Below are 54963 nucleotides of genomic sequence, written 5' to 3'. Positions count from 1 at the left end.
GAACGGCGGTACCGAGAACGGCGGTACCGAGAACGGCGGTACCGAGAACGGCGGTACCGAGAACGGCGGTACCGAGAACGGCGGTACCGAGAACGGCGGTACCGAGAACGGTGGCACCGGTAACAACGGTGGTACCGGTAACAACGGCGGTACGGGCAACAACGGTGGCACCGGTAACAACGGTGGTACCGGTAACAATGGCGGTACGGGCAACAACGGTGGTACCGGTAACAACGGCGGTACGGGCAACAACGGCGGTACCGGTAACAACGGTGGCACCTCGACCACCGGCGGCTCGACCGACGGCGGTACCGAGACCGATGGTGGCTCCACCACCAACGGCGGCGCCGGCACCTGCACCGTCGACCTCGATGGTGCCGAGTGCGTCGACAACAACAACACCGACACCAACAACGCCGGCTCGCAGCCCGTCGAGCAGGGCAAGGCCAAGGAGGAGCTGGCCGAGACCGGCGCCGCCGAGACCTCGTTCCTGATCATCGGCGCCGCGACCATGATCGCCGGCGGTATCGGCTTCCGCTTCCTGCCGCGCGTCGTCTCCGGCGGTCGCGCCGCCGTCTGAGGCGGCTCGGGCGCCTGAGGGTGCGGTAAGAGCATGAGAAGGGCCGGGGGCGAAGCCCTCGGCCCTTCTTCGTGTTCCGGCTCGTGTGCGGCTCCAGGGAGCCCCTAGATGCCGCGTACGGCCGCCAGCAGTGCCATCGTCGCCACCAGGGCGATCACCAGGGTCAGCAACATCGCCGGGGTCAGGCCCGTCGGCTGGGGCAGACGCTCGCGGTTCGCGCGGCAGACGGGGCAGCGGCCCTCCGCGACGGGGGCCGCGCAGCTGGCGCACACCAGTCGGTCATAGGTCATGCGCTCTCCTCCTCCCGCACAGGGATCCTTACCTGGACAACGCTCGGGGTGATCCGACCGTTCCCTCTACCACTGTGCCAGCTCCGGACTGTTTCGGCGCGCCCCGTGCGCCGTGACCGGAAGGACGAAAAGGATAAAGCACACAAGCCAGGACCGCGACTGCGCGGGCCATCCCCGTTCGCGTATGGTCACGCACACCTACTCCCGGCCGACCGTGGTGCATCCGTGATCCGATTCGACAATGTCTCCAAGTCCTATCCGAAGCAGAACCGCCCGGCTCTCCGGGAGGTCTCCCTGGAGATCGAGAAGGGGGAGTTCGTCTTCCTCGTCGGTTCCTCCGGCTCCGGAAAGTCGACCTTCCTGCGGCTGATCCTGCGCGAGGAGCGCGCCAGCCACGGCCAGGTGCACGTCCTGGGCAAGGACCTCGCCCGGCTGTCCAACTGGAAGGTGCCGCACATGCGCCGCCAGCTGGGGACGGTCTTCCAGGACTTCCGCCTGCTGCCCAACAAGACCGTCGCCGAGAACGTGGCCTTCGCCCAGGAGGTCATCGGCAAGCCCCGCGGCGAGATCCGCAAGGCCGTGCCCCAGGTGCTCGACCTGGTCGGCCTCGGCGGCAAGGAGGACCGCATGCCGGGTGAGCTGTCCGGTGGTGAGCAGCAGCGCGTCGCCATCGCGCGGGCCTTCGTCAACCGCCCGATGCTGCTGATCGCCGACGAGCCCACCGGCAACCTCGACCCGCAGACCTCGGTCGGCATCATGAAGCTGCTCGACCGGATCAACAGGACGGGAACCACCGTCGTCATGGCGACCCACGACCAGAACATCGTCGACCAGATGCGCAAGCGCGTCATCGAGCTCGAAAAGGGCCGCCTCGTCCGTGACCAGGCGCGCGGCGTCTACGGATACCAGCACTGAGCCCGCGATAGCGAGTAGGAGAAAGCAGACCCATGCGCGCTCAGTTCGTGCTCTCCGAGATCGGCGTCGGTCTCCGGCGCAACCTGACGATGACCTTCGCCGTCATCGTGTCCGTGGCCCTCTCGCTCGCCCTGTTCGGCGGGGCGCTGCTCATGCGCGAGCAGGTCAGCACGATGAAGGACTACTGGTACGACAAGGTCAACGTCTCCATCTTCCTCTGCAACAAGAGCGACGGGGCCACCTCGGCCAAGTGCGCCAAGGGCGCGGTCACCGCGCAGCAGAAGGAGCAGATCGAGGCCGATCTGAAGAAGATGGACATCGTCGAGACGGTCCACCACGAGTCCGCCGACGAGGCCTACAAGCACTACAAGGAGCAGTACGGCGACACGGCCATCGCCTCGGTCGTGACGCCGGACCAGATGCAGGAGTCCTTCCGGGTCAAGCTGAAGGACCCGGAGAAGTACAAGGTGGTCGCGACCGCCTTCGCCGGACGCGACGGCGTCGAGTCGGTCCAGGACCAGCGCAACATCCTGCAGAACCTCTTCGACCTGATGAACGGCATGAACATCGCCGCCCTCGGTGTCATGGGCCTGATGCTGGTCATCGCGCTGATGCTGATCGTGAACACGGTGCGCGTCTCCGCGTTCAGCCGGCGCCGCGAGACCGGCATCATGCGTCTGGTCGGCGCGACCAACTTCTACATCCAGATGCCGTTCATCATGGAGGCCGCCTTCGCCGGTCTCCTCGGTGGCGCCGTCGCCTGTGTGATGCTGCTCGTCGGCCGCTACTTCCTGATCGACCACGGCATCGCGCTCGCCGACAAGATGCAGCTGGTCAACTTCATCGGCTGGGACGCCGTCCTCGCCAAGCTGCCGCTCGTCATCGCGATCGGCCTGCTGATGCCCGCCCTTGCCGCCTTCATCGCGTTGCGCAAGTACCTGAAGGTGTGACAGTTCGCTCGTGGTGAGCCCATGGCGTCGTCCGGCCAACCGCCGTACGGCGCCATTCGCTTGTCCTAGAGTGGGCGACATGCGTGCCGGTGCCGGCCCCGAGTTCTGTCGAAGGCCCCGCGGAGTTCTCCGTGGGGCCGCTTTGACGTTGGTCTTCGCCGGGGTCCTCGCCACCGCCGCCGCCACCGGGGCGCTGCCCCGGCAGGAGCGGCCGGGAGAGCCCGCCAGGGCGGTGCCGGGCAGCACCGTCGACCGGGCCGCGCTGGCCCGGGCCGCCGCCGAGGCGATCGCCGACGGCAAGTCCGGCAAGAAGGCCGCCGAGGAGTTCGTCAGCCGCAGCGGCGACCGGTGGGGCGCGGTGTACGACAAGCGGGAGTACGCCGAGTTCGAGCAGGCACTGGACGGCTCGTACACCGGCGTGGGGCTTTCCGCCCGTAAGGGCGCGCGGGACCGGGTCGAGATCAGCCGGGTCCAGGCCGGCGGGCCCGCCGAGCGGGCCGGACTGCGCCCCGGTGACCGGCTCACCAGCGTCGACGGCCGGGCCGTCGGCGGCCTGTCCGTCTCCGAGGTCGTGTCGTTACTGCGTGGCGGGGGCGTCTCCGGCTCCAGCGTCGCCCTCGGCGTCGAGCGCGGCCGCTCCGCCTGGACCCAGACCCTGCGCCGGGCCCGGCTCGAAACCGACCCCGTCACCGTCCGCCGGCTCGCCGACGGCACCGTCCTGATCAGGGTGGCCGCCTTCACCAAGGGCACGGGCGACCGGGTACGGGAGGCGGTGCGCCGCGCACCGGCCGGCGCCGGGGTCCTGCTCGACCTGCGCGGCAACTCCGGCGGGCTGCTCGCCGAGGCCGCCACCGCCGCCTCCGCCTTCCTCGACGGCGGTCTGGTCGCCACGTACGACGTGGACGGCGAGCAGCGCGCGGTGTACGCGGAACGCGGCGGCGACACCGCACGGCCCCTGGTGGCGCTGATCGACGGCGGCACGATGAGCGCGGCCGAGCTGCTCACCGGGGCGTTGCAGGACCGGGGCCGGGCGGTCACGGTCGGTTCGCGCACCTTCGGCAAGGGCTCGGTGCAGATGCCGAGCACCCTGCCGGACGGCTCCGTCGCCGAGCTCACCGTCGGCCACTACCGGACACCGGCCGGGCACGCGGTGGACGGCCGCGGCATCACCCCGGACCTCGCGGCCGGCGATCGGGCCGAGGATCGGGCCCGTACGGTATTGAGTGGCCTCGGAGGGGCCTCGTAGTGCGAAAATGACCGCACTATGGCAAAGGGACTCGTCAACGTGCAGGGCAAGCCTGCGAAGAAGAACCAGGACAAGGGGCCGGAGCGCAAGCTCATCGCGCAGAACAAGAAAGCGCGGCACGACTACCACATCATCGACACCTACGAGTGCGGTGTGGTGCTCATGGGCACCGAGGTGAAGTCGCTGCGGATGGGCAGGGCGTCGCTCGTCGACGGCTTCGTCCAGATCGACGGCCATGAGGCGTGGCTGCACAACATCCACGTCCCCGAGTACTCCCAGGGCAGCTGGACCAACCACTCGGCGAAGCGGAAGCGCAAGCTGCTGCTGCACCGGGAGGAGATCGACAAGCTGGAGCAGAAGGCCTCGGAGACGGGTCACACGATCGTGCCCCTCTCCCTGTACTTCCTGGGCAGCCGGGTGAAGTGCGAGATCGCGCTCGCCAAGGGCAAGAAGGAGTTCGACAAGCGCCAGACGCTGCGGGAGAAGCAGGACACGCGCGAGGCGAGCCGCGCCATCGCGGCGGCCCGCCGCAAGCAGCGGGCGGCGAAGCTCGGCTGAGCGCGCTCGGCCGAGCGCTCGACCGGGCGTGCTCGGACGGCGCCGGGAGGCCCGCCACCGGTAATACGCTGGCGAGCGTGCTCGTCGGTCACGTACGATGGGCAGCGCACCTCACCGAGGGTGCGTGCATTGAAAAATCAACATGGGGATGATCGGTTTCGACAGCGGATGTCGAAGCAGGGGAAGCGTGTCGAGGAAGCGGCAATGATCTCGTAAACCATATGTCGCAACCAATAATCGCCAACACCAAGAGCGATAACTCCCGCTTCGCCCTCGCTGCCTGATTTCAGGTAACGAGTAGAAGCCTCTGTGAGGAGCGTCAGCCCGGGGGTGGTCCCGACCCGGATCCTGGCGTCATCTAGGGATCTAAACCTCTAGCCCCGGTCACGGGGGCCTGAGGGAAATCAAACAGTGACTGAGCCCGTCGGAGACTTGTCCGCGTGATCTCCGGGGCTGAGAAACTCCTAGCGGACTGCACACGGAGAAGCCCTGATTCTGCACCGTTGGACGCGGGTTCGATTCCCGCCATCTCCACTCATCCCATGTGGGCACGGGCCCGGTGGTCTCACGACCGCCGGGCCTTTGTCATGCCCGCCCGCGCCGTGCCCGGCTGCGCCACGCCTTCCTGCGCCCCGCCCGCCCGCGCCGTGCCCGGCTGCCTCGTGCCCGCCCGCCCCGTGCCCCGCCCGGTGATGAGCCGGACCGTGAGCGCCAGGCCCGCCGCCGTGGCCGGGACCAGGTAGCCGTACGTCGTCGTCGGGGCGTGCTCCGCGAGCCAGCCGCCCGACGCCGAGCCCAGCGCGATGCCGCCGAGCAGGGCGGTCACCGCGAGCGTCATGCCCTCGTTGAGCTGCGCCGCCGGGGTCAGCCGCTGGACCAGGGTCATGCCGGTGACCATCGTCGGCGCGGTCGCCATGCCCGCCACCAGCAGGCCGCCCGCGAGGGCGGGCAGCGAGCCGGTGAGGGCGGCGAGCAGCGGGAGGGTCATCAGGGCCGTCATGGCCGCGAGGCAGCTCGCGAGCCGGACGGAGCGGCGGGCGCGCCCGTAGGCCAGGCCGGCCAGGAAGGAGCCCGCCGCCTGGAGGGCGAGCACCGGGCCCGCGACGGGGCCGTCCACGTACGCGAGGGTGACGATCTCCATCGAGCCGAAGACCGCGCCGGTGGCGAGGAAGACCGCGAGCAGGGCCGGCATGCCGGGGGCCCGCAGCGGGGAGCCCGCTGTGACGCGCGGGGCGACCGGCGGCTCGGTGGCGCGCTGGGCGGCGAAGAGCAGCACCCCGGTGAGGAAGAGGAGGGCGGCCACCAGCATGCCGGCCTCGGGGAAGAGCGCCGAGCAGAGGAACGCGGCCAGGACCGGGCCGATCATGAAGCACAGCTCGTCGGTGGCCTGCTCGAAGGCGTTGGCGGTGTGCAGGGTGTCCGGGTCGCCCTTCAGGAGGTGCGCCCAGCGGGCCCGGGACATGCCGCCGGTGTTCGGGGCGGTGGCGGTGGCCGCGCTGGTCAGGAAGAGGGTCCAGGCGGGGGCGTGGGCGTGCGCGCAGAGCAGCAGGACGAGCTGGCCGAGCACCGCGTAGGCGGTGGCGGGCACTGCGATCCGCGCCTGGCCGTGGCGGTCGACGAGGCGGGCGATCCAGGGCGCCGTGAGCGCCCCGGCGGCCAGGCCGGTGGCGCTGACGGCGCCCGCGAGGGCGTACGAGCCGTACGCGCCGGCGATCATGACGACGGCACTGACGCCGAACATGCCCATGGGCAGCCGGGCGATCAGATTGCCGAGGGTGAAGGCGCGGGCGCCGGGGAGGGAGAAGAGACGGAGGTAGGGGTTGGCCGGGGGCTTGGGCGGGGTCTCGCGGTGGGGCGTGGGCGGGGTCTCGCGGTGAGGCTTGGGCGGGGTCTCGCGGTAGCGCGGGGCCAGGGCGGGGCCCGCCGGAGTGAGGGTGAGGTGCGATGGCGGCATGGATCAAGGTTCCGTTGGCATGACCCTGCCGGTCCAACACCTAATCGGTGGCGATTGACGCACCTGTGTTGTTAGATGCGGCGGTGGCCCCGACCGACGATCTCGACCCCCGGCTCCTGCGCGCCTTCACCGCCGTGGCGGCCGAACTCCACTTCACCCGCGCCGCCGCCCGGCTCTACACCGCCCAGCAGGCGCTCAGCCGCGACATCCGGCGCCTCGAACGCGACCTGGGCGCCGAGCTGTTCGTCCGTACCACCCGGCAGGTCGCCCTCACCCCCGAGGGCGAGCGGCTGCTCCCGTACGCGCACCGGGTGCTCGCGGCCCACGACGAACTCGCCGAGGCGTTCCGCGGCGGGCCCCGGCCGCTCCTCGTCGACCTCAACAGCGACGGACTCGGCCATGAGCGCGTCCTCGACCTGGCCCGCTCACTCGCCCCGGACCTGGAGCTGATGGCCCGCTACGAGAGCGGTCTGACCGGCGCCGTGCGGGAGATCCTGGCCGGGCGCCTCGACGCCTCCTTCGGGCGGTACGGGGGGCTCGCGCCGGGCCTGCGGGAGCGCCTTGAGGCACAGTTCGTACGGTACGACCCGATGGCCGTGCTGCTGCCCGAGGGCGACGCCCTGGCCGGGCTGCCCGAGGTCCCCCTCGACGCCCTCGCCGGCCGGGACGTCTACGCCGGCGCCGGCAACGACCGGACGCCCGAGTGGACCGACCTCGCCGCCCGGCTGTTCGCCGGGCGTGGCATCCGTATCGCGCCGCCCGCGCCGCTCGCCGTCGGCAAGGAGGAGTTCGGCCGGATCATGGCCAAGGCCCCGACCCCGGTCCTCGCCGTGCTGAGCTTCCCGGACATGCCGGGCTGTGTGCTGCGGCCGCTGGTCGACCCCGTACCGTTGTCGCCCGTGAGCCTGGTGTGGCGCAAAGGGCTGCGGCATCCCGGGCTCGACGTCCTGCGCCGGGCCGCCGCCGACCTCGCCGCCCGGGAGGGCTGGCACCGGCGCCCGGCCGGGTCCTGGATCCCCGACGGGGAACCGGGAGCGCCGTAGGGGGGCGCTCACACCCCCCGCCCGCTCCCGGTGAGAGCAAGGTTCCGTACCCGTCACTTCGCGCCACCGTCCTGAAACGCGACGTTCCTAGCGTCATACCGCAAGGGGACCCGAGCACCGCGCAAGGGCCCGACATCCGTGGAGGTACGAGATGGCCGGCCGATGGATCGAACGGTGGGAACCGGAAGACGAGACCTTCTGGCAGGAGCAGGGGGAGCGGATCGCACGCCGGAACCTGTGGTTCTCGGTGCTCGCCGAGCACATCGGCTTCTCCATCTGGAGCCTGTGGTCGGTCATGGTCCTCTTCATGGGGCCCCAGTACGGCGTCGACCCGGCGGGCAAGTTCTTCCTGATCGCCACCGCCACCCTCGTCGGCGCCTTCATCCGCGTCCCGTACACCTTCGCCGTCGCCCGCTTCGGCGGCCGTAACTGGACCGTCGTGAGCGCCCTGTTGCTGCTGCTGCCGACGGGCCTCGCGTACGCGGTGATGGAACCGGGCACCTCGTACGGCACGTTCGTGCTCGTCGCGGCCCTCACCGGCGTCGGCGGCGGCAACTTCGCCTCCTCCATGACCAACATCAACGCGTTCTTCCCGCTGCGGAAGAAGGGCTGGGCGCTCGGCCTCAACGCGGGCGGCGGCAACATCGGCGTCCCCGTCGTCCAGCTCGTCGGCCTGCTGGTCATCGGCACCGCCGGCGCCCTGCACCCGAGGATCGTGCTCGGCGTCTACATCCCGCTGATCGCCGTCGCCGCGGTGTGCGGCGCGGTGTTCATGGACAACCTCGCCCCCGTCAGGAACGACACCGGCGCCGTCAAGGAGGCCGTGCGGGCCCGCCACACGTGGATCATGGCCTTCCTGTACATCGGCACCTTCGGCTCGTTCATCGGCTACAGCTTCGCCTTCGGCCTGGTCCTGCAGACCCAGTTCGGGCGCACCCCGCTGCAGGCCGCCTCGCTCACCTTCATCGGCCCGCTGCTCGGCTCGCTCGTCCGGCCGCTCGGCGGCGCGCTCGCCGACCGGTACGGCGGCGCCCGCATCACGCTGGGCACCTTCGCCGCCATGGCGGCCGCCACCGGTGTCGTGCTCTACGCCTCCGTGGCCGAGTCGCTCACCGTCTTCCTCGTCGGCTTCATCGCGCTCTTCGCGCTCAGCGGCCTCGGCAACGGCTCCACGTACAAGATGATCCCGGCGATCTTCCTCGCCCAGGGGCACCGCAAGGGCCTGTCGGGCGAGACTGCGGAGGCGTACGGCCGCCGGCTCTCCGGCGCCTCCATGGGGCTGATCGGTGCGGTGGGCGCGCTCGGCGGCCTCGGCATCAACCTCGCCTTCCGGCAGTCGTTCCTGACGGTCGGCTCCGGTACGGGCGCCTTCGTCGCCTTCCTCGCCTTCTACGCGGCGTGCATGGCCGTCACCTGGGCGGTATACCTTCGGGGCCGGGCCGGTGTGCCGGACGCGGTGGAGGCGGTCGGGACGGACGGGGCCGCCGAGCAGGCGGAGGCCCGCCGCGGATACGCCGAGGTGTGAGTCACAGTGGTCCCGCACGGCCGTAACGACCAGGAAATACCGGTGAACCGAGACCGACACGCTTCCCCGGCAGTCTCGGCGGACATGGACGAGCAAGAGCAGGGGCCCCTCGCGGGCTTCACCGTCGGGGTCACGGCGGCGCGGCGCGCGGACGAGCTGATCGCGCTGCTGCGCCGGCGCGGTGCGGCCGTCGTCCACGGTCCGGCGCTGCGGATCGTGCCCCTCGCGGACGACACCGAACTTCTCGCCGCCACCAAGGACCTCATCGACCACGTCCCGGACGTCGTCGTCGCCACCACGGCGATCGGCTTCCGGGGCTGGGTCGAGGCGGCCGACGGCTGGGGCTTCGGCGAGCAGCTCCTCGACCGGCTGCGCGGGGTCGAACTCCTCGCCCGCGGGCCCAAGGTGAAGGGCGCGGTCCGGGCGGCCGGGCTCACCGAGACCTGGTCGCCGTCCTCCGAGTCGATGGCCGAGGTCCTCGACCGGCTGCTCGACGAGGGCGTCGCGGGGCGGCGCATCGCCCTCCAGCTGCACGGGGAGCCGCTGCCGGGCTTCGTGGAGGCGCTCACGGCGGGCGGGGCGGAGGTCGTGGTCGTCCCGGTCTACCGCTGGATGCCGCCCGAGGACATCGGCCCGCTCGACCGGCTCCTCGACGCGACCGTCGCGCGCGGCCTCGACGCGGTGACCTTCACCAGCGCCCCGGCCGCCGCCTCGCTGCTCGACCGGGCACGCGAACGCGGGCTGCTCGACGAGCTGGTGGCGGCGCTGCGGCACGACGTGCTCGCGGTGTGCGTGGGCCCGGTGACGGCGCTGCCGCTGCAGGCCCTGTCCGTCGACACCCACCAGCCCGAGCGCTTCCGGCTCGGCCCCCTGGTGCAGCTCCTGTGCCAAGAACTGCCCGCCCGCGCGCGGGTCCTGCCGCTGGCCGGCCACCGGGTCGAGATCCGCGGCCAGGCGGTCCTCGTCGACGGCACCCTGCGCCCGGTCCCCCCGGCCGGCATGGCCCTCCTCGGCCTGCTCGCCCGCCGCCCCGGCTGGGTCGTCGCCCGCTCCGAACTCCTGCGCGCCCTGCCCGGCGCGGGCCGCGACGAACACGCGGTGGAGACGGCGATGGCCCGCCTCCGCACGGCCCTGGGGACACCGAAGCTGATCCAGACGGTGGTCAAGCGGGGTTACCGGCTGGCCCTCGACCCGGCGGCGGACGACAAGTACGGGGACGGGGTCCCGGACAGCGACTAGCGCGGGCCCCCCGCGCGACCGGCGCGGGTCGCTAGCGCAGGGCCCCGGCGCCGGTCGTCGCCCGCGCCCGGCCCCCGGCCCGTACGGTCACGGCCCCGAGCAGGCAGCCGAAGCCCGCCGCCGTCAGGACCGCGCGGGCCAGGTTCCAGGCCACCCACGGGGTCTCGAAGCCGGCCCGGGCCCGCGCCGGGTCCGGTGCCGCCGCGAGGGCGTCGTTGAGGGGGACGTTCGCCGCCGAGGTGATCACGAAGACCGCCGCGTACAGGACGAGCGCGGCGAGGGTCCAGGCCCGGGCCCGGGTGGCGCGGTGCTGCCAGGCGGAGACCGCCGTGAGGATCAGCGCCCCGAAGAACGGGGTGAAGAACACCGGGTTCTGGATCACGTCGTTGACGTTCCGCATCACCTCGACGAAGACCCGGTCGTCGCTGCGCGCCAGCGCCGGCATCACCGAGCACACGTACGCGAACCACACCCCCGCGACCAGTCCGGTCGCCACCGTCGCCGAGCCGAGGACCGCCCCGGCACCTTTCCCGCCCCAGTTCTGTGTCATGTCCCCATTCAAGAGCCGGGGAGTGGTGCGCTCCATGGTTTTCCGTCGCACCGGCATACGCGGGCGTCTACGGTACGCGGATGGCAACCGTACGCATCAGACCCGCAGCCCCCACCGACGCCCCCGCGCTCGCCGCGGCCCTGCTCAGGAACCGGGCGTACATGCGGCCCTTCGAGCCGCACCGGACCGAGGCGTACTACACCGACGAGGGGCAGGCAGCGCGGCTCGGTGACGGGGGGAGGCGCTGGTTCGCGGTCGACGGCGAGCGGATCGTGGGCTCGGCCATCCTCTCGGGGATCGTTCTCGGACCCTTCCGCAGCGGCTCGCTCGGCTACTGGATCGATCAGGAGTACGCGGGCAGGGGCCTGGCCACCGCCCTGACCGAGGAGGTCTGCCGGGCCGCCCGCGAGGAGCTCGGGCTGCACCGGATCGAGGCCGGCACGCTGCTGTACAACCACGCCTCGCAGCGTGTGCTCGCCAAGTGCGGTTTCGAGCGGATCGGGACGGCGCCCCGCTATCTGCACATCGACGGTGAGTGGCGCGACCACCACCTCTTCCAGCGGGTCCTGCACGACGACGGGCCGCCCGTCGTCTAGGGCCGGCCTTCCAGGGGGCGAGACACCCCCGAGGACACTCCCGAGACGCCCCGACGAGACCCCCCGAGACACCCCTAGGAATTCGCCCGAAGCATCGGCGCCCTCGCGTGGGCCTTCTGCAGGCCCGGGCGGAACAGCATGATGATCAGCCGGGCCCCGGGGGCCGTCAGCGGCTGGGCGGCGCAGATCGTGACGTGGCCGGGGCCCGCGACGGCGTGGTGGAGCGGGCGCTCGTCGCCGTCGGGGTGGATGTGGGCGCCGCCCGCCACCCACAGCGGACCGAGGTCCGGGTCGGCGCGCACCTCCCGCTCGATCTGCCGCAGGGTCGCGTCCCCGCCGCGCAGGGCGAGCGCGGCCCGCAGCTGGGGCAGGATCAGCGGCGCCCACACGGTCGACCAGTCGAGCAGGCTGGTGTCGCGGGCCTCCTTGTCGAGGAGCATCCAGCGCATGGTGTTCGAAGGCACCCGGCCGCCGGGGACCATGTCGGCGAAGTGGCGGTTGTGGGCGAGCAGGTTCCAGGAGGCGTCGGTGAGGTACGCCATGTGGCCGATGCCGTCCACGGCCTCCTGCCACACGCCGGGGACCTCCAGGCCGGAGGAGGGGTGCAGCGGTCCCGGCGGGTCGCCGATCCCCGCGTACCGGCAGAGCGAGACCCACTCCTGCTCGTTGAGGCCGAAGAGCCGGGCGACCTGGCGCAGGTAGTCGGCGGGCGGGTTCGGGTAGCGGCCCGTCTCCAGGCGGTTATACGTGTCGACGGCGCGGCAGGTCAGCTCGTCGACCTGGTGCTGGGACAGGCCGCGGGCGCGCCGGCCCCGTCCCGTGGGGCGGCTGAGCCCGTGTGCCTCGGGGGCGATCAGCTCGCGGCGTTCCCGCAAGAGGGCCCGTAGCGCCGTCCTGTTCACCGTGACCCCTTGTGTCCGTGTGCGAAGTACCAGGGAATTACCAGGAAAAATCGTCCGTAGATAATAAACAGTTGAACGTTCATGCTGTGGGTGCCCCGCGCTGACCTGCGGGGACACCCTCCGACAACCGGACGGCTCTCCCCCGTGCCGCGCCGGTTCCGGGTCGGCCCGGGCGGCTCCCCCGTACGCCCGGGCCGACCCCTTTCCGTCACCTCGCGGCTGACCCTTTCCGCGCCTCTAGCCAGTTGCGCTCCCCGGGAGCACTCTGGTCGGGACGTGAAAGGGGTGACGTGCGCATGACCGTACGGTTCGACTCCGGACGGGTCTGCCTGAGCCTCGCCGCCGAACCCCTCGACCGGCCCGAGGCCCTCGCCCGCTTCCTGCGCGCCACCGGTCTCGTCCCGCCCGGCACCCGCCTGCGCACCCTCGACACCCGCTGGCTCGCCGCCTTCCGCGAACTGCGCGACTGCCTCGCCGAACTGGTCGCCGCCCAGGTCGAGGCCCGGCCCGCCCGGCCCGCCGCCCTGGAGCTCCTCAACGCCTTCGCCGCCGCCTCCGCACCCCCCGCCCCCCGCGCCGTCCGCACCCGCTCCGGGCACCTCGTCCGCGCCCTCAGCGGCGAACCCGACTGCCGCGCCCTGCTCGCCGCGGTCGCCCGCGACGCCGTCGACCTGCTCACCGACCCCGCCGCCCGCGCCCTGCTCCGCCGCTGCGAGGGCCCCGGCTGCCGCCGCTGCTATCTCGACACCTCACGGGGCCGCCGCAGGCGCTGGTGCTCCAGTGAGATCTGCGGCAACCGGGCCCGCGTCGCCCGGCACCGCGCGGCCCACCCGCGCCCCGCCCGTCACCAGGCCTGACATACCCCCTCCCGGTGGCGTACGCTCGACGGCTGCCCAGTGCACGTCAGAAGGGGGCCCGGTGGCCGCGCAGGAAGCCGTCGACACGGTCAGAGACCGTGAGATCGGTGTCGAACAGGAACATCTGGATCAGGTCTACCGCCGCCTCGAGGAGAAGATCCACGAAGCCGAGTTCCTGATGAACGACGCCGCCCAGCGGGGACAGGTCGGCACGCCCGGCGCCCTCGCCGAGCGCGACGCCCAGGTCTTCCGGGCCGGCATCCACCTCAACCGGCTCAACAACGAGTTCGAGGACTTCCTCTTCGGGCGCATCGACCTGCTGTACGGCAAGGACGGCAAGAAGGGTCCCGACGGCGCGTACACCTCCGTCGAGCCCGCCGAGGACGCCGTACGGCCCGACAACACCGCCGACATCGGCGAGACCCTGCACATCGGCCGCATCGGCGTCCTCGACTCCGACTACGCCCCGCTCGTCATCGACTGGCGCGCCCCCGCCGCCGCCCCCTTCTACCGCTCCACCCCGGTCGACCCCGGCCGGGTCGTCCGCCGCCGCGTCATCCGCTCCAAGGGCCGCCGGGTCCTCGGCGTCGAGGACGACCTGATGCGCCCCGAGCTCAAGGCCACCCTCGACGGCCGCGAGCTCCCCGTCATCGGCGACGGCGCCCTGATGGCCGCGCTCGGGCAGGCCCGCAGCCACACGATGCGCGACATCGTCGCCTCCATCCAGGCCGAACAGGACCTGGTCATCCGCGCCCCCGCCGCCTCCGTCACGTACGTCGAGGGCGGCCCCGGCACCGGCAAGACCGCCGTCGCCCTGCACCGCGCCGCCTACCTGCTCTACCAGGACCGGCGCCGCTACGCGGGCGGCATCCTCATCGTCTCGCCCACCCCGCTGCTCGTCTCGTACACCGAGGGCGTGCTGCCCTCGCTCGGCGAGGAGGGGCAGGTCGCCATCCGTGCGATCGGCTCGCTCGGCGAGGACGCCGCCGGCGCCGAGGCCGATGCCTACGACGAGCCCGCCGTGGCCCGGATCAAGGGCTCCTCCCGGATGCTCGCCGTCCTGCGCAAGGCCGCCCGCGGCGCCCTGGAGACCCCGGCGCCCAAGCCCGCCGCCGGGGGTCAGCTCGCGCTGGGCGAGGAGGACGAGGAGGCCCCCAAGGCGGCGGTCTCCCCGAACCTGCTCCGGGTCGTCGCCTTCGGCCGCCGTCTCGAACTGGGTGCCGACGACCTCGCGCGCATCCGCCACAACGTCCTCGGCGGCACCGCCCCCGTCAACCTGCTCCGCCCCCGCGCCCGCCGCCTGCTGCTCGACGCGCTGTACGCCAAGTCCGGCGCCGCCAGCCGGCACAGCGACCCCGAGCTCGCCGCCGAACTGCGCTCCTCCTTCGACGAGGACGTGTCGACCGAGGACTCCTTCCTCGGCTTCCTCGACGCCTGGTGGCCCGAACTCACCCCGCGCCGGGTCCTCGACGCCATGGCCGACGAGAAGCGGCTCGGCCGCTGGGCGCGCCGCGTCCTCAACCCCGGCGAGGTGCGCCGGCTCGCCCGCTCGCTGCGCAGGCCCGGGCTCTCCGTGCACGACGTGGCCCTGCTCGACGAGCTGGCCACCCTCCTCGGCACCCCGGTCCGGCCCCGCAAGAGGCGCGAGTACGACCCGCTGGACCAGCTCACGGGCCTGGAGGAGCTCATGCCCGTACGGGAGGAGACCCAGTTCGAGCGGGCCGAGCGGCTCGCGGCCGAGCGCACCGAGTACGCGCACGTCATCGTGGACGAGGCGCAGGACCTCACGCCCATGCAGTGGCGGATGGTCGGCCGCCGCGGCCGGCACGCCACCTGGACGGTGGTCGGCGACCCCGCCCAGTCCTCCTGGTCCGACCCGGACGAGGCCGCCGCGGCCCGCGACGAGGCCCTCGGCACCCGCCCGCGGCGCCGCTTCGAGCTCACCGTGAACTACCGCAACCCGGCCGAGATCGCCGACCTCGCCGCGAAGGTGCTCGCGCTCGCGATGCCCGGCAAGGAGTCGCCGCGCGCGGTCCGCTCCACGGGTGTCGAGCCCCGGTTCGTACCGGTCACGGAGAAGGCCCAGTTGGCCGAAACCGTACGGTCCGAGGCGGAGCGGTTGCTCCGGCAGGTGGACGGCACCGTCGGTGTGGTCGTCGCCATGAACCGGCGCGAGGAGGCCGCCCGGTGGCTCGCCGGGCTCGGCGACCGGGTCGTGGCGCTCGGCTCGCTGGAGGCGAAGGGCCTGGAGTACGACGCCACGGTGGTGGTCTCGCCCGCGGAGATCGCGGACGAGTCCCCGGCCGGCCTGCGGGTCCTGTACGTGGCGCTGACCCGGTCCACGCAGGCGCTGACGGTGCTCTCGGGCGAGCGGGACCTGCCGGACGCGGACGGTGTGCCGGACCTGCTGCGGGACTGAGCGCGGGGGCGCGGAGGGCCGGCCGGGGCTGATTTCGAGTCAACTCGCGCGGCGGGAATCACTTGCCAGGGTGGTTTGTTAGCCTTGTTCGTGGCACCGGCTCGATCCAAGCCCCCGGGCCCAACCTTCGTCCCTTAGAGGGACCACTTGCCGCGAGGCGAGCATGGCGGGTCGGTGCCACTTGCTTGGAGAGGCCCTCGTCACCTTCGGGTGACGGGGGCCTCTTCTGTTTCCCGGTCATCTCTCGTATGGTGGAAAACACTTTCCGAAAACGAAAAGACCGTATTACCTGCTACCCGCAGGTAGGTGCGACGATCGGAGGGCGCCGCCCGGCGACCAGCCGGGCCGGCGTAGCAACGAAGCTAGGGAAAGCAGAGGAACACGGCCATGGCAACGGCGCCCAGCGTCTCGTACTCGATGACGGTCCGGCTCGAGGTGCCCGCGAGCGGCACCGCGGTCTCCCAGCTCACCACCGCGGTCGAGACCCACGGCGGTTCCGTCACCGGCCTCGACGTGACCGCCTCCGGCCACGAGAAGCTGCGGATCGACGTCACCATCGCCGCCACCTCCACGGCGCACGCCGACGAGATCGTCGAGCAACTGCGCACCATCGAGGGCGTCGTGCTCGGCAAGGTCTCCGACCGTACGTTCCTGATGCACCTCGGCGGCAAGATCGAGATGGCGTCCAAGCACCCCATCCGCAACCGTGACGACCTGTCCATGATCTACACCCCGGGCGTCGCCCGCGTGTGCATGGCGATCGCCGAGAACCCCGAGGACGCCCGCCGCCTCACCATCAAGCGCAACTCCGTCGCAGTCGTGACGGACGGCTCCGCCGTCCTCGGCCTCGGCAACATCGGCCCCATGGCCGCCCTGCCCGTCATGGAGGGCAAGGCGGCCCTCTTCAAGCGTTTCGCCGGCATCGACGCCTGGCCGATCTGCCTGGACACCCAGGACACCGACGCCATCGTCGAGATCGTCAAGGCCATCGCCCCCGGCTTCGCGGGCATCAACCTGGAGGACATCTCCGCACCCCGCTGCTTCGAGATCGAGGCGAGGCTGCGCGAGGCCCTCGACATCCCGGTCTTCCACGACGACCAGCACGGCACCGCGATCGTCGTACTCGCCGCGCTCACCAACGCGCTGCGCGTGGTCGGCAAGGGCATCGGGGACGTACGGGTCGTCATGTCCGGTGCCGGCGCGGCCGGTACGGCCATCCTGAAGCTGCTGATCGCGGCCGGCGTCAAGCACGCCGTCGTCGCCGACATCCACGGCGTCGTCCACGCGGGCCGCGAGGACCTGGTGGAGGCCAAGCCGGGCACCCCGCTGCGCTGGATCGCCGACAACACCAACCCCGAGGGCGTCACCGGCACCCTCAAGCAGGCCGTGGCCGGCGCGGACGTGTTCATCGGCGTCTCGGCCCCCAACGTGCTCGGCGCCGCCGACGTGGCCGCGATGGCCGAGGACGCCATCGTGTTCGCGCTCGCGAACCCGGACCCCGAGGTCGACCCGGCGATCGCCCGTCAGACGGCCGCCGTCGTGGCCACCGGCCGCTCGGACTTCCCCAACCAGATCAACAACGTGCTGGTCTTCCCGGGTGTCTTCCGCGGTCTGCTCGACGCGCAGTCCCGTACGGTCAACACGGAGATGATGCTGGCCGCCGCGAGCGCGCTCGCCGACGTCGTCAGCGAGGACGAGCTCAACCCCAACTACATCATCCCGTCGGTCTTCAACGACCGGGTCGCGGGTGCGGTGGCGGGTGCGGTGCGCAACGCGGCGAAGGCGGCCGGCGAGGGCGCCTGAGGCCCGTCGGGGTGCGTGTCGCGGGCCGTCGCACCCCAAACCCGCCTTTAGGGTGGTAGTCCGACTCCGCACGGTCCGTGCGGAGTCGACGCAATGTCACCACCCAGGGTTTCCGGCGCTTTTCGTGTGACCCCAGAGGGTGCCGGATTGGCGTTCCCGCCGCTGGTGGGGGCAGGATGCGTGTTTGGGCGCGAGGGTCTGTCACCAGACCCGGGTCCGGGGACTGTCCGAGGGCCCTGACAGCATCGGCTTCGCAGTACCCATCATGCGGCTCCGCCGCGTGGCCCGCCTCACAGGCAAGAAGAACACGGGAGTAACAAAATGAACCGCAGTGAGCTGGTGGCCGCCCTGGCCGACCGCGCCGAGGTGACCCGCAAGGACGCCGACGCCGTTCTGGCCGCGCTCGCCGAGACCGTCGGTGAGGTCGTCGCCAAGGGCGACGAGAAGGTCACCATCCCCGGCTTCCTGACCTTCGAGCGCACCCACCGTGCCGCTCGCACCGCTCGTAACCCGCAGACCGGCGACCCGATCAACATCCCGGCCGGCTACAGCGTGAAGGTCTCCGCGGGCTCGAAGCTCAAGGAAGCCGCCAAGGGCAAGTAAGAGGCCTGTAGGCAGCGCGCCTCAGGCCGCTGAGGCGGCCTGAGGGCAGCGATAAGGGCGGCCACCCTGTCAGGGGGTGGCCGCCCTCTCGTTTGCCCGCCAGAAGCGGTTGCAGGCGCTTATACGAGCGCGCTGCCCGGGAGCTCGACCTTGGCGCCAAGCTCGACGAGCTTCTGCATGAAGTTCTCGTAGCCGCGGTTGATCAGGTCGATGCCGTGCACCCGCGAGGTGCCCTGCGCCGCGAGGGCCGCGATGAGGTACGAGAAGCCGCCGCGCAGGTCCGGGATGACCAGGTCGGCGCCCTGCAGCCTGGTGGGGCCGCTGACGACCGCCGAATGCAGGAAGTTGCGCTGGCCGAAGCGGCAGTCCGAGCCGCCCAGGCACTCGCGGTAGAGCTGGATGTGCGCACCCATCTGGTTCAGCGCGGAGGTGAAGCCTAGCCGCGACTCGTACACCGTCTCGTGGACGATGGACAGGCCCGCCGCCTGGGTGAGGGCCACCACCAGCGGCTGCTGCCAGTCGGTCTGGAACCCGGGGTGCACGTCCGTCTCCAGGGCGATCGCGTTGAGCGAGCCGCCCGGGTGCCAGAAGCGGATGCCCTCGTCGTCGATCTCGAAGGCGCCGCCGACCTTCCGGTACGTGTTGAGGAAGGTCATCATCGAGCGCTGCTGCGCGCCGCGCACGTAGATGTCGCCCTCGGTGGCCAGCGCCGCCGACGCCCAGGAGGCCGCCTCCAGGCGGTCGGAGAGGGCGTGGTGGTTGTAGCCGCCGAGCTTGTCGACACCGGTGATCCGGATGGTCCGGTCGGTGTCCATGGCGATGATCGCGCCCATCTTCTGCAGCACGCAGATGAGGTCCTCGATCTCCGGCTCCACCGCCGCGTTGGACAGCTCGGTGACGCCCTCGGCCAGGACCGCGGTCAGCAGCACCTGCTCGGTCGCGCCGACCGAGGGGTACGGCAGGGCGATCTTGGTGCCGCGCAGCCGCTGCGGGGCCTCCAGGTACTGCCCGTCCGCGCGCTTCTCGATGGTCGCGCCGAACTTGCGCAGCACGTCGAAGTGGAAGTCGATCGGCCGGCCGCCGATGTCGCAGCCGCCAAGGCCCGGGATGAAGGCGTGGCCGAGGCGGTGCAGCAGCGGGCCGCAGAAGAGGATCGGGATGCGGGAGGACCCGGCGTGCGCGTCGATGTCGGCCACGTTGGCGGACTCGACGTGCGTCGGGTCGAGGATCAGCTCGCCCGGCTCCTCGCCGGGGCGGACCGTCACCCCGTGCAGCTGGAGCAGCCCGCGGACCACCCGGACGTCACGGATGTCGGGCACATTGCGCAGGCGGCTCGGCTCGCTGCCGAGCAGGGCGGCGACCATCGCCTTGGGCACGAGGTTCTTCGCGCCGCGGACGCGGATCTCGCCCTCCAGCGGGGTTCCGCCGTGGACAAGCAGTACGTCATGGCTGTCTGTGCCGGTCATGAATCTCGCGTTCCGGGTCGTCGGTCGGGTGGCCAGAGAAAAGAGTAAGGGCCAAGGGGACCCCACTTGTGTGGCGGAGAGGGCCCCGCGAATGTAATGAATTCGGCACAACACCCTCCGTCCCCGTGATCTTGCGGAGCGTCACCGTCCGCTTGGCTCCGTGGCCGCTCCCGTGGGCCCGGCTGACCTGCGGTGGCGCACGCCTACCCCGGACCGCGCCGGACAACCCCCCTAAACGCCGAAGATGCGGGATCATGTGTCGCATGACCGAGGTGTCCTCGCTCACAGGACGGCTGCTCGTCGCCACCCCCGCGCTGGCGGACCCGAACTTCGACCGCGCGGTGGTGCTGCTGCTCGACCACGACGACGAGGGCTCCCTCGGCGTGGTCCTCAACCGGCCGACCCCGATAACCGTCGGCGACATCCTCGCCCCCTGGGCCGACCTGGCCGGCGAGCCGGGGGTCGTCTTCCAGGGCGGCCCGGTCTCGCTCGACGCCGCCCTGGGCATCGCGGTGATCCCCGGCGACGAGGGCCCGCTCGGCTGGCGGAGGGTGTACGGGGCGATCGGCCTGGTCGACCTGGAGACCCCGCCCGAACTCCTCGGCCCGGCCATCGGCGCCCTGCGCATCTTCGCCGGCTACGCGGGCTGGGGCCCCGGCCAGCTGGAGACCGAGCTGGGCGACGGCGCCTGGTACGTCGTCGAGTCCGAACCCGGCGACGTCTCCTCCCCGCGCCCCGAGAGCCTCTGGCGCCAGGTCCTCCGCCGCCAGCGCGGCGAGCTCGCGATGGTCGCCACATACCCGGACGACCCGTCGCTCAACTGACGCCCGGGTCTTTCAGTACCCTTGGGTGCCATGAGCACTCTCGAGCCCGAGCGCGGGGCAGGTACGGGGACCCTCGTCGAGCCGACGCCGCAGGTGTCCCACGGTGACGGCGACCACGAGCGCTACGCCCACTACGTCCAGAAGGACAAGATCATGGCGAGTGCCCTCGACGGCACTCCCGTGGTGGCACTGTGCGGCAAGGTCTGGGTGCCGGGGCGCGACCCCAAGAAGTACCCGGTGTGCCCCATGTGCAAGGAGATCTACGACTCCATGGGCGCCGGCGGCGACAAGGACAAGGGCGGCAAGGACAAGTAAGAGGAACGTCCTCGCGGTCGGGACGGCCCCCGGCGTGCGCACTTCGGTGCGTGCGCCGGGGGCCGTTCGCGTTGTCCGGGGTCGTCTGGCGTTGCACGGGGTGCTTCGGGCGGTCACAGAGTGGTTGAGACCACTTGTCGCGGCGTTGGTCCGCCCCTAACCTCACGGCTGTTGTGCAGTGCGAAACGTCCGTTGCGTATGTTGCAACGGCTGCGCGGAGGGGACCCGCCATGAAGCTTCCTGCCCGAATCGCCGTACCCATCGCTCTCCTGACCCTGGCCGCCTGCGCCCCGCAGACCTCCGGCGGCGCGGCCACGACCGACGACAAGAGCGGCACCCTGCGCGTCTGGCTCTTCCAGGAGGTCGCCAACAAGCCGAAGGAACAGGTCGTCGACCAGGCCGTCGCCGCGTTCGAGCAGCGGCACAAGGGCGCGAAGGTCGAGGTCGAGTACATCCCCGTCGACACCCGCGCCCAGCGCATCAAGGCCGCGTTCAACGACCCCGGGTCCGCGCCCGATCTCATCGAGTACGGCAACACCGACACCGCCGGCTACGTGAAGGACGGCGGACTCGCCGACATCACCGCCGAGTTCGGCGCCTGGGCCGACGCCAAGGACACCGACCCCACCGCCAGGTCCTCCGTCACCGTGGACGGCAAGGTCTACGGCGCCCCGCTCTTCGTCGGCGTCCGCGCCCTCTACTACCGCACCGACGTCTTCAAGGAGCTCGGCCTCACCGCCCCCAAGACCCAGGACGAGCTCGTCGCCACCGCCAGGAAGGTCCGCAAGGCGAAGCCCGAGCTGTACGGCATCGCCGTCGGCGGCGCCTACACCTACGGCGCCATGCCCTTCATCTGGGCCAACGGCGGCGAACTCGCCACCGCCCAGGGCGGTACGTACAAGTCGGCCGTCAACAGCGAGGCCGCCCGCAAGGGCATCGCCGCGTACACCTCGCTCTTCGGCGACGACAACTGCCCCGCCGCCAAGTGCGCCCAGATGGGCGGCAACGCCACCGTCACCGCCTTCGCCTCCGGCAAGGCCGCCATGGCGATCGGCGGCGACTTCAGCCACGCGGCCGTCGAGGCGGGCGCGGTGAGGGGCAAGTACGCCGTCGTCCCGCTGCCCGGCACCACCGCGGGCTCCATCGCCCCAGCCTTCGCGGGCGGCAACAACATCGGCGTCCTCAGGAGCACCTCGCACCGCACCCTCGCCGTGGACCTGATGAAGTCCCTCGCCGGCAAGGAGACCCAGGGCCGGCTCTTCGACGCGATGGGCTTTCTGCCCACGTACGGCGACGTACGGCAGCAGGCCGCGCGGAAGCAGCCGTTCGTGAAGCCCTTCACCGACACCCTCGGCGCCGGTGCCAGGTTCGTCCCCGCCTCGGCCGGCTGGGGCCGGATCGACGCCTCGCTCGTGCTCCCCACGATGTTCCAGGAGATCGTCAGCGGCCGGAAGGACGTCAAGACGGCATCGGACGACGCCGCCCGGAAGATGGACGCGGCCTTCGCGGCGGCGGGCTGAGGCGTACGCGATGACCACCGCACCTCGTACGGAGGAAGCCGCGCCCGTGCGGCTTCCCCGCCCACGGACCGGCGGTCCGGCCGCCCGGCGGCCCTCCCGCCGCCGCGGCTCCGCCTGGACGCCCTGGCTCTACCTGCTGCCCGCGCTCGTCGTCCTCGGCGGGCTCCTCGTCTACCCCATCTACCAGCTCGGCCTGATCTCCTTCCTGGAGTACACCCAGGCCCAGGTCAGCGGCGGCGAGCCCACCTCCTTCCAGGGACTCGGCAACTACACCGCGCTCTTCTCCGACCCCCAGTTCCGGCAGGTCCTCCTCGCCACCGTCCTGTTCGCCGCCGCCTGCGTGGTCACCACCCTCGCCGTCGGCTGCGCCCTCGCCGTGCTCCTCACCCGGATCCGCGCCCTGCCCCGGCTCGCCTTGATGCTGGCCGCGCTCGGCGCCTGGGCCACGCCCGCCGTCACCGGCTCGACCGTCTGGGTCTTCCTCTTCGACCCCGACTTCGGGCCCGTCAACCGGGTCCTCGGGCTCGGCGACTTCTCCTGGACGTACGGGCGCTACAGCGCCTTCGCCCTGGTCCTGTTCGAGGTCGTCTGGTGCTCGTTCCCCTTCGTGATGGTCACCGTGTACGCGGGCATCAAGGCCATCCCGTCCGAGATCCTGGAGGCCGCCGCACTCGACGGCGCCTCGCAGTGGCGGATCTGGCGCTCCGTCACGGCCCCGGTGCTCCGGCCGATCCTCGTCGTCGTCACGATCCAGTCGATCATCTGGGACTTCAAGGTCTTCACCCAGATCTACGTGATGACCTCGGGCGGCGGCATCGCCGGCCAGAACCTCGTCCTGAACGTGTACGCCTACCAGAAGGCGTTCGCCTCGTCCCAGTACAGCCTCGGCTCCGCCATCGGCGTCGTCATGCTGACCGTCCTGCTGGCGGTGACCCTGGTCTACCTCCGGCTGCTGCGCCGTCAGGGAGAAGAACTGTGACCGCCCTTCGCGTCCCCGGCGTGCGCCGCCCGGGCCGGCTCGTCGCCGAGGCCGCGGCCCTCCTCGTCGCCGTCGTCGTCGCCTTCCCGCTCTACTGGATGGTCCTCTCCGCCTTCAAACCGGCCGGCGAGATCCAGTCGGCCGAGCCCCGGCCGTGGACCCTCTCGCCGTCCCTCGACTCGTTCCGGCGCGTCTTCGAACAGCAGGAATTCGGCCGTTACTTCCTCAACAGCCTGCTGGTCGCCTGCACGGTCGTGCTCGCCTCCGCGGTCATCGCCTTCCTCGCGGCGACCGCCGTCACCCGCTTCCGCTTCCGGTTCCGCACCACCCTGCTGATCATGTTCCTGGTCGCGCAGATGGTCCCCATCGAGGCGCTGACCATCCCGCTGTTCTTCCTCATGCGGGACTTCGGCCAGCTCAACACCTTGGGTTCGCTGATCCTCCCGCACGTCGCCTTCTCGCTGCCCTTCGCGATCTGGATGCTCCGCGGCTTCGTGAAGGCGGTTCCGGAAGCCCTCGAGGAGCAGGCGGCGATCGACGGGGCGAGCCGGGCCCGCTTCCTGTGGCAGATCCTCTTCCCGCTGGTCTTCCCGGGCCTTGTGGCGACGAGCGTCTTCTCCTTCATCTCGACCTGGAACGACTTCCTGTTCGCCAAGTCGTTCCTCATCAGCGACACCTCGCAGTCGACGCTCCCGATGGCCCTGCTCGTCTTCTTCAAGCCCGACGAGAACGACTGGGGCGGAATCATGGCCGGATCGACCGTGATGACGCTCCCGGTGCTCGTCTTCTTCGTACTCGTACAGCGCCGCCTGGTCTCGGGCCTGGGCGGGGCGGTGAAGGACTGACGCGATGCCTTCCGAACTGGACCTGATCCCCGCGCCGGCGCGCGCCGAGTGCCCTGCCGACGCCCCCGGGCACGTCGCCCTGGACGACCGCACCACCATCGACGCGGGACCCGGCACACAGGACACCGCCCGCTGGCTGCGGGCGGTGCTCGGCGCCGCGACCGGCCTGCCGCTCGCCGACGGCGCCGGCCCGCACGCGATCCGGCTGAGGACCGGCGCTGACGTGACGCGGGAGCACGGCCCCGAGGGCTACGTGCTGTCGACCGACGGCACCGTGGCCGACGTGGCCGTCGCCATCGAAGGCGGCGGCCCCGCGGGGGTGTTCTGGGGGGCGCAGACCCTCCGGCAACTGCTCGGGCCCGACGCGTACCGCAGGGCGCGCGTGGTGCCCGCCGGGCACGACTGGAGCCTGCCCAGGATCACCGTCACCGACGGGCCCCGCTTCCCCTGGCGCGGCCTCATGCTCGACGTCGCCCGCCACTTCATGCCCAAGGACGACGTCCTGCGCCAGCTCGACCTGATGGCCGCGCACAAGCTGAACGTCCTGCACCTCCACCTCACCGACGACCAGGGCTGGCGCATCGAGATCAAGCGCCACCCGCGCCTCACCGAGGTCGGCGCCTGGCGGGCGCGGACCAAGTGGGGGCACCGGGCGTCACCGCTGTGGAACGAGACCCCGCACGGCGGCTACTACACGCACGACGACATCCGCGAGATCGTCGCCTACGCCGCCGACCGGCATATCTCGGTCGTCCCCGAGATCGACGTCCCCGGCCACTCGCAGGCCGCCATCGCCGCGTACCCCGAACTGGGCAACACCGACGTCATCGACACCACCGCCCTCTCCGTCTGGGACACCTGGGGGGTCAATCCGAACGTACTCGCCCCCACTGACAACGTCCTCCGCTTCTACGAGGGCGTCTTCGAGGAGGTCCTGGAGCTCTTCCCGTCGTCCTTCGTCCACGTGGGCGGCGACGAGTGCCCCAAGGACCAGTGGAAGGCCTCGCCGACCGCCCAGGCCCGCATCGAGGAGCTCGGGGTCGCCGACGAGGACGGGCTCCAGTCCTGGTTCGTCCGCCACTTCGACCGCTGGCTCGCCGACCGCGGCCGCCGGCTCATCGGCTGGGACGAGATCCTGGAGGGCGGCCTCGCGCCCGGCGCCGCCGTGTCGTCCTGGCGGGGCTACGCGGGCGGGGTCACCGCCGCCGAGGCCGGCCACGACGTGGTGATGTGTCCCGAGCAGCAGGTGTACCTGGACCACCGTCAGGCGCCCGGCGAGGACGAACCGATGCCCATCGGGTACGTACGCACCCTGGAGGACGTGTACCGCTTCGAGCCCGTGCCACCGGGGCTCGACGAGACGGCGGCCGCCCACATCCTGGGAACGCAGGCCAACGTGTGGACCGAGGTGATGGAGAACCGGGCCCGCGTCGACTACCAGACCCACCCGCGCCTGGCCGCCTTCGCCGAGGTCGCGTGGTCCCGGCTGCCCGCCCCCGGCGCACGCGACCTCGCCGGCTTCGAGCGCCGGATGACCGCGCACTACCGGCGCCTCGACGCGCTCGGGGTGGACTACCGGCCGCCCGGCGGACCGCACCCCTGGCAGCGCCGCCCGGGCGTCCAGGGCCGCCCGGTCGAGGGGGCACCCCCGAACGTGTGAGACCCGCTGCCGGCCGGCGTCAACCCCCGTCTGCTCCCTTCTCGCCAAAGAGTGGCAAATCGGAAGTCGGGCCCGCTCGCGGGAGGTCGGGGACGGAACAGGCCTTCCCGGACCCTCGCGACGTACGGCTCGGAAGATGTGCCAGAGTTGCCACGTCCGGGCTGTGAGCACGTACCGTACGGCCACACAGGCTTGTCGGCACTCCCGTCACAGCGGCACCGGTACGGCACCGGGACCCGCGTGCGGGCCGGGGCGCGACAGCCGGGGACGGTCGGGGATCACCGGGACACCGGGAAGGGGCAGCGGGTTGACCACGCACGCACCACAGACGGCGCAGTCCGTGACGCTGCCTGCCTCGCTGGACGAGGCCGTGGCGGCGCTCACGGCCATGCCGGCCGCCGTTCCCGTGGCCGGCGGCACCGACCTGATGGCCGCCGTCAACCGCGGGCAGCTGCGCCCGGCCGGCCTGGTCGGCCTCGGCCGGATCAACGAGATCCGCGGCTGGCAGTACCAGGACGGCCACGCCCTGCTCGGCGCCGGTCTCACCCACGCCCGGATGGGCCGCCCCGACTTCGCGGCCCTCATCCCGGCCCTGGCCGCGGCCGCGCGCGTCGCGGGCCCGCCCCAGATCCGGAACGCCGGCACCCTCGGCGGCAACGTCGTGACCGCCGCGCCCACCGGGGACTCGCTGCCGGTCCTGGCCGCCCTGGAGGCCGAGCTGGTCGTCGTGGGCCCGATGGGCACCCGCGAGCTGCCCGTCAGCCACCTGCTGGCCGGGCGCGACCTGCTGGCCCCCGGCGAGCTGGTCGCCTTCGTCCGCGTACCGCTGCTGCACGCCCCCCAGGTGTTCCTCAAGGCCACCGGCCGCACCGGCCCGGCCCGCGCCAGTGCCTCCGTCGCCGTCGTCCTCGACCCGGCGCGGCGCGGGGTGCGCTGCGCGGTCGGCGCCATCGCGCCGATGCCGCTGCGGCCGCTGGAGGCCGAGCAGTGGATCGCCTCGCTGGTGGACTGGGACGGGGAGCGCGGGCTCGCCCCGGAGGCGCTGGCGGCGTTCGGCGACTACGTCGCCGCCGCGTGCATCCCGGACCCGCAGGGCGACGAGCAGTTGCCCCCGGCCGTACTGCACCTGCGGCGCACGGTCGCCGCGCTGGCCCGACGGGCACTGGGGAGGGCGCTGTCGTGAGCGACGAGGCACAGGGACAGGCAGAGGGACAGGGACAGGGGCAGGGCATGGGCGGCTGGGAGCCGATCCCGCAGAGCGAGGGCTACGACGGCGACGCCACCGCCTTCGTCCAGCTGCCGCCCGAGTTCATGCTGGAGGGCATCCCGCTGGAGGCCCCGGGCCACGGCTACGTGCCGCCCATGATCACCCCGCTGGTGCCCGCGGCGGGCACGGACCCGGGGGCCACGGGCTCGTGGATGGTGCAGGTGCCGGTGGCGGCGGAGCCGCCGCAGGACTTCGCGGAGGACTTCGGGGCGGAGCGCCCGCAGACGTTCGAGCAGGACTTCGCGGCGGAGGGCCCGCAGGAGTTCACCGAGGAGTTCACGCAGGAGTTCGCGTACGAGCCTCCGCGGGAGTTTCCGCAGCAGCAGACGGCTTCGTGGACGATTCCGACGATCGAGGACGGTTCGGACGTCCTGGACGACTCGGGCGAGTACACGGCGTCGAGGCTGGCCCGGTACGCGAGCGGCGCACCGGCGACGCTGCCGGGGGGCGCGGCGGCACCGTGGGCGGTGGGCGAGCCCGAGCCCGTACCCGTAGAGGAGCCGGAGCCCGGGCCCGAGCCCGTACCCGTATCCGTCTCCCTGGAGGAGCCGGACGCCTTTGAGGCGCCGGCGGCGGACCAGCCGGACCAGCTGGATCAGCCGGGGGAGCCGGATCAGCCGGTCCAGCCGGGGGAGCCGGCGCCGGTCGACCCGCCCACGGACATGCCGGCGGACCTGCCCACGGACATGTCGACGGACAGCGACGAGCACCCCCACACCTCCTACACGCTGCGCGTGAACGGCGCCGACCGCCCCGTCACGGACTCCTGGATCGGCGAGTCGCTGCTGTACGTCCTGCGGGAGCGCCTCGGCCTCGCCGGGGCGAAGGACGGCTGCTCGCAGGGCGAGTGCGGGGCCTGCAACGTCCAGGTCGACGGCCGGCTCGTCGCCTCCTGCCTGGTGCCCGCGGCGACGGCCGCGGGGTCCGAGGTGCGGACGGTCGAGGGCCTGGCCGTGGACGGCGAGCCGTCGGACGTGCAGCGGGCGCTGGCCAAATGCGGGGTGCAGTGCGGTTTCTGCATCCCGGGCATGGCGATGACCGTGCACGACCTCCTCGAGGGCAACCACGCCCCCACGGAGCTGGAGACCCGCCAGGCGCTGTGCGGCAACCTGTGCCGCTGCTCGGGCTACCGGGGCGTGCTGGACGCCGTACGGGAGGTCGTCACGGGGCGCGAGGCGGCCGCAGAGGCGGAGGCGGGCGACCGGCCCGCCGCCGCCCGTATCCCGCACCAGATTCCCCACCCGCACGACGGAGGCACGGCGTGACCAGCGAGACGACGACCACGGAGCCGGCCGACCTCACCGCGGGCTCCGGCGCCGGCTTCGGTCTCGGTCTCGGCGTCTCGCTCCCGCAGGCCGACGCGCGGGCGAAGACCGAGGGCACCTTCCCGTACGCCTCCGACCTGTGGGCCGAGGGCCTGCTGTGGGCGGCGATCCTGCGCTCCCCGCACCCGCACGCCCGGATCGTGTCGATCGACACGTCGGCGGCGGCGGAGATGCCGGGGGTACGGGCCGTGGTGACCCACGCCGACGTGCCCGGGGCGGCGACGTACGGCCGTACGGTCGCCGACCGTCCCGTGTTCGCCGCCGAGCTCGTACGCCATCACGGCGAGGCGATCGCGGCGGTCGCCGCCGACCACCCGGACACGGCGCGGCTCGCGGCCGCGGCCATCGCGGTCGAGTACGAACTGCTCGACCCGGTCACGGACCCGGAGAAGGCGTTCGCCGCCGAGCCCCTGCACCCGGACGGCAACCTGATCCGCCACATCCCGCTGAGCTTCGGCGACCCTGAGGCGGCGGGCGAGATCGTCGTGGAGGGCCTGTACCGGATCGGCCGGCAGGACACGGCTCCGGTCGGCGCGGAGGCCGCGCTGGCCGTGCCGCGCCCGGACGGCGGCGTGGAGCTGTACACGGCGTCGACCGACCCGCACACCGACCGCGACCTGGCGGCGGCCTGCTTCGGCCTGTCGCCCGAGCAGGTCAAGCTGGTCGTGACGGGCGTGCCCGGCGCCACCGGCGACCGCGAGGACCCGGGCTTCCAGATCCCGCTGGGCCTGCTCGCGCTGCGCACCGGCTGCCCGGTGAAGCTCACCGCGACCCGCGAGGAGTCGTTCCTGGGCCACGCCCACCGCCACCCGGCCCTGCTGCGCTACCGCCACCACGCGGACGCGGAGGGCCGGCTGGTGAAGGTGGAGGCGCAGATCCTGCTGGACGCGGGGGCGTACGCGGACTCGTCGTCCGAGTCCCTCGCGGCGGCGGTGGCCTTCGCCTGCGGCCCGTACGTCGTGCCGCACGCCTTCGTCGAGGGCTGGGCGGTCCGCACCAACAACCCGCCGTCCGGCCATGTGCGGGGCGAGGGCGCGATGCAGGTGTGCGCGGCGTACGAGGCACAGATGGACAAACTGGCGGGGAAGCTGGGCCTGGACCCGGCGGAACTCCGCATGCGCAACGTCCTGGCCACGGGCGACATCCTGCCCACCGGCCAGACGGTGACCTGCCCGGCCCCGGTGGCGGAACTCCTCTCGGCGGTACGGGACTTCCCCCTCCCGCCCCTTCCCATGGACTCCCCGGAGGAGGACTGGCTGCTGCCCGGCGGCCCGGACGGCGCGGGCGAGCCGGGCGCGGTACGGCGGGGCGTGGGCTACGCGCTGGGCATGGTGCACATGCTGGGCGCGGAGGGCACGGACGAGGTGTCGACGGCGACGGTACGGGTCCAGGACGGGGTGGCCACGGTCATCTGCGCGGCCGTGGACACGGGTTCCGGCTTCACGACCCTGGCCCGCCAGATCGTCCAGGAGACCCTGGGCATCGACGAGGTCCACGTGGCCCCCGTCGACACCGACCAGCCCCCGTCCGGCCCCGCGACCCACGGCCGGCACACGTGGGTGTCGGGCGGCGCGGTCGAACGCGCGGCCAAGATGGTCCGCACCCAGCTGCTCCAGCCGCTGGCCCACAAGTTCGGCATGTCGACGGAGCTGCTCCAGATCACCGACGGCAAGATCACCTCGTACGACGGCGTCCTGTCCACCACGGTCACCGAGGCCATGGACGGCAAGGAACTCTGGGCTACCGCCCAGTGCCGCCCGCACCCCACCGAGCCCCTCGACGAAGCGGGCCAGGGCGACGCCTTCGTGGGCCTCGCCTTCTGCGCGATCCGCGCGGTCGTGGACGTCGACGTCGAACTGGGCGCGGTGCGCGTCGTGGAGATGGCCGTCGCCCAGGACGTCGGCCGCATCCTCAACCCCGCCCAGCTGGCCACCCGCATCGAGGCCGGCATCACCCAGGGCGTCGGCGCCGCCCTCACCGAGAACCTCCGCACCTCCCGCGGCCTGGTCCGCCACCCCGACCTGACGGGCTACGCCCTGCCGACGTCCCTGGACGCCCCGGACATTCGCATCGTCAAACTCGTCGAGGAACGCGACGTCGTAGCCCCCTTCGGCGCCAAACCGGCCAGCGCCGTCCCGGTCGTCACCTCCCCGGCCGCCGTGGCCTCAGCAGTCCGCGCCGCCACCGGACGCCCCGTCAACCGCCTGCCGATCAGGCCGCAGGCGGCGGTGGTCGTACCCAATTCGTAACCATGTGAGTTGCGTTGCGTGTGCAACCCGGAGGTGCGCGCTGTCCGTCGTCTTGACTACCATGCAGTTCAGACTTGTCGAACGGGGAGGCGACGATGGCGGAGGCGAAGGACGGCGGCGGCGGGGGCGGCATCCCGTTCATCCCGCCGGTGTTCGGTGGCGTGGCCGGTGCGGCCGTGGCCGCGACCAATCTGGTCGTCGAGCTCGGCGAAATGGACAACCTCAAGAAGCGGGTGGACAAGCTTCTCGAGGACTTCGGCACGTCTCAGGGCGGCCCGAAGAAGATCGGTGAGGACTGGCTGGACAAGACCGGCCTCGGTGGACCCGGTTTCAAGGAGGCTGACTTCCTCTTCGGGTCGTACGGAGAAGTGCGGCGTGAACTGCTGAAGTTCTCGAAGGTGCTCGAACTGCAGATGGAGAGCATGAAGCTCGCGATCCATGCCACGCAGAACGGGTACCAGACCATCGACGACGACATCCGCGCGAAGATGAAGCGACTGAACGCGGAGATCGCTGCCATGCAGGGGACGAAGCCGGACGGTCAGGACACGGGCACGCACGGCATGGGCGGCAAGAGCGAGCGCCCGGTGTCGCAGGAGTCGCCGAGCGGCTCCAAGGACGACCACGGCGACTTCTAGTGGACGCAGTGGACACGGACTTTCGAGATCGAAACGGGGGACGAAGCGAGTGAGTGGCAAGCGTGAAACTCCGAAGCCTGAGGAGACACCGCTCGAGGGCCTGAGCAACGAGCAGTTGCTCGCGATGCTGACCCCGCTGAACAAGAGCAGGGCGGACCTGCTCTCGCAGAAGCTCACCTCCGTGGGCAGCGAGATCACGGCCATCGGCAACGAACTGCGGCTTCGCGCCGGCCTGCTGCGGTGGGAGGGCGAGGGCGCGGACGCCTTCCGCGAGTGGACCGGGGCCACGGGTCTCGCCACCCTGCGGCTCGGCGAGTACGCGACGAAGGCGGGCGCCTGCCTGAGCGACGTCTCGCAGGCGATCTCCGAGGCGAGCAGCGGCGTGGAAGGCCTGGCCAAGGCGAGCGCCGGTGCGAAGACGAGCTACGCCAACGCCCAGAAGACCCTGCACGCTGCGAACCACGACCCCGACGCGGGCAAGAACGCGGCGAAGGACGCTTCCGCGGACATGGCGGCGGCGGCCACGACGCGTGAACGCACGCGCATCGAGGCGATGATGAAGCTGCGCAGCCTGGGGCAGACGTACACCCACTCCGGGACGCAGATCAACAACCAGCCGATGCCGGAGTTTCCGCCGCCGGCGGGGTACCTGGGGAACGCCTGGGTCATGCCTCAGGACTACAAGCAGGTCCCGAGCGGGACGACCCGTACGACGCGGTCCACGGGCACGAGTGACACGACCGGTGGACGCTCCCGGACGACCGGCAGCACCGAGGACTCTGTCGTGAGGCCCACCGATACCGGAACGGTCAAGCCGAGCGTCCCGAACGATCGGGGCGTGGTCGTTCCCGACAAGGACATCGACCTGGGCATCGACGGCATCACGATCACCCCCGAGAAGCCGACCACGCCGACGGGGCCGACCGGCACCGTCCCGCCGAAGACCGACGGTCCGACCACCACCTATCCCAACGTGATCTCCACGGTCCCGCCGACCTACCCCAGTGGTGGCGGTTCGCAGCGTGGCACCGTGCCGCCGTCGCTTGGCGGCGGTGGCGGGAAGAACATGCCCGGTGTGCGCGGCATCACGGGACCCATGACGACCGGTCCCCATGGAACGGCGGCCCCGCGTATGCCGCGTGAGACCGGCATCACCGGTGGCCGTGCCGTTCCCTCGGCCGGAGGCCGCACGACCGGTATTCCGCGAAGCACCGTGATCGGCACCGAGGGTGGTGGGCAGGGGCGCGGTCCCATGGGCGGCGGCACGATGAGCCCCACCGGACCTGGTGGCGGCCAGGGCGGTAACGCCGCTGGGCGTCGCCTGGCCACCGAGACCGGAGGTGTGGTGGGCGGTCGCGCCGCGCAGCGCCCCGGTCAGGCCGGCGGACGTCCCTTCACCCCCGGCGGCACCGGCCTCGTCCGCGGAGCGCAGCCCGGTTCGGGCGGCGCGGGACAGGGCCGTCCGGTCGCTGGTCCGGTGCACGGTGCGCGTACGGGAGAGGGTCAGGACGAAGAGCGACGTGGTGAGCGTCCCGACTACCTGACCGAGGACGAGGAGACGTGGCAGCAGGGCAGCCGCCGCGTCGTCCCGCCGGTCGTCGACTGATCTCGTAGGCAAGGACTCGGAGAAGCGCATGCGTACCAGCAGTGGACGGGCCATCGGTTCCGGTTCCCTCGTGGCGACGACGATGGCCCTGACACTGCTGGGCATCGGCGCGATACCCGCCCACGCGGAGTCCGTGCGCGATCAGCAGTGGCATCTGGATGCCATGCACGCGGACGAGATGTGGAAGGTCAGCAGGGGCGAGGGCGTCGTCGTCGCCGTCCTCGACTCAGGCGTGGACAAGTCCATTGCGGATCTGCGCGGTCAGGTGCTGCCGGGCAAGGACTACTCACTGCTGGACGGCGACGAGAACAACGACATCGACAACCACGGCACCGGTATGGCCGCCTTGATCGCCGGAACCGGAGCGCGGGGGGCCGTACAGGGATCGTTCGGACTCGCGCCCAAGGCGAAGATCCTTCCCATCCGCATCCCGTACAACGAAGAGCGCTGGGCGACGAAGAAGAGGGTGAAGGAGAGCTTCTCCCAGAGCATGGCGACGGCGATCCGCTACGCCGCCGACACCGACGCACGGATCATCAACATCTCCGTGGCAAGCCCCCGGCAGCCAGGACCGGAGCTTGCCGAGGCGGTCAAGTACGCGCTGTCCAAGAACAAACTCATCTTCGCGGGTGTGGGCAACGAGGCCGACGCGGGGAACCAGGTCGAGTACCCGGCTGCCACCCCAGGCGTCGTCGGCGTCGGCGGTGTGAACAACAAGGCCGGTTGGTGGTCGAAGTCCCAGACGGGACCGCAGGTGGACCTCGCTGCGCCCGCGGAGAACATCACCAACGCCTGCACCGGTGGCACGCAGCTCTGCGAGGGCAGCGGCACCAGTGCGGCCACCGCTCTCGCCTCCGCCTCCGCCGCCCTCATCTGGGCCGAGCACCCCGACTGGACCAACAACCAGGTCCTCCGCGTCATGCTCAACACCGCGGGCAAGCCGAAGAGCGGAAAGGACAGGACGGACACCATCGGCTACGGAGCCGTCCGCCCCCGCGTCGCCCTGACCAACCCCGGCGATCCCGGCCCCGCCGACGTCTACCCGCTGCCGGACCTCGCTGCCGCCGAGGCGTCCGCCTCGCCGTCGCCCTCGACATCTGCGAGCGCGTCGGCCGCCCCCGCCCCGACAGCCGACGCCAAGCAACCGCCTGCTGCTGCCTCCCCCGACGAAGGCGGCAACACCGGGCTGTGGATCGGCCTGGGAATCGGCGCTGCTCTCTTGATCGGTGGGGCCGTGGCCGCGGTCGTCGTCCGTTCGCGGCGTCGTCACACGGTTCCGCCCATGCCCCCGGTCGCGCCCGCAGCGCCGCCGTACCCGCCGTACGGCCAGCCGCAGCAGCCGCCCATGCCGTACGGACCGCCGCCGGGTCCCGGACAGGGCTGACCGGTCGCGGTCGTTCCACTCGGTCTCGCTTGCCAGTGGGGGCGAATTCTCGCCTTTATCGTCGCCGGTGCGCTGCGCTGCCCGTGTCTGCCGTCCGCGCGATGTTCGTTGCCTACGCGACCGGTTGGAGTCGGGAGAGGCGAGAGCCGGGGTGTGTCGCTGTCCGCTGTTCAGGGCCGTAGCGATGGCGGGTGCTGAGGCCTGGCGAGAATGGGTGCGGAAGGATCATTGCACTTGCTTACGAACTGCGTTGGGCATGTAGCGTCGCCTAGCGCAGTGACGGAGATGCAAGGCAGACAAAATCGGGGGAGTGTCGTGTCCGAGGTGACGCAACCGCAGAGTCTTCAGCAACTGGTTCAGTACGAAGGGAATGTGAGGGCCTCCTCCGAGCCCGGGATGCGGCTCGCGGGGCTGGCTCCGGAGCCCGGGGGGTCGGGTGGGGGGAGTGCGGACCTCAAGCAGAGCGAGGGGCCGTGGACGCACGCCGCCGGGGCCGTGGTGGAGCTGCGGTCGGACACCAACGCGAGTCTCGGTCAGCTGGAATCCGCGCACAGCGGGGTGGACACCAACACCGAGGGGCTGGAGACCACCGCCGCGCTCAGTGCCGTGCTCTACTCCTGGCAGCAGCGGCTGAAGACCGTGCGCGACGAGGCCGGGAATCTGGAGACGCCACTGCGGCAGGTGGCCAAGGACCACGGAGAGCTCGAGAACCGGCAGCGGGCGAAGTTCTCGGCGCTCGCGCCCACGCCCGCGACGGGCGACTCCGGCGCACACAAGGCCGGTGAGTGACCGTCATGATGTCGATGCAGGAGCTGAGGGACCTCAAGCTCGGCGAGCTCGTCGAGGCCGCCCGCGGTTGGAGCGAGGTCAGCAAGAGCTCGTACCGGTCCCGCAAGCGGATCGACAACGACGTGGTACCGAAGCTGACGGATACCACCAAGGGCATGTCCACGTCGATGGCTGCGTACCGGCTCGGCCGGCTCGGGCGGAACTACCAGTACATCCATACCGAGTGCGGACTGCTCCAGGCCGCGCTGAGCGGGCTCGCCGAAGAGCTGGTCGGCCCGCAGCAGAAGCTGAAGAACGCGCTGGCCGACGCCGAAGCGCTCGGGTTCACCGTGCACCCCGACGGGTCCGTGAGTTATCCGGCCGCCGAAGGGAAGTACGACGGCAAAGAGGTCCCCGGTGACACCACGCGGCGCAGTGACGGCGGGTTCTTCGGGCACATGGTGGACGGCGTCACGGCCCAGATGAACGCCAACCCGCACGCCGCCCGCGCCCAGGACATCGCCGACGCGATCGGCAGCGCATTGTCCGAGGCCCGTTCGATCGACGGCCAGTATGCCGAGGCCGTACGCCGGCTCAAGGCCGAGCAGGGTCTCGACATCACCGAGAACACTTGGGCCGACGTCAACAAGGACAGCCAGGCCGTGCACGGCGCGGCCGACGACGTGCTCAAGGACGACATCCCCACCGAAGGTACGCCTGCCGAGCGCAAGGCCTGGTGGGACAGCCTCAGTGAGGAGCAGCGGATCGCGTACATGGCGGTCTACCCGGAGACCGTCGGCAATCTGGACGGCATCCCCTCTCTCGCCCGCGACGAGGCCAACCGCGCCTACCTTCCGCAACTCATCGGCAAACTCGGCGACCAGGGCGACGAGGCGTCGGCGACGAAGCTCGCGGGGCTGCGGGGTATCCAGGACAAGCTGAGCATGGCCAGCGAGCCTCCCATGCTCCTGCTCGGCATCGGGGATCAGGGCAACGGCCGTGCCATCGTGGCCTTCGGCGACCCGGACACTTCCAAGAACGTCTCGGCGTACGTGCCGGGCCTGGGGACGAAGCTCGACGGAGGCTTCGCCGGCGGTACGGTGCAGCGGGCACTCGACACCGCGCGTGGTGCCCGCAAGATCGACCCGTCGAGTGCGTCCATCGTCTGGCTGGGCTACGACGCCCCTCAGGACGTCGACGTCATGTCGAGGGAGGACGCGGAGCGTGGCGCCCCGGCGTACAACGCCTTCATGGCCGGCCTGAGCACGACGAACACCTTCGCCGATCCGCACATCACGGCCATCGGCCACTCCTACGGCTCGCTCACGGTGGGCACAGCCGCCCAGTTGGGGGACGGCATTCCGGGAGCCGACGACATCATCCTTGTCGGCAGCCCGGGTGTGGGTGCCGAGCGTGCCGAGGACCTCCAGGTCGGCAAGGAGCATGTCTTCGTGGGTGCGGCGGACAACGACATCGTCACCAAGCTGCCCTCGCAGGGCGAGAGCAAGATGGCCATCGGTGGCACGGCGGTCGGCGGAGTCGCAGGCACTCTTCTCGGGGGGCCGGTGATGGGTACGGTCGTGGGCGGCGTCACGGGCGGGTTGGTCGGGTACGGGGTCGGTGAGACGTTCGACCGGGGTCATGACGACCTGTACTTCGGCAAGGATCCGGCGAGTGAGGCGTTCGGCGCGAACCGCTTTCGGACCGAGGACGGGCCCGAGCTCATCCGGGAGCGGTTCCCCGACGTGTGGAACAGCGAGGCGGGAATCGAAGCCCACTCCAACTACTTCACCCCCGAGAAGGACCGGATCTCCGCGCAGAACATTGCGGCGATCGTCGCCGGAGAGCCCGGCAAGATGATTCCGGAGGCACGTCGATGAAACGGAGAGGTCTCGCCGCGATGGGCCTCGTCATGCTCCTCGCGGGCTGTTCCACCATGGGCGGCGGACAAACCGGTTCAGGGGACAAGGAGAAGCCGAAGATGAACATGCAGCAGGCCGCCGAGCAGGCCGACCGGATCCTTGACGAGACGATGGCCGCGATCGTTCCGCCCGTGCAGTGGACCCACCGGGCGACCATGCCGGGGACCTGCTCCACGGACCGCGCACGGACCGTGATGACCATCATCTCCGAGGAGCGGCGCACCGCGTTCCTGGGGCTGGTGGACCGGCACTGGAAGGGCAAGGGCTACACGTTCCGTGCGGCGAGTGTGGACAAGCTGTCCGCTCACTACCTCACCCCGGACGGCTTCCAGCTCGAGGTTCTCATCGGGTGGAAGGGGCAGGCCCATTTCGAGGTGACCACTCCCTGTGTGGAGAAGTCCGACGTTCTGCCTCCCGCCACGCCGCCGAACGGACCCGACTACAGCAAGCAGCCGCCCACTGCACCGAACGTGGAATCCGACTTCTGGTCCGCGCATTCGACCGCGCCGTCATCGGGCTCGTGACCAATGCGAGTGACCGTACGGACGGCCTCAAGTAGATGAGTCCTCGCGCAGGAGCGGTTGCGATGGTCGCGGCAGCCGCCGTGCTGGTCACCGGATGCGGCTCCGCAGCGGATGGGACGGACGGTGGGCTGCCGGCGGCGGGGTGAGCCGAATCCGCATGCCGCCCGCGCTCAGAACGTCGGCATGGCCGTGATCTTGCCCTTGCTGATCAGGAACACGCGGTTGCCCGCGCCGGTCATCGCCCAGGGGCCCGTGTTGTCGCGTTCGTAGGTCCAGAGGCGTTTGCGGTCGGGCCTGGAGAGGCCTGAGACGCCGGAGTCGCCGTTGTCGGCTTCGGCGACCCAGATGCAGTCGCCCTGGATGACGGGGGGCTGGGCGGCGGGGAAGCGGCTGTTCAGGTTGACGTACCAGAAGCTGTCCTGGCTGCCGTCCTTGGCGAAGCGGCGGACCGCGCTGCCGTCCGTCGCGGTGACGGAGTCGGCGTCCAGGCCGGGTGGGCCCCAGGTGTACGTGGGCTTCTCGGACCAGAGCTGCTTGCCGGTGGAGAGGGTGATGCCGGTGAGGGTCTTGCCGCCTAGGTAGACGGTGTCGTTGTCGACGGCCGGCTGGAGGGTGCCCGACGACTGGCCGCGGATCTCCCAGGCGCCGCGGCCGGTCGCCGTGTCCAGGACCGTGACGTGGCCGTCGGAGCCGGAGAGCACGAAGTGGTCCTGGCCCACGGCGGCGAGCGGGCCCCTCGTGTCGGTGACGCGCTCGGTGGACGCGACCGTCCAGCGGATCCTGCGTTTCGCGATGTCGATGCACCGCAGCTTCCCCTTGGTGGTGAGGACGTAGACCGCCGCGGGCTCCGCCGCCAGCAGGAAGGCGACCTCGGCCTCCGGCAGTGACCACATCTCCTCGCTCGTGGACGCGTTGTGGACGACCATCCGGCCCGATTCGTCGGCGGCCACGAACTCGTCCGTGTTGAGGCGGAGGTGGCGGGCCGTCTTGGAGAGGCCCGGCAGGGTCCACTTCGTCGTGCCGTCGACGACCTTCAGCGCGGTGAGGCCGCGGTCCCGGGCCGGGAAGATCACCACGTCCCGCAGGACGACGGGTGGCGGCAGCGGGCCCGTCGCGGCGGCGTCGACCGGACCCCACAGGGGGGTCGGGCGGATGCCCGCGTTCGCCTGGTCGAGGAGGCGGGCCTCCGGTGCGTCGCCGGCCGGCGGCAGCGCGTCCTCCTGGCGGCTCCGGAGCCACCACGCGGTGCCCCCGCCGCCGGCCACGAGGAGGGCGCCGCCCGCTCCCCAGGCAGTGAGGAAGCGGCGCCGGCTCGGGGCGGCGGCCGCCATGACGGTCGCGGTGGCGGCCGAGGTGTGCCGCCGGATCTCCGCCTCCCGCCGCTTCACCTCCTGGTGCAGCGCCCCCCGGCGCCAGACGTCGCGGGCCTTCCGGTCCGGCGCGAAGGCCTGGGCGACCTGCTCCGGCGTGGGGCGCAGCTCCGGCTCGCGGTGGAGGCAGGGGGCGACCAGGAGGTGGAGGGCGGGCGGCAGGGCCGTGAGGTCCGGCTGCTCGTGCACCACCGCGTACTGGACGGCCGCCACGTGCGGGCCGTCGTAGGCGCGCCGGCCCGTCGCCGCGTACACGAGCACCGCGCCCAGCGAGAAGACGTCCGCGGATCCGGTGACCCGCCGGCCGAGCACCTGCTCGGGGGCGCCGTAGCCGGGGGTGACCGGGATCTGGCCGGTCGTGGTGAGGGTGAGGCCGTGCTCGGGGCGGGCGATGCCGAAGTCGATGACCCGGGGCCCGTCCGAGGTGAGCACGATGTTCGCCGGCTTGACGTCGCGGTGCACGAGTCCCGCCGCGTGGATGTCCCGCAGCGTCTCGCCGAGCGCCGCCGCCAGCGCCCGTACCACCTGCTCGTCGAGCGGGCCGTGCTGCGTGACGGCCTGCTCCAGGGTGGGGCCGGCCAGGAACTCCGTGGCGATCCAGGGCCGCCCGCCCTCCAACTCCGCGCCGAGGACCCGCGCCACCCCGCGGCTCGTGACCGCCTGGGCGGTGTGCGCCTCGCGTACGAAGCGCTGGGCGAGGTTCTGGTCGTGGGCGAGCTCGGGGCGCAGCACCTTGACGGCGGCGGGCCGGCCGTCCGTTCCGACGGCGAGGTAGACCTTGCCCATGCCGCCCTCGCCCAGGACGCCGAGCAGACGGTACGGCCCGAGGCGCAGCGGGTCACCGAAGCCGAGGGGGTCCATGGGGTGTCACGTCCTGTCGTGGTCGCGGGTGGCGGGTCGGGGGTCCGGGGTTGCGGGTGGCGGGTTGCGGGTCCGGGGTCGCGGGTGGCGGGTGGCGGGTCGGGGGTCCGGGGCTGCGGGTGGCGGGTTGCGGGTCCGGGGTTGCGGGTGGCGGGTGGCGGGTCGGGGGCGCGGGTCGGGGCCTGCGGGGCGTGGGCCGGGTGCGGCCGGTCAGGTGGGGCGGGCCGCGGTCGCGGTCACTTGAGGGGGAGCCCGATGAGGAACCTGGTGCCGACCGCGAAGATCCGGCCCTCCCCCTTCGGCTGCGGCCGCGCCAGCAGGTGGTCCGCGTCCGTCTGGTACACCCAGGCGCGGGCGTGGCTCTTCAGATCGACTGCCGCGAGGCCGAGTTGGCTCCGGTAGTAGAGGTACCGGCTGCTCACGGCGAGTGCCTGGTCCGAGTGGTCCAGCGCCGGGTTGTCGGCCGGCGGCTTCTCCTGCCAGAGCTTCGTCCCCGAGGCCGTGTCGACGGCGTACGCGCCGTTCTCCACCACCGCGTAGACCGTCCCGTTGCCGAGAACGGGGCAGGAGAAGAGGTCGTTCTTCGAGACGCGTTCCCGCCACGCGCTGGTGCCGTCGCTGAGCCGGAACGCCGAGAAGTCGGAGCCGCCCGTGTACAGGTACGTGTCGTCCAGGCAGGGCTGGTTCAGGGCCGCCGTCTTCGGCGGCATGTCGATGTCCTTCTGCCAGCGCGTGACGCCGGTCCTGGTGTCCCGGGCGATGATCCGGGTCGTGTTGTCGTAGTCGTTGTCGCTCTCGAAGGTGATGAGCCGGTCGCCCCGCACCGCCGAGGCCGCGACCAGCCGCGTGTCGTTCTTGTCGGGGTTGCTCATCGCCGTGCGCCACACCTCCTTGCCCGTACGGGTGTCGACGGCCACGAGATGGTGCGAGGTCAGCGCGTCCTGGACGCCGCTCCCGCCCGTGACGTACGCGATGCCGTCGGCCACGCACAGCAGCTGCGTCGCGCGCATGTTGGCGTTGAGGCCCTTGACGGTGATGCCGGGCTTCCGCAGCTCGAACCGCTTGGTGTCGACCGTGTGCACCGTCAGGTCGAGACGGTCCGCGTCCGGCTTCCGCGGGACGACGTAGACCGTGGTGTCGTCCGCGACGACGGTCCACGGTGTGGTCTCGACCGAGCAGACCCCGGCGACCTTGCCGGACGTGACGTCGCTGAACACCACGCCCCCGCCCGCGACCAGGGCGACCTGGTCGCCGACGGCCATCGGGAAGGCGCGCTCGTCCTTCTCCGGGGTCGACATCTCCTGGCTCCACAGCGCGTTCGGGGCCTTGCCCAGCACGGGACCCGTCGGCGGCTTGGCCCCGGGCTCGGGCTCCTTGCCCTGCCACGCCCATACGCCGGCCCCCACCCCCGCCGCGGCGAGCACCACGCCGCCGCCCAGGGCCAGGAACCCGCGACGCGACACGCCGGTACGGCGGGGCAGGTCCGCGACCGCCGTCTCCGCGTACGGATCCTCCGCCGGTGCCGGCAGGCGGGGCGGGTGGGGGTGCCAGACGTCGGTGGCACGGCGGGCGATGGCGGTGAGGAGGGGGGCCGGGAGGTGGTCGGCGAAGTCGCCGTGGCCGTCGTGGAGGTGGGCGATCAGGGTCGCCGTCGTCGGGCGTGCCGCGGGGTTTTTCGAGAAGCAGGCGGTCAGGAGGGGGTGGAGGGACGGGGGGAGTGCGGACAGGTCCGGGTCGGCGTAACGGACGCGGTAGAGGAGGTCCGCCGGGGCGCCGGAGCCGAAGGGGCCGTGGCCCGTGGCCGCGAACAGCAGGACGCCCGCGAGGGCGAACACGTCGCCCGCCGGGGTGTGTTCCTGGCCCGAGGCCTGCTCCGGGGACATGTAGGCCGGGGTGCCGGCCGCCGCGCCCGTGGTCGTCAGGCGGTCGTCGCCGGCCGCGCGGGCGATGCCGAAGTCGATGAGCTTCGGGCCGTGCGCGGTGACCAGGATGTTGGAGGGCTTCAGGTCGCGGTGGACCACGTCCGAGGAGTGCAGCTGCTGTAGCCCCCCGGCGAGTGCCGCGCCCAGCGCGCGGACGGTCGGTTCGGGGAGCGGGCCCGCCAGGGCGACCGCGTCGTCCAGGGGCGGGCCCAGGACGTACTCGGTGGCCAGCCACGGGGTGTCCGCGAGCGGGTCCGCGTCGAAGACGGCCGCGCCGTGGCGGTCGCCGATGATGCGCGCCGCGTCCGTCTCCAGCCGGAACCGGGTACGGAAGGCCTGGTCCGCGGCCAGCCGGGCGTGGAGCGTCTTCAGCGCGACGGTGCGGCCGCCCGGCGTGCGCGCCAGATAGACCGTGCCCATGCCGCCGGAGCCCAGGCGGGCGAGCAGCTGGTACGCGGCGATGGCCGACGGGTCGTCGTGGGTCAGGGGGGAGAGCATCGGTCAGTTCCCGGGGGTTTCCGGCAGGTTGGCGGAGAGGAGCGCCGCCGACTGGCGGGCCAGCGCCGCCACCACGCGGGCCGGCAGCCAGCCGGGCGTCAGCAGCGAGGCGGCCGAGCCGAGCACCGTCTCGTGCGGGGTGGGCGGTGCGAGGGAGGGCAGCAGTTCGGCGGCGGCCGGGCGGTTCGCCGGGTCGCGGGTGAGGCAGGCGGTGATCGTGGGGCGCAGGGCGGGCGGGAGCTCGGAGCGCTCGGGGACGGTGTGACCGGTCGCGGCGTACGCGAGGACTGCGCCCAGGCCGTAGACGTCGCTGGGGCTGGGGCTGGGGCTGGGGCTGGGAGTGGGGGCGGGCGTGGGGGTTGCGCCTCCCAGCACGTACGTGTCGCCCGGCGGGGTGGTTCCCCGTCCCAGCACGTATGTGTCGCCCGGCGGGGTGGTTCCCCGTCCCAGCACGTATGTGTCGCCCGGCGGGGTGGTTCCCCGTCCCAGCACGTACGTGTCGCCCTGGGGCGCGCCTCCGGTCGCGTACGCCTCGGCCCGCGGTCTCGGCAGGCCGCTCGCCGCCGCCTCCGGGGCCAGGGCCCCCCGGTCCACCTGGTCCGTCGTGCGGGCCGCGCCGAAGCAGGTCAGGCGGGGGCCGTCTGCGGTGAGGAGGACGGCCGCCGGGGTCACTCCCGCGTGCGTGACGCCCTGGGCGTGCAGGGCGGCCAGGGTTTCCGCGAGGGCCGCGCCGATGACGCGGACCGTTCCCTCGGGCAACGGGCCGCCGTGGACGGCCAGGGCGACGGGAAGGGGGAGGGCGGGGACGTACGGGGTGGTGAACCAGACGTCCGCGGCCCCGGGCGCCCCGCCGATCTCCGTCACCGGGAACGTCCACGGCGCCGCCAGCCGTTGCGCCGCCTCCGCCTCCGCGCGGAACACGGCCGGGTCGGTGCCCTTCAGCGGGGTCGTCAGGAGCACCGTGCGGTCGCCCGACTCGGCGCGGGCCACGAAGCGGTGGCAGGGGAGAGGGGAGGTCTGCTGGTCCCGTGGCGGGTCCAGACGTGTGATGAGGCGGTACGGCCGTTCCACTTGCGAATCCCCCTGTCGTCCCCCTGAGCAGGGAGAGCCTACTCAACCGTGCCCGGCCGTCCGGACGGTGGGCCGGTCGTCCGTTTCCGGCGAGGATGGTGGGGGATGGGTGCATCTCTCGACGTTCTTCCGTTGCGAACGGAAATGATGTGTGAGTGGCTCGTGAAGATTGCGGGTGGGTGGGCATTTGCCCGCCATCTCGGGCTCAACTGCCCTGCGCTGAACTAGTCTTGATGCATTCCGATGCTTGACACGCTTGCTGCTGTGAAGCCGATGAGGCCGCAATCGCACGGGGGGAACATGTCGTTCGACGAAGAGTGGGCGAGTGCGCGGGCGACGGCGGTCCTCCACCAGGAATCTGCCATGCGCCTCAACCAGCTCCCGGCCGACGGCGGCGGTGGCGGCGGGTCCGGGGCCGGCTCCGGCAAGAAGCTGCACGTCGACTCGGGTGAGCTGCGCGGACGGGCCGGCAAGGCCGACACCGTACGGACCGACTTCGCCAAGGCCGACGACGCGGCGGCGAAGGAGACCGGCGACGTCGCGGCCGGACTGAAGGGCTTCCGGTCCGCGCCCGCCTTCAAGACCTTCACCACGCGCTGGAGCGCGCAGATGAAGTACGTCGACGGGCTGTTGGCCAACGGTGTCGCCGGAGCCCTGCGCGAGTCGGCCGCCGAGTTCGACGCGCGCGAGCGTACGGAGAAGGCACGGCACGGCAAGGGCGCCGGCAACACCGGCAGCGACCGCAACCTCGCTTGAGTGATCGGGGAGAACCCGCAGCATGCTCGACTACAAGACGCTCCTCGACGCCGACCTCGCCCCGCTCTCCGAGGCCGTCGGGAAGTGGGCGAAGGCGCCGGAGGAGTTCCGCAAGGCCGGGCGCCTGTACGACAACACCGTCGCCAACGGCCTGGCCGAATCCGACTGGAAGGGCGAGACCGCCGAGGCGGCGCTCGACAAGGTCGCGCTCGTCGGCAAGCAGATCACGGCCGCGGGGGACGAGGCCGACGACGTGCACCGGCTGCTGAGCGACGCGTACCACGTCTTCTCGCAGGCCCAGTCGAAGCTGAAGACCATCAGGAGCGACATCGAGAAGGACAAGTACCTCTCGATCAAGCCGGACGGGGAAGTGTGGTTCGACCCGCCGGAGGACACCCCGAACGAACACCTGGCCTCCCTCAACAAGGGCTACCAGGAGACGATCCAGGCCTACCGCACCAGCATCCGCAACCAGGTCACCGCGGCCCAGGAGGCCGACGACGCGCTGTACTGGGCGCTGAGCCAGGACTACAACGGGCGCGGCCAGGGCTTCGACTCGAACACGTACAACAGCATCAAGGGCGCCCAGGCAGGCAAGGAGCAGGCCGACAAGGACCGCGACGCGCTCATGGACCTGGCCGGTACGAAGCGGCCGTACACGCTCGACGAGATCAAGCGGATCAACACGCTGCTCGCCCGGCACGAGGGCGACCCCTACTTCGCGGAGCGGTTCGCCACCGGGCTCGGACCGAAGAAGACCCTGGAGTTCTGGACGCGCATCGCCGACCGCCGGCAGTTCGGCGACGACATGACCAAGGAGTCGGCGAAGATCCAGAAGAGCCTGGGCTACACCCTCGCCACCGCCTCGCACTCGACCAGCCCCGCGATGGCGGGCTGGAAGAAGGACATGATCGCGCTCGGCGACGACCGGGTGGAGATGATCGACATGGAGCGCGCCACCATCGACAAGGGGCCGTACGGCTACCAGGTCATGAGCAGCCTCATGCGCAACGGCGAGTACGAGAAGGACTTCCTCAAGGACTACGGCAAGAGCCTGATCGACTTCGAGAAGTCCCACAAGGGGACGGACCCGAAGCGGCTCTGGCAGCCGGACGGGTACGAGACCTACCTGAACTTCGGGGCCGGTACGGATCACGGGCTCGATCCGGTGGCGGGGTACATGGAGGCGCTGGGGCACAACCCGGATGCGGCGAAGGAGTTCTTCGCTTCCAGCGACTGGGACGCCAAGGACAAGAGGCTCGAAGCCATGGACCCGGACCTCAAGTACCTGATGACGGACCGGAAATGGCCCGACATGATCAACAACAAGGGCAGTGAGGACTTCGACGAGCTGGGGCACGCCCTGGAGGCGGCGACGCTCGGTGTTCCGTACGACCAGCCCGAGCTCGGACTGCGCCGCGACGACACGACGGCGAACGTCACCGAGCAGGTCATGAAGTACGTCGGCTCCGAGCCCAAGTATCTCGAGGACCACAAGGGTCTTGGCGACAGCTTCGGCAAGATCGGTGCCGGCTACATCGACGACCTCGACTGGGCCTCGTCCAACTTCGGCAACGCCTACACGGGACAGGGCCTCCGCGACTCGGCCTTCGGCCATGAGGGCCCCGGGCACATCGACCTCCGGGATTCGACTGCGGCCTCGTTCCTCGCCGTGGCCGGCGGAGACGAGGACGGATACAAGATTCTCTCGATGGCTCAGCAGGAGTACACCGCGAGCGGCCTGCGCGCCCATCCCAAGCCGGACGGCGAGGTAGCCCAGATCCTGGAGACGGGCTCCAAGATGCAGGGCATGTTCGACCAGGCGCGTGCCAACGAGATTCACGCTCAGTTCGGCGAGGCCACCAAGGAGGCCGAGCGGAAGCTCGCCGAGGCGGCGGAGTGGAAGAAGTTCGGGGTCGGGGCGGCCGTGGCGGTGGGCGTCGGCGCGGTGGCCTTGCCCTTCGCCGGTGCCGCGGCCGGTGGTGCCGCGGTAGCCGCCTTCGCCGTACCGCAGGTGGCTGGGGCGGTGGCCGGGGCCGGCATGACGCAGTTCGGCATCGACATCAACCGGGAGCTGGAGAAGAACGGCCCGGACTTCTCCGCCAAGGAGCACATGAAGCTGGAGGAGTTCTCCAGCCTGGGCACGGCCCGTGCGGTCTCGCCGCTGGACGCCTACATCCGCGCGAATCACCTGGAGGGGACGGAATGGGCCCGGGAGATTCACAGCACGGTAGAGACCAAGTACAACGACGGCAGCGACGCCATCACTCGGGTCACGCCCGATCCGAAGTCGTGACGGCGAGGCGGTACACATGACGGTGAGGCGGTACGGAGCGGAGCGCCGCGCTCGCGGGGCGGCGGCTGGGGCGCTGGTGCTGGTCCTCGCGCTGGCGCTCACGGCGTGCGGGGGCGACTCCGGCGACGGTGCTGACGTGGCCAAGGAGACGATTCCCGCGACCCAGGTGTGCGGGGGGCTCTCACCCAAGGCGGCTCGGGCGCTGGAACAGATCTCGGAGACCGAGAAGTTCGAGGATCGGTACTACGACTCCGCGGACACGCTCAAGGCGCGCCTGCACGATGCCGATCGACGGGGAGGTGACAAGCCGGCGACCTGCGTGATCAAGCCGGATGTCGCCGACCCCGACGAGAGCCCCTCGAAGATGACCGTGATCTTCGAGGAGGTGGAGCGCGTACCCGCCCCTCAGCCCCCGGCCGTCGCTCTGACGACCCTCCCGGTCGGCCTGCTCGCGGAAGGCGACGACGCGCAGGCGGACCTGTGGTTCGCCTGCGAGGTCCCAGGGGTCGGCAAGCCGGTCGTCCACGGGCAGCTCCTGTACGGGAACCGGCCACGGGACCTGGATCCGCGGGAAGCCAACCTCCGGGTCCTCCAGGACCTGTCGCACCGGCTCGCGCTCGCCATGGGCTGCCCGCGGGCCGGTGACGTTCCGGCCTACTGACGGGGCCGGGAGCGGGAGAAGGGGCGCCCCCGTGATCGGGGCGCCCCTTCTTCGTGCGGTTCCTCTTGGAGACCGTGGCGGGAATCGAACCCACGTAACTCGCTTTGCAGGCGAGCCCCTCAACCACTCGGGCACACGGTCGTGGTGGCGACGGGTACGACGTTAGGCGGGGGCCGGGGGCGGCTCAAGGGCTGCCGGGGGCGTGCAACACGACTGCCATACGCCGTTCACGGTGGGGCGGGAGGCGTACGACCAAGGGACCAGAACGGACCCTTCTCGCGACAGGGGTCAATCATGAAAACGGCCCTTACTCTGTTCGCATGAGCGCCCTCGAATCGCGCGACTCCGATGTCGCACCGCCCTCCGCCGCCGCGGCCGCCACCACCGGCGGCGGCTCCGTGCTCGATCGTGAGCACCGGGCGCTGAGCATCGGCGTGGTGTCCGTCGTCCTGCTCGTCGCCTTCGAGGCCACGGCCGTCGGAACCGCCATGCCCGTCGCCGCCCGTGAGCTGAACGGGGTCTCCCTCTACGCCTTCGCCTTCTCCGCGTACTTCACCACCAGCCTCTTCGGCATGGTCCTGTCCGGGCAGTGGTCCGACCGGAACGGGCCGCTCGCCCCGCTCGCCAGCGGTATCAGCGCCTTCGCCGCCGGGCTGCTGCTGTCCGGGACGGCCGGCACCATGTGGCTGTTCATCCTCGGCCGGGCCGTCCAGGGGCTCGGCGGCGGGCTCGTGATCGTCGCGCTGTACGTCGTCGTCAGCCGGGCCTACGCGGAACACCTCAGGCCCGCGATCATGGCCGCCTTCGCGGCGGCGTGGGTGGTGCCGTCCGTGGTCGGGCCGCTGGCCTCCGGGACGATCACCGAGCACCTGGGGTGGCGGTGGGTCTTCGTGGGCATACCTGCGCTCGTCGTCTTTCCGCTCGCGCTCGCGCTGCCCGCGATCCGCCGTACCGCCTCCGGGCCCGCGGACCCCGGCGCGCCCCTTCCGCCGTACGACCGCAGGCGGCTGCGGCTCGCCCTCGCCGTCTCGCTCGGTGCGGCGCTGCTCCAGTACGCCGGGCAGGAGCTGCGGTGGTTCTCGGTGCTTCCGGCCGTGGCCGGGGCGGCGCTGCTCGTTCCCGCTGTGCGGGGGCTGTTGCCGCGCGGCACGTACCGGGCCGTGCGAGGACTGCCGTCCGTGGTGCTGCTGCGTGGGATCTCCGCCGGGGCGTTCATCGCCGCCGAGTCCTTCGTGCCGCTGATGCTGGTCACGCAGCGGGGGCTCAGCCCCACGCTCGCCGGGCTCTCGCTGGCCGTCGGGGGGCTGACGTGGGCGCTGGGTTCGTACGTGCAGTCGCGGCCGCGTACGGAGCCGTACCGGGAGCGGCTGATGGTGGTCGGGATGGTGCTCGTCGCGGCGGCGATCGCGGCGGCGCCCAGTGTGCTGATCGAGGCCGTGCCGGCGTGGATGGTGGCGGTTGCCTGGGCCTTCGGGTGCTTCGGCATGGGGCTGGTCATCGCCTCCACCAGCGTGCTGCTGCTCAAGCTCTCGGCGCCGGAGGAGGCGGGGGCGAACTCCGCGGCCCTGCAGATCTCGGACGGGCTGTCGAACGTGCTGCTGCTGGCCGCCGGGGGCGCGGCGTTCGCCGCGCTCGGCGGGGGTGCGGTGGGCCGTGCGGCGGCCGGGGCGACGGACGCGGCCGGCGTGGGCTCGCATCCCGCGGCCTTCGCGGCGGTCTTCCTGCCCATGGCCGCCGTCGCGGTGGTCGGGGCCTGGGTCGCCACACGGCTGGAGGCGCGAAGCGCGTAGGTCCCTGTGGAGGCCGGGGCCGGGGCAGGGGCCGGGCGCGGGATCAGGGGCCGGGTGGGGTCCGGAGCGGGGCCGGGGCCCGGGCCGGGGCCGCGGGCGGGTGTTGGGACCGGGGCCGGGGGCCCTCGCGCCTCGCGTCGTCGGGTCCGAAACCGTTCGCCGGAGTTGGCGTGCGGTGCCTAAGGTCGGGCTCATGAATCGGTCCGTTTCCCTGTTCGTCGGTGAGGAGATCGCCGACCTTGCCGATGCCCGTGGTGTTTCCGTCGAGGACCTCGTCGGTGAGGCCGTACAGCGGTATGTCGGCCTTGAGGCCGAGGCCGTACGGAGTGAAGCCGTGCGGCTCGCACAGCGGCATGCCTCGTTGCTGAGGAGGCTCGGGCAATGAGCGGCAGTCGGTTTCTCACCGTCACGGAGGTTGCCGAGATCGCTCGGATCGCCTTCACCGGGGACGGTGTTCCGGAGCTGAGGGCGCCCGGGCTTCTCGAGTCCGCCGTGCATCGGCCGCGGGCCCGGATGTTCGGGGAGAGCGCGTACGGCGATCTCCACGAGCAGGCGGCCGTGCTGCTGCACGGGATCGCCGCCAACCATCCCTTCGTGGACGGGAACAAGCGTGCCGCCTGGTTGGCCGCCGTCGTGTTTCTCGCGGTCAACGGGGTCGATCTCGGAGACGTCGATCTTGATCGGGCGTATGAGCTGGTCATCGGGGTGGCCGGGGGCGAGTTGGGGGACATTTCGGTCATCGCGGAGCGGCTGAGGGGGTTGTGAGGACCGTCTCATGGTGGGGCGGCGCGGGGGCGTTCGGGCGGGGGTGCGAGGGTCGCACCGGTAAGGTGGCCCGGTTGTCATATCTGGACGAGCGTCGAACCGGAGATCGTGACTACTACCGCCTCCTCCTCCCATCACCTCTCTCCCGCCTTCCCCGGCCGCGCCCCCTGGGGCACCGCCAACAAGCTGCGAGCCTGGCAGCAGGGCGCGATGGAGAAGTACATCCAGGAGCAGCCTCGTGACTTCCTCGCGGTCGCCACGCCCGGCGCCGGCAAGACCACCTTCGCGCTGACCCTCGCGTCCTGGCTCCTGCACCACCACGTGGTGCAGCAGGTCACCGTCGTCGCGCCCACCGAGCACCTCAAGAAGCAGTGGGCGGCGGCCGCGGCGCGGATAGGGATCAAGCTCGATCCCGACTACAGCGCCGGGCCGCTCAGCAAGGAGTACGACGGGGTCGCGATCACCTACGCCGGTGTCGGCGTGCGGCCCATGCTCCACCGCAACCGCTGTGAGCAGCGCAAGACCCTCGTCATCCTCGACGAGATCCACCACGCCGGAGACTCCAAGTCCTGGGGCGAGGCCTGTCTGGAGGCGTTCGAGCCCGCCACTCGGCGGCTTGCCCTGACCGGTACGCCCTTCAGGTCCGACACCAACCCCATTCCCTTCGTCACCTACGAAGAAGGGAATGACGGGATCCGGCGGTCTTCGGCGGACTATACGTACGGCTACGGAAACGCCCTCGGGGATGGCGTCGTCCGGCCCGTCATCTTCCTGAGCTACAGCGGCAACATGCGGTGGCGCACCAAGGCCGGGGACGAGATCGCCGCGCGCCTCGGCGAGCCCATGACCAAGGACGCCGTCTCCCAGGCCTGGCGCACCGCGCTCGACCCGCGCGGTGACTGGATGCCCAACGTGCTGCGCGCCGCCGACCAGCGGCTGACCGAGGTCCGGAAGTCCATTCCCGACGCGGGTGGGCTCGTGATCGCGTCCGACCAGGACTCGGCGCGGTCGTACGCCAAGCTGATCCGCGAGATCACGGGGAGCAAGGCGACCGTGGTCCTGTCCGACGACGCCGGGGCGTCCAGCCGGATCGACGAGTACAGCGACAACGACGACCGCTGGATGGTCGCCGTCAGGATGGTGTCGGAGGGCGTCGACGTTCCGCGGCTCGCGGTCGGGGTGTACGCCACCACCATTTCGACGCCGTTGTTCTTCGCGCAGGCCGTCGGGCGTTTCGTGCGATCGCGAAGGCGTGGCGAGACCGCGTCCGTGTTCCTTCCCACCATTCCCTCTCTTCTCGGGTTCGCCAGTGAGATGGAGGTCGAGCGCGATCACGTGCTCGACCGGCCGAAGAAGGAGGGCGAGGACGACCCGTACGCCGAGTCCGAGAAGGAGCTCGCGGAGGCGGAGAAGCAGCAGGACGAGGACACCGGCGAGCAGGACATGCTGCCCTTCGAGGCGCTGGAGTCCGACGCCGTCTTCGACCGGGTGCTCTACAACGCCGCCGAGTTCGGCATGCAGGCCCACCCGGGCAGCGAGGAAGAGCAGGACTACCTCGGCATCCCCGGGCTCCTCGAGCCCGACCAGGTACAGCTGCTGCTGCAGAAGCGGCAGGCCCGGCAGATCGCGCACAGCCGTAAGAAGCCCGACACCGAGGCCGATCTGCTGGAGCTTCCGGCGGAACGGCGGCCCGTCGTTTCCCACAAGGAGCTGCTCGAGCTGCGCAAGCAGCTCAACACGATGGTCGGTGCGTACGTCCACCAGAGCGGTAAGCCGCACGGCGTGATCCATACCGAGCTGCGCCGGGTGTGCGGCGGGCCGCCGAGCGCCGAGGCCACGGCCGGGCAGATCCGCGAGCGGATCAAGAAGGTGCAGGAGTGGGCCACCCGGATGCGGTGAGCCGGGGTCGTGGAGGAACGGCCGAGTCCGGGCGCCGGATGCGGTGAGCCGGGGCGGTGGAGGAAGGCCCGAGTGCGGACGCCGGATGCGGTGAGCGGTCCGGACGAAGGAGGGCGGGCACGAGGCCCGTACGCGTGGGGTGGGCGTACGGGCCTCGCTCGTCCCGCGAGGACCGGCCCCCACGGCAGGCCTCGCGCACCGTCCACGCTACGGGGCCCGGCGGGCCTGTCTTGTCCGCCAAAGTCCCCTGTTCGGCCGACTTAGGTCCCGAACCGCCCGTATCCGGTCGCACGCGCCCGGATTCTGGACGAGGTCTTCCGCTGAGCGGAGCGGCTCGCTACTGTCCCGGCTCAAGCAAACGCCCCGTGGCAGCGCCGCCGCGGAGCGCAGCCGGTGTACCCCGTCCTGCCGGCGGCCTCTGACGTGCGTCGCCGATGGGACCGGTGTCGCAGCTCTCGTACGAGTCCGCTGTCACTCACTCCGAAGGAGAGGGCGTCGTGACCGCGGAGACCTCCCAGACGCTCGACCGGGGACTTCGAGTCCTCAAACTGCTCGCCGACACCGACCACGGCCTGACCGTCACCGAGTTGTCCAACCGACTCGGCGTGAACCGGACCGTCGTCTATCGTCTGCTCGCCACGCTCGAACAGCACGCCCTCGTCCGCCGGGACCTGGGCGGCCGCGCCCGGGTCGGCCTCGGCGTGCTCCGGCTCGGCCGCCAGGTGCACCCCCTGGTGCGGGAGGCCGCGCTGCCCGCGCTGCGCTCGCTCGCCGAGGACATAGGGGCGACGGCCCACCTGACCCTGGTCGACGGGGCGGAGGCGCTCGCGGTCGCGGTCGTCGAACCGACCTGGACCGACTACCACGTGGCCTACCGGGCCGGCTTCCGCCACCCGCTGGACCGTGGGGCGGCCGGCCGCGCGATCCTCGCCGCCCGGCAGGGCGAGCTCATCGAACCGGGCTTCACCCTCACCCACGGTGAGCTGGAAGCCGGCGCGAGCGGCGCGGCGGCCCCCTTGGTGGGCGTGACCGGGATCGAGGGCAGCGTGGGCGTGGTCATGCTCGCGGACGCCGTTCCGGAGCGGGTCGGGCCGCGCGTGGTGGACGCGGCACGGGAGGTCGCCGACGCGTTGCGCTAGTCCGTGTCTCGCCGATCCTGCCGATCCTGCCGATCCTGCCGATCCCGCCGATCCCGCCGATCCCGCCGATCACGCCGATCACGGCGATCCTGACGGGCTCCCGGCGCGGGGCCTGTCCGGCGCTGGTCCGCCCTACCCCCTAGGGGGTGCCCGTGACCAGGGTGCCCAGGGGTGTTCTCTCGTGGTGGACCGATCTGCCCGTGCGGGTCGTCGTGATCAGGCCCGCGCCGCGCAGGGCCGCCGCGTGCGCCGAGGCCGTCGCGTTGCTGACGTGCAGGGCGCGGGCCAGCTCCGTGGTCGTGTGCGGGGTGGCGAGCAGGCGCAGCGCCTCCAGGCGGGTACGGCCCAGGAGGGCCGTCAGGGCCTCGTCCGTGCCCGGGCCGTCCGCGGCGGGCGGGAGGCCGGGGCCCGCCGGGTAGGTGAGGACCACCGGGCGGGCCTGGTGGTCCTGGAGGAGCGGGCCCGCCGTCCAGTGGAAGGTCGGCAGGAGTACGAGGCCGCGTCCGTCGAGACGGACGTCGCGGTCCGCCGTCGCCGGCCACTCCCACACCGCGCCGTTCAGGCGGGTGGCCGGCGCCAGCGCCGTCAGGGCGGTGGCCAGGCCGTGTTCGGCGACGCTCAGCGCGTGCCGGGTGAACTCCGCCCGGTGCATGTCCTGGACCACCGGCCAGACGGGGGCGAGGATCGTCTCGTAGGCCGCCCGCTGGGCCCTGGCCACGGTGTGCCAGGCCGCCGGCTCGCCCGCGTGCAGGGCCCGGATCCAGCGGGGCGGGGCGCCCGTACCGTAAACGCGCTCAAGATCCGTGCGGATGATCTCCGGCACGGTCGAGCGGATGCTTTCGAAGGCGTCGGTCAGGGTGTCGCCGAGGACGTCGAGGAAGGACGGGGGGCGGCCCGCCGGCACCAGGTCGGCCAGGGGGTCCGCGGCGGCCGGCAGCGTGCGCAGGAGCCGGTGGCGCCAGCGGGCCAGGAGTGGCTCCTGGTGGGGCGTGACGGCGGTCATCAGGGCGGCGTGGAGCTCCTGGAGCGGCGCCGGGCGGGGTGCCATGCGGACGCGGGCGAGGTCGGCCGGTGTGAAGTGGATCCGCAGCACCCGCACGACTCCTCGTCTCGCGCCAGCCTTTCGGGACAGGGCTGAACCTTCGCCCGGTGCCCCCGTCCCCGCCAAGGATGCCGGGTATGACCTCATCACCCGCCATCAGTCGTCGTGTTCTCGCCAAGGGGGCGCTCCTCGGTGCCGCCGCGGGTCTGCTGCCGGCGACCGCCGCACACGCCCGGCCGCCGCTGCGGCTGCCCGCGCCTACCGGGCCGCATCCCGTCGGCGTCCGCACCGTCCAGCTGACCGACCGTTCGCGCGTCGACCCCTGGGAACCCGCGCTCGGTGCGCGGGAGGTGGTGCTGACCGTCGTCCATCCGGCCCGGACCGACCGGGGCTACCCGCGTGCCCCGCAGCTCACCCCGGCCGCCGCCCGGGTCTTCGCCGAGCTCGCGCCGCTGGCCCACCCAGGGCTGCCGGCGGCGGGGGCCGTGGACTGGGGCGGTGTCCTGACCCATGGGCACACGGGCGCGCCCGTGCTGCCTGGGCGCCGGCCCGTGCTGCTGTACACGCCGGGCGGCGGGGACTCCCGCACGCTTGGCACGGTCCTCGCCGAGGACCTGGCGAGCCACGGGGCGATCGTGGTCCTCGTCGACCATCCCGGCGACGCGACCCAGGTGGAGCTGCCGGCGGGCGGCATGCGGGTGACCGTCCTGCGCGGGGAGCCGGACGAGGCGACCTTCCGCACGATGATCGACACCCGGGTCGCCGACCTCCGGTTCGTCGTGGACCGGCTGGGCGGGCTGTTCTGCGCTGCTGCCATGGACCTCGGGCGGGTCGGGATCTACGGGCACTCCGCGGGCGGCACGGCGGCCGTGTACGCGGCGCACGGCGACCACCGGCTCCGTGCCGCCGTGAACCTGGAGGGCTATCTGGACCTCGGCCCCCTGGACGGCTTCGACCGGCCGCTGCTCCTCGTGCGCACCGAGGACTTCGACGGCGCCGCCCGCGTCGAACGCTCCTGGGCCGGTCTCGCCGCCCCGCGCCTCATGCTCGCCGGCAGTGCCCACTGGGCCGTCACCGACTACGCGGCCCTCGTCCCACGGCTCCAGGCCGCCGGGCTGGTCTCCGCCGCCACCAGGGACGCGCTCGTGGGGCCCGGTGACCCGGCGGTGGCCGTGGCGGTGCTGCGACGGCGGCTCCGCGGCTTCTTCGGCCGTCACCTGGTCCGGACGGGCGCCCAGTAGATTGGGGGCGTGCTCTCCAGTCTTCCGCGCAGCCGTGCGCTCGCGCTCTGCGCCCTGCCCGTCGTCGCGCTGCTCGCCGTCGCCGGGCTCGCCCCGTTGCCGTACTCGATCGCGCAGCCCGGGACGACGGCCGACGTGCTCGGCAAGGACAAGGGGCGTGAGGTGATCACCGTCTCCGGTGTCCCGGTCCGGGACACCGACGGGCAGCTGCGGATGACGACGATCCTGGCGACCGGGCCTTCGGAGTCCATCGAGCTCGCGGAGGTGGCCGACGCCTGGTTCCGTACGGACCGGGCGGTGCTGCCGCGCGAGTCGGTCTATCCCTCGGGC

General features: G+C 71.8%; 46 protein-coding genes, 1 tRNA gene and 1 other RNA gene (1 of these 48 cut by a window edge). 38 read left to right on the top strand and 10 right to left on the bottom strand.

The genetic code is table 11. The features are described from left to right. Nucleotides 1-580, top strand: a 580-nt coding sequence (locus ACIGEZ_RS05690) for an LPXTG cell wall anchor domain-containing protein (protein WP_399826049.1), incomplete at its 5' end; no start/stop codon positions are given. 104 nt (nt 581-684) lie between these two features. Here the strand turns inward: ACIGEZ_RS05690 and ACIGEZ_RS05685 are convergent. Continuing rightward, nucleotides 685-870: a hypothetical protein gene (locus ACIGEZ_RS05685; RefSeq protein WP_399826048.1), complete on the bottom strand. Its 186-nt coding sequence runs from the start codon at nt 868-870 to the stop codon at nt 685-687. A gap of 225 nt (nt 871-1095) precedes the next feature. Between ACIGEZ_RS05685 and ftsE the strand changes: the two genes are divergently transcribed. The 5 genes from ftsE (at nt 1096) to ssrA (ending at nt 5076) form a co-directional block, all read left to right on the top strand. Continuing rightward, a complete protein-coding gene (gene ftsE, locus ACIGEZ_RS05680) occupies nt 1096-1785 on the top strand; it encodes a cell division ATP-binding protein FtsE (protein ID WP_147978208.1) in 690 nt (229 codons plus the stop codon). A 32-nt stretch (nt 1786-1817) separates the two neighbouring features. Then, entirely contained in the window at nt 1818-2735 is a 918-nt protein-coding gene (gene ftsX / locus ACIGEZ_RS05675) for a permease-like cell division protein FtsX (RefSeq protein ID WP_399826045.1), read from the top strand. 79 nt (nt 2736-2814) lie between these two features. Next, nucleotides 2815-3981, top strand: coding sequence for a S41 family peptidase (locus ACIGEZ_RS05670; protein ID WP_399826043.1), 1167 nt, complete (start codon nt 2815-2817; stop codon nt 3979-3981). An 18-nt stretch (nt 3982-3999) separates the two neighbouring features. Continuing rightward, the gene (smpB, locus tag ACIGEZ_RS05665) at nt 4000-4539 is read left to right on the top strand and encodes an SsrA-binding protein SmpB (RefSeq protein WP_399826041.1); all 540 of its coding nucleotides are present in this window, start codon (nt 4000-4002) and stop codon (nt 4537-4539) included. 144 nt (nt 4540-4683) lie between these two features. Further along, nucleotides 4684-5076, top strand: a transfer-messenger RNA (tmRNA) gene (gene ssrA / locus ACIGEZ_RS05660). Between the two features lie 28 nt (nt 5077-5104). Here ssrA and ACIGEZ_RS05655 read toward each other — a convergent pair. Further along, nucleotides 5105-6493, bottom strand: coding sequence for an MFS transporter (locus ACIGEZ_RS05655; protein ID WP_399826039.1), 1389 nt, complete (start codon nt 6491-6493; stop codon nt 5105-5107). A gap of 83 nt (nt 6494-6576) precedes the next feature. Between ACIGEZ_RS05655 and ACIGEZ_RS05650 the strand changes: the two genes are divergently transcribed. From ACIGEZ_RS05650 to ACIGEZ_RS05640, 3 genes are all read left to right on the top strand, one after another. Then, nucleotides 6577-7536 (top strand): LysR family transcriptional regulator, encoded by a 960-nt coding sequence (locus ACIGEZ_RS05650; RefSeq protein ID WP_399826037.1) that lies wholly within the window; start codon nt 6577-6579, stop codon nt 7534-7536. A 151-nt stretch (nt 7537-7687) separates the two neighbouring features. After that, complete coding sequence (locus tag ACIGEZ_RS05645) at nt 7688-9061, top strand: nitrate/nitrite transporter (protein WP_399826036.1); 1374 nt, start codon at nt 7688-7690, stop codon at nt 9059-9061. An 84-nt stretch (nt 9062-9145) separates the two neighbouring features. Next, nucleotides 9146-10300: a uroporphyrinogen-III synthase gene (locus ACIGEZ_RS05640; RefSeq protein WP_399826034.1), complete on the top strand. Its 1155-nt coding sequence runs from the start codon at nt 9146-9148 to the stop codon at nt 10298-10300. A 31-nt stretch (nt 10301-10331) separates the two neighbouring features. Here the strand turns inward: ACIGEZ_RS05640 and ACIGEZ_RS05635 are convergent, their stop codons facing one another. After that, nucleotides 10332-10850: a DUF1772 domain-containing protein gene (locus tag ACIGEZ_RS05635; RefSeq protein ID WP_399826032.1), complete on the bottom strand. Its 519-nt coding sequence runs from the start codon at nt 10848-10850 to the stop codon at nt 10332-10334. Nucleotides 10851-10930: 80 nt separating this feature from the next. Here ACIGEZ_RS05635 and ACIGEZ_RS05630 point away from each other — a divergent pair, with 80 nt between their 5' ends. After that, nucleotides 10931-11446, top strand: a complete 516-nt coding sequence (locus ACIGEZ_RS05630; protein ID WP_399826031.1) for a GNAT family N-acetyltransferase — start codon at nt 10931-10933, stop codon at nt 11444-11446. Nucleotides 11447-11520: 74 nt separating this feature from the next. On the opposite strand, the gene ACIGEZ_RS05625 is transcribed toward ACIGEZ_RS05630, so the two are convergent. After that, nucleotides 11521-12348: a helix-turn-helix domain-containing protein gene (locus ACIGEZ_RS05625; RefSeq protein WP_399826029.1), complete on the bottom strand. Its 828-nt coding sequence runs from the start codon at nt 12346-12348 to the stop codon at nt 11521-11523. 296 nt (nt 12349-12644) lie between these two features. On the opposite strand from ACIGEZ_RS05625, the gene ACIGEZ_RS05620 reads away from it, so the two are divergent. From ACIGEZ_RS05620 to ACIGEZ_RS05605, 4 genes are all read left to right on the top strand, one after another. Next, a complete protein-coding gene (locus ACIGEZ_RS05620; protein ID WP_399826027.1) occupies nt 12645-13205 on the top strand; it encodes a CGNR zinc finger domain-containing protein in 561 nt (186 codons plus the stop codon). A 61-nt stretch (nt 13206-13266) separates the two neighbouring features. After that, the gene (locus ACIGEZ_RS05615; protein ID WP_399826025.1) at nt 13267-15624 is read left to right on the top strand and encodes a HelD family protein; all 2358 of its coding nucleotides are present in this window, start codon (nt 13267-13269) and stop codon (nt 15622-15624) included. Between the two features lie 387 nt (nt 15625-16011). Further along, entirely contained in the window at nt 16012-17427 is a 1416-nt protein-coding gene (locus tag ACIGEZ_RS05610; protein ID WP_399826024.1) for an NAD-dependent malic enzyme, read from the top strand. 321 nt (nt 17428-17748) lie between these two features. Continuing rightward, on the top strand, nt 17749-18030 hold the full coding sequence (locus ACIGEZ_RS05605) for an HU family DNA-binding protein (RefSeq protein ID WP_017237029.1): 282 nt from the start codon (nt 17749-17751) through the stop codon (nt 18028-18030). Between the two features lie 119 nt (nt 18031-18149). On the opposite strand, the gene murA is transcribed toward ACIGEZ_RS05605, so the two are convergent. Further along, nucleotides 18150-19496, bottom strand: a complete 1347-nt coding sequence (gene murA, locus ACIGEZ_RS05600; protein ID WP_399826021.1) for a UDP-N-acetylglucosamine 1-carboxyvinyltransferase — start codon at nt 19494-19496, stop codon at nt 18150-18152. Between the two features lie 263 nt (nt 19497-19759). Here murA and ACIGEZ_RS05595 point away from each other — a divergent pair, with 263 nt between their 5' ends. The 15 genes from ACIGEZ_RS05595 (at nt 19760) to ACIGEZ_RS05525 (ending at nt 37322) form a co-directional block, all read left to right on the top strand. Beyond that, a complete protein-coding gene (locus ACIGEZ_RS05595; RefSeq protein ID WP_399826020.1) occupies nt 19760-20320 on the top strand; it encodes a YqgE/AlgH family protein in 561 nt (186 codons plus the stop codon). Nucleotides 20321-20350: 30 nt separating this feature from the next. After that, nucleotides 20351-20635 (top strand): DUF3039 domain-containing protein, encoded by a 285-nt coding sequence (locus ACIGEZ_RS05590; protein ID WP_056558193.1) that lies wholly within the window; start codon nt 20351-20353, stop codon nt 20633-20635. 230 nt (nt 20636-20865) lie between these two features. Further along, the gene (locus ACIGEZ_RS05585; protein WP_399826017.1) at nt 20866-22155 is read left to right on the top strand and encodes an extracellular solute-binding protein; all 1290 of its coding nucleotides are present in this window, start codon (nt 20866-20868) and stop codon (nt 22153-22155) included. Between the two features lie 10 nt (nt 22156-22165). Then, nucleotides 22166-23134: a carbohydrate ABC transporter permease gene (locus ACIGEZ_RS05580; protein WP_399826014.1), complete on the top strand. Its 969-nt coding sequence runs from the start codon at nt 22166-22168 to the stop codon at nt 23132-23134. After that, a complete protein-coding gene (locus tag ACIGEZ_RS05575) occupies nt 23131-23979 on the top strand; it encodes a carbohydrate ABC transporter permease (RefSeq protein WP_399826011.1) in 849 nt (282 codons plus the stop codon). The genes ACIGEZ_RS05580 and ACIGEZ_RS05575 overlap by 4 nt, the downstream gene beginning before the upstream one ends. A 4-nt stretch (nt 23980-23983) precedes the next feature. Beyond that, the gene (locus tag ACIGEZ_RS05570; protein ID WP_399826008.1) at nt 23984-25639 is read left to right on the top strand and encodes a beta-N-acetylhexosaminidase; all 1656 of its coding nucleotides are present in this window, start codon (nt 23984-23986) and stop codon (nt 25637-25639) included. 307 nt (nt 25640-25946) lie between these two features. After that, entirely contained in the window at nt 25947-26822 is an 876-nt protein-coding gene (locus ACIGEZ_RS05565) for an FAD binding domain-containing protein (protein WP_399826005.1), read from the top strand. Next, on the top strand, nt 26819-28171 hold the full coding sequence (locus ACIGEZ_RS05560) for a 2Fe-2S iron-sulfur cluster-binding protein (protein WP_399826002.1): 1353 nt from the start codon (nt 26819-26821) through the stop codon (nt 28169-28171). The genes ACIGEZ_RS05565 and ACIGEZ_RS05560 overlap by 4 nt, the downstream gene beginning before the upstream one ends. Beyond that, nucleotides 28168-30480, top strand: coding sequence for a molybdopterin cofactor-binding domain-containing protein (locus ACIGEZ_RS05555; protein WP_399825999.1), 2313 nt, complete (start codon nt 28168-28170; stop codon nt 30478-30480). The genes ACIGEZ_RS05560 and ACIGEZ_RS05555 overlap by 4 nt, the downstream gene beginning before the upstream one ends. A 95-nt stretch (nt 30481-30575) precedes the next feature. Further along, nucleotides 30576-31118, top strand: coding sequence for a hypothetical protein (locus ACIGEZ_RS05550; protein ID WP_399825998.1), 543 nt, complete (start codon nt 30576-30578; stop codon nt 31116-31118). 49 nt (nt 31119-31167) lie between these two features. Further along, entirely contained in the window at nt 31168-32724 is a 1557-nt protein-coding gene (locus tag ACIGEZ_RS05545) for a hypothetical protein (RefSeq protein WP_399825995.1), read from the top strand. Nucleotides 32725-32752: 28 nt separating this feature from the next. Next, the gene (mycP, locus tag ACIGEZ_RS05540) at nt 32753-34108 is read left to right on the top strand and encodes a type VII secretion-associated serine protease mycosin (protein WP_399825993.1); all 1356 of its coding nucleotides are present in this window, start codon (nt 32753-32755) and stop codon (nt 34106-34108) included. A gap of 372 nt (nt 34109-34480) precedes the next feature. Next, on the top strand, nt 34481-34897 hold the full coding sequence (locus ACIGEZ_RS05535; protein ID WP_399825991.1) for a hypothetical protein: 417 nt from the start codon (nt 34481-34483) through the stop codon (nt 34895-34897). Between the two features lie 5 nt (nt 34898-34902). Continuing rightward, nucleotides 34903-36756 (top strand): alpha/beta hydrolase, encoded by a 1854-nt coding sequence (locus tag ACIGEZ_RS05530; protein ID WP_399826241.1) that lies wholly within the window; start codon nt 34903-34905, stop codon nt 36754-36756. Further along, nucleotides 36753-37322: a hypothetical protein gene (locus ACIGEZ_RS05525; RefSeq protein ID WP_399825990.1), complete on the top strand. Its 570-nt coding sequence runs from the start codon at nt 36753-36755 to the stop codon at nt 37320-37322. The genes ACIGEZ_RS05530 and ACIGEZ_RS05525 overlap by 4 nt, the downstream gene beginning before the upstream one ends. Before the next feature lie 170 nt (nt 37323-37492). Here the strand turns inward: ACIGEZ_RS05525 and ACIGEZ_RS05520 are convergent, their stop codons facing one another. The 3 genes from ACIGEZ_RS05520 to ACIGEZ_RS05510 form a co-directional block, all read right to left on the bottom strand. Next, nucleotides 37493-39553 (bottom strand): protein kinase, encoded by a 2061-nt coding sequence (locus ACIGEZ_RS05520; protein ID WP_399825987.1) that lies wholly within the window; start codon nt 39551-39553, stop codon nt 37493-37495. Nucleotides 39554-39789: 236 nt separating this feature from the next. Further along, nucleotides 39790-41973, bottom strand: a complete 2184-nt coding sequence (locus ACIGEZ_RS05515) for a protein kinase (protein WP_399825985.1) — start codon at nt 41971-41973, stop codon at nt 39790-39792. A gap of 3 nt (nt 41974-41976) precedes the next feature. Next, the gene (locus ACIGEZ_RS05510) at nt 41977-43044 is read right to left on the bottom strand and encodes a serine/threonine protein kinase (protein WP_399825982.1); all 1068 of its coding nucleotides are present in this window, start codon (nt 43042-43044) and stop codon (nt 41977-41979) included. 300 nt (nt 43045-43344) lie between these two features. On the opposite strand from ACIGEZ_RS05510, the gene ACIGEZ_RS05505 reads away from it, so the two are divergent. Genes ACIGEZ_RS05505 through ACIGEZ_RS05495 form a run of 3 tightly spaced genes read left to right on the top strand, consistent with a single transcriptional unit; the run spans nt 43345 to nt 46757 of the window. Continuing rightward, nucleotides 43345-43800: a hypothetical protein gene (locus tag ACIGEZ_RS05505; protein WP_399825979.1), complete on the top strand. Its 456-nt coding sequence runs from the start codon at nt 43345-43347 to the stop codon at nt 43798-43800. A gap of 22 nt (nt 43801-43822) precedes the next feature. After that, on the top strand, nt 43823-46096 hold the full coding sequence (locus tag ACIGEZ_RS05500) for a DUF6571 family protein (protein ID WP_399825976.1): 2274 nt from the start codon (nt 43823-43825) through the stop codon (nt 46094-46096). 16 nt (nt 46097-46112) lie between these two features. Continuing rightward, the gene (locus tag ACIGEZ_RS05495) at nt 46113-46757 is read left to right on the top strand and encodes a hypothetical protein (RefSeq protein WP_399825973.1); all 645 of its coding nucleotides are present in this window, start codon (nt 46113-46115) and stop codon (nt 46755-46757) included. A gap of 66 nt (nt 46758-46823) precedes the next feature. On the opposite strand, the gene ACIGEZ_RS05490 is transcribed toward ACIGEZ_RS05495, so the two are convergent. Then, nucleotides 46824-46898: transfer RNA gene (locus ACIGEZ_RS05490), tRNA-Cys, on the bottom strand. A 179-nt stretch (nt 46899-47077) separates the two neighbouring features. Between ACIGEZ_RS05490 and ACIGEZ_RS05485 the strand changes: the two genes are divergently transcribed. From ACIGEZ_RS05485 to ACIGEZ_RS05470, 4 genes are all read left to right on the top strand, one after another. Next, entirely contained in the window at nt 47078-48547 is a 1470-nt protein-coding gene (locus ACIGEZ_RS05485) for an MFS transporter (protein WP_399825971.1), read from the top strand. 381 nt (nt 48548-48928) lie between these two features. Further along, nucleotides 48929-49312, top strand: coding sequence for a type II toxin-antitoxin system death-on-curing family toxin (locus tag ACIGEZ_RS05480; protein ID WP_399825968.1), 384 nt, complete (start codon nt 48929-48931; stop codon nt 49310-49312). A gap of 108 nt (nt 49313-49420) precedes the next feature. Further along, nucleotides 49421-51211, top strand: a complete 1791-nt coding sequence (locus ACIGEZ_RS05475; protein WP_399825965.1) for a DEAD/DEAH box helicase — start codon at nt 49421-49423, stop codon at nt 51209-51211. Nucleotides 51212-51708: 497 nt separating this feature from the next. Next, nucleotides 51709-52350: a helix-turn-helix domain-containing protein gene (locus ACIGEZ_RS05470; protein ID WP_352080204.1), complete on the top strand. Its 642-nt coding sequence runs from the start codon at nt 51709-51711 to the stop codon at nt 52348-52350. Nucleotides 52351-52489: 139 nt separating this feature from the next. On the opposite strand, the gene ACIGEZ_RS05465 is transcribed toward ACIGEZ_RS05470, so the two are convergent. Next, nucleotides 52490-53443: an ArsR/SmtB family transcription factor gene (locus tag ACIGEZ_RS05465; protein WP_399825961.1), complete on the bottom strand. Its 954-nt coding sequence runs from the start codon at nt 53441-53443 to the stop codon at nt 52490-52492. Nucleotides 53444-53529: 86 nt separating this feature from the next. On the opposite strand from ACIGEZ_RS05465, the gene ACIGEZ_RS05460 reads away from it, so the two are divergent. Continuing rightward, the gene (locus tag ACIGEZ_RS05460; protein WP_399825958.1) at nt 53530-54633 is read left to right on the top strand and encodes an acetylhydrolase; all 1104 of its coding nucleotides are present in this window, start codon (nt 53530-53532) and stop codon (nt 54631-54633) included. A gap of 9 nt (nt 54634-54642) precedes the next feature. Beyond that, nucleotides 54643-54963, top strand: the 5' end (the start) of a protein-coding gene (locus ACIGEZ_RS05455) for a S16 family serine protease (RefSeq protein WP_399825955.1). 474 nt of this gene lie beyond the right edge of the window; only the first 321 of its 795 coding nucleotides appear in the window; it begins with the start codon at nt 54643-54645; the stop codon falls past the right edge of the window.

Origin of the sequence: Streptomyces sp. NPDC085481 (genome assembly GCF_044541845.1) — a bacterium.
Classification (GTDB): Bacteria; Actinomycetota; Actinomycetes; order Streptomycetales; family Streptomycetaceae; genus Streptomyces.
Note: the sequence above shows the minus strand (reverse complement) of the source record. Positions and strands in the feature narration are given on the sequence as shown.

What these genes read in the sequence shown, in the direction of transcription:
- ACIGEZ_RS05685 (WP_399826048.1), bottom strand. Translation starts at nt 870, where the DNA reads ATGACCTATGACCGACTGGTGTGCGCCAGCTGCGCGGCCCCCGTCGCG.
- ftsX (WP_399826045.1), top strand. Translation starts at nt 1,818, where the DNA reads ATGCGCGCTCAGTTCGTGCTCTCCGAGATCGGCGTCGGTCTCCGGCGC.
- ACIGEZ_RS05670 (WP_399826043.1), top strand. Translation starts at nt 2,815, where the DNA reads ATGCGTGCCGGTGCCGGCCCCGAGTTCTGTCGAAGGCCCCGCGGAGTT.
- smpB (WP_399826041.1), top strand. Translation starts at nt 4,000, where the DNA reads ATGGCAAAGGGACTCGTCAACGTGCAGGGCAAGCCTGCGAAGAAGAAC.
- ACIGEZ_RS05655 (WP_399826039.1), bottom strand. Translation starts at nt 6,493, where the DNA reads ATGCCGCCATCGCACCTCACCCTCACTCCGGCGGGCCCCGCCCTGGCC.
- ACIGEZ_RS05645 (WP_399826036.1), top strand. Translation starts at nt 7,688, where the DNA reads ATGGCCGGCCGATGGATCGAACGGTGGGAACCGGAAGACGAGACCTTC.
- ACIGEZ_RS05640 (WP_399826034.1), top strand. Translation starts at nt 9,146, where the DNA reads ATGGACGAGCAAGAGCAGGGGCCCCTCGCGGGCTTCACCGTCGGGGTC.
- ACIGEZ_RS05635 (WP_399826032.1), bottom strand. Translation starts at nt 10,850, where the DNA reads ATGACACAGAACTGGGGCGGGAAAGGTGCCGGGGCGGTCCTCGGCTCG.
- ACIGEZ_RS05630 (WP_399826031.1), top strand. Translation starts at nt 10,931, where the DNA reads ATGGCAACCGTACGCATCAGACCCGCAGCCCCCACCGACGCCCCCGCG.
- ACIGEZ_RS05620 (WP_399826027.1), top strand. Translation starts at nt 12,645, where the DNA reads ATGACCGTACGGTTCGACTCCGGACGGGTCTGCCTGAGCCTCGCCGCC.
- ACIGEZ_RS05610 (WP_399826024.1), top strand. Translation starts at nt 16,012, where the DNA reads ATGGCAACGGCGCCCAGCGTCTCGTACTCGATGACGGTCCGGCTCGAG.
- ACIGEZ_RS05605 (WP_017237029.1), top strand. Translation starts at nt 17,749, where the DNA reads ATGAACCGCAGTGAGCTGGTGGCCGCCCTGGCCGACCGCGCCGAGGTG.
- murA (WP_399826021.1), bottom strand. Translation starts at nt 19,496, where the DNA reads ATGACCGGCACAGACAGCCATGACGTACTGCTTGTCCACGGCGGAACC.
- ACIGEZ_RS05595 (WP_399826020.1), top strand. Translation starts at nt 19,760, where the DNA reads ATGACCGAGGTGTCCTCGCTCACAGGACGGCTGCTCGTCGCCACCCCC.
- ACIGEZ_RS05590 (WP_056558193.1), top strand. Translation starts at nt 20,351, where the DNA reads ATGAGCACTCTCGAGCCCGAGCGCGGGGCAGGTACGGGGACCCTCGTC.
- ACIGEZ_RS05585 (WP_399826017.1), top strand. Translation starts at nt 20,866, where the DNA reads ATGAAGCTTCCTGCCCGAATCGCCGTACCCATCGCTCTCCTGACCCTG.
- ACIGEZ_RS05580 (WP_399826014.1), top strand. Translation starts at nt 22,166, where the DNA reads ATGACCACCGCACCTCGTACGGAGGAAGCCGCGCCCGTGCGGCTTCCC.
- ACIGEZ_RS05570 (WP_399826008.1), top strand. Translation starts at nt 23,984, where the DNA reads ATGCCTTCCGAACTGGACCTGATCCCCGCGCCGGCGCGCGCCGAGTGC.
- ACIGEZ_RS05550 (WP_399825998.1), top strand. Translation starts at nt 30,576, where the DNA reads ATGGCGGAGGCGAAGGACGGCGGCGGCGGGGGCGGCATCCCGTTCATC.
- mycP (WP_399825993.1), top strand. Translation starts at nt 32,753, where the DNA reads ATGCGTACCAGCAGTGGACGGGCCATCGGTTCCGGTTCCCTCGTGGCG.
- ACIGEZ_RS05530 (WP_399826241.1), top strand. Translation starts at nt 34,903, where the DNA reads ATGATGTCGATGCAGGAGCTGAGGGACCTCAAGCTCGGCGAGCTCGTC.
- ACIGEZ_RS05525 (WP_399825990.1), top strand. Translation starts at nt 36,753, where the DNA reads ATGAAACGGAGAGGTCTCGCCGCGATGGGCCTCGTCATGCTCCTCGCG.
- ACIGEZ_RS05520 (WP_399825987.1), bottom strand. Translation starts at nt 39,553, where the DNA reads ATGGACCCCCTCGGCTTCGGTGACCCGCTGCGCCTCGGGCCGTACCGT.
- ACIGEZ_RS05515 (WP_399825985.1), bottom strand. Translation starts at nt 41,973, where the DNA reads ATGCTCTCCCCCCTGACCCACGACGACCCGTCGGCCATCGCCGCGTAC.
- ACIGEZ_RS05505 (WP_399825979.1), top strand. Translation starts at nt 43,345, where the DNA reads ATGTCGTTCGACGAAGAGTGGGCGAGTGCGCGGGCGACGGCGGTCCTC.
- ACIGEZ_RS05500 (WP_399825976.1), top strand. Translation starts at nt 43,823, where the DNA reads ATGCTCGACTACAAGACGCTCCTCGACGCCGACCTCGCCCCGCTCTCC.
- ACIGEZ_RS05495 (WP_399825973.1), top strand. Translation starts at nt 46,113, where the DNA reads ATGACGGTGAGGCGGTACGGAGCGGAGCGCCGCGCTCGCGGGGCGGCG.
- ACIGEZ_RS05485 (WP_399825971.1), top strand. Translation starts at nt 47,078, where the DNA reads ATGAGCGCCCTCGAATCGCGCGACTCCGATGTCGCACCGCCCTCCGCC.
- ACIGEZ_RS05480 (WP_399825968.1), top strand. Translation starts at nt 48,929, where the DNA reads ATGAGCGGCAGTCGGTTTCTCACCGTCACGGAGGTTGCCGAGATCGCT.
- ACIGEZ_RS05460 (WP_399825958.1), top strand. Translation starts at nt 53,530, where the DNA reads ATGACCTCATCACCCGCCATCAGTCGTCGTGTTCTCGCCAAGGGGGCG.